The organism is Vibrio sp. PID23_8, from assembly GCF_003584965.1.
Classification (GTDB): domain Bacteria; phylum Pseudomonadota; class Gammaproteobacteria; order Enterobacterales; family Vibrionaceae; genus Vibrio.
On sequence record NZ_LIXE01000010.1, the window covers coordinates 1 to 57,671 of the forward strand.

General features: G+C 46.1%; 48 protein-coding genes, 6 tRNA genes, 1 rRNA gene and 2 pseudogenes (1 of these 57 running past the window's edge). 37 read left to right on the top strand and 20 right to left on the bottom strand.

Annotated elements, in window-relative coordinates:
* Both rrf and AK966_RS15210 read left to right on the top strand, forming a co-directional pair.
* Positions 1-102: ribosomal RNA gene (rrf, locus tag AK966_RS15205) — 5S ribosomal RNA — on the top strand; the annotation flags it as partial.
* Between the two features lie 65 nt (positions 103-167).
* Positions 168-244: transfer RNA gene (locus AK966_RS15210), tRNA-Asp, on the top strand.
* A gap of 298 nt (positions 245-542) precedes the next feature.
* Here the strand turns inward: AK966_RS15210 and ilvY are convergent.
* Positions 543-1,433, bottom strand: a complete 891-nt coding sequence (gene ilvY, locus AK966_RS15215; protein WP_119464482.1) for an HTH-type transcriptional activator IlvY — start codon at positions 1,431-1,433, stop codon at positions 543-545.
* Positions 1,434-1,575: 142 nt separating this feature from the next.
* On the opposite strand from ilvY, the gene ilvC reads away from it, so the two are divergent.
* Positions 1,576-3,060, top strand: coding sequence for a ketol-acid reductoisomerase (gene ilvC, locus AK966_RS15220; protein ID WP_119464483.1), 1,485 nt, complete (start codon positions 1,576-1,578; stop codon positions 3,058-3,060).
* Positions 3,061-3,328: 268 nt separating this feature from the next.
* On the opposite strand, the gene ubiK is transcribed toward ilvC, so the two are convergent.
* The 4 genes from ubiK to AK966_RS15245 all read right to left on the bottom strand — a co-directional run bounded on the left by ubiK (position 3,329) and on the right by AK966_RS15245 (position 8,553).
* Positions 3,329-3,580 carry a ubiquinone biosynthesis accessory factor UbiK gene (gene ubiK / locus AK966_RS15225; protein ID WP_099079105.1) on the bottom strand — a complete coding sequence of 84 codons (252 nt, stop codon included), beginning with the start codon at positions 3,578-3,580 and terminating at the stop codon, positions 3,329-3,331.
* 132 nt (positions 3,581-3,712) lie between these two features.
* Positions 3,713-6,835: a multidrug efflux RND transporter permease subunit VmeD gene (vmeD, locus tag AK966_RS15235; protein WP_119464484.1), complete on the bottom strand. Its 3,123-nt coding sequence runs from the start codon at positions 6,833-6,835 to the stop codon at positions 3,713-3,715.
* An 11-nt stretch (positions 6,836-6,846) separates the two neighbouring features.
* A complete protein-coding gene (locus AK966_RS15240; protein ID WP_119464485.1) occupies positions 6,847-7,953 on the bottom strand; it encodes an efflux RND transporter periplasmic adaptor subunit in 1,107 nt (368 codons plus the stop codon).
* Positions 7,954-7,971: 18 nt separating this feature from the next.
* Positions 7,972-8,553: a TetR/AcrR family transcriptional regulator gene (locus AK966_RS15245; protein WP_099079231.1), complete on the bottom strand. Its 582-nt coding sequence runs from the start codon at positions 8,551-8,553 to the stop codon at positions 7,972-7,974.
* A gap of 170 nt (positions 8,554-8,723) precedes the next feature.
* Between AK966_RS15245 and rep the strand changes: the two genes are divergently transcribed.
* On the top strand, positions 8,724-10,739 hold the full coding sequence (gene rep / locus AK966_RS15250) for a DNA helicase Rep (protein ID WP_099079108.1): 2,016 nt from the start codon (positions 8,724-8,726) through the stop codon (positions 10,737-10,739).
* A gap of 73 nt (positions 10,740-10,812) precedes the next feature.
* On the opposite strand, the gene AK966_RS15255 is transcribed toward rep, so the two are convergent.
* Complete coding sequence (locus AK966_RS15255) at positions 10,813-11,226, bottom strand: cytochrome c5 family protein (RefSeq protein ID WP_099079109.1); 414 nt, start codon at positions 11,224-11,226, stop codon at positions 10,813-10,815.
* Between the two features lie 340 nt (positions 11,227-11,566).
* Between AK966_RS15255 and AK966_RS15260 the strand changes: the two genes are divergently transcribed.
* The 5 genes from AK966_RS15260 to AK966_RS15280 all read left to right on the top strand — a co-directional run bounded on the left by AK966_RS15260 (position 11,567) and on the right by AK966_RS15280 (position 12,170).
* A tRNA-Arg gene (locus AK966_RS15260) sits at positions 11,567-11,643 on the top strand.
* A gap of 33 nt (positions 11,644-11,676) precedes the next feature.
* Positions 11,677-11,752 (top strand) — tRNA-His (locus tag AK966_RS15265).
* Positions 11,753-11,824: 72 nt separating this feature from the next.
* Positions 11,825-11,901, top strand: a tRNA-Pro gene (locus AK966_RS15270).
* A 49-nt stretch (positions 11,902-11,950) separates the two neighbouring features.
* Positions 11,951-12,026 (top strand) — tRNA-His (locus tag AK966_RS15275).
* Between the two features lie 67 nt (positions 12,027-12,093).
* Positions 12,094-12,170 (top strand) — tRNA-Pro (locus AK966_RS15280).
* Between the two features lie 325 nt (positions 12,171-12,495).
* Here AK966_RS15280 and AK966_RS15285 read toward each other — a convergent pair.
* Complete coding sequence (locus AK966_RS15285; protein ID WP_099079110.1) at positions 12,496-13,221, bottom strand: HAD family hydrolase; 726 nt, start codon at positions 13,219-13,221, stop codon at positions 12,496-12,498.
* A 682-nt stretch (positions 13,222-13,903) separates the two neighbouring features.
* On the opposite strand from AK966_RS15285, the gene AK966_RS15295 reads away from it, so the two are divergent.
* The 7 genes and pseudogenes from AK966_RS15295 to AK966_RS15325 all read left to right on the top strand — a co-directional run bounded on the left by AK966_RS15295 (position 13,904) and on the right by AK966_RS15325 (position 21,642).
* On the top strand, positions 13,904-15,619 hold the full coding sequence (locus AK966_RS15295; RefSeq protein WP_119464486.1) for an ABC transporter ATP-binding protein: 1,716 nt from the start codon (positions 13,904-13,906) through the stop codon (positions 15,617-15,619).
* A 108-nt stretch (positions 15,620-15,727) separates the two neighbouring features.
* On the top strand, positions 15,728-17,281 hold the full coding sequence (locus AK966_RS15300; RefSeq protein WP_099079112.1) for an ABC transporter substrate-binding protein: 1,554 nt from the start codon (positions 15,728-15,730) through the stop codon (positions 17,279-17,281).
* A 147-nt stretch (positions 17,282-17,428) separates the two neighbouring features.
* On the top strand, positions 17,429-18,406 hold the full coding sequence (locus tag AK966_RS15305; RefSeq protein WP_099079113.1) for an ABC transporter permease: 978 nt from the start codon (positions 17,429-17,431) through the stop codon (positions 18,404-18,406).
* 2 nt (positions 18,407-18,408) lie between these two features.
* Complete coding sequence (locus AK966_RS15310) at positions 18,409-19,365, top strand: ABC transporter permease (protein WP_099079114.1); 957 nt, start codon at positions 18,409-18,411, stop codon at positions 19,363-19,365.
* 136 nt (positions 19,366-19,501) lie between these two features.
* Positions 19,502-20,410: an SPOR domain-containing protein gene (locus tag AK966_RS15315; RefSeq protein WP_119464487.1), complete on the top strand. Its 909-nt coding sequence runs from the start codon at positions 19,502-19,504 to the stop codon at positions 20,408-20,410.
* 8 nt (positions 20,411-20,418) lie between these two features.
* Positions 20,419-21,021: pseudogene (locus AK966_RS15320) on the top strand (GntP family permease); the annotation flags it as partial.
* Positions 21,022-21,030: 9 nt separating this feature from the next.
* Positions 21,031-21,642 (top strand): bifunctional 4-hydroxy-2-oxoglutarate aldolase/2-dehydro-3-deoxy-phosphogluconate aldolase, encoded by a 612-nt coding sequence (locus tag AK966_RS15325; RefSeq protein WP_119464488.1) that lies wholly within the window; start codon positions 21,031-21,033, stop codon positions 21,640-21,642.
* A gap of 121 nt (positions 21,643-21,763) precedes the next feature.
* On the opposite strand, the gene gorA is transcribed toward AK966_RS15325, so the two are convergent.
* Both gorA and AK966_RS15335 read right to left on the bottom strand, forming a co-directional pair.
* A complete protein-coding gene (gene gorA / locus AK966_RS15330) occupies positions 21,764-23,119 on the bottom strand; it encodes a glutathione-disulfide reductase (protein ID WP_099079120.1) in 1,356 nt (451 codons plus the stop codon).
* Between the two features lie 316 nt (positions 23,120-23,435).
* On the bottom strand, positions 23,436-24,275 hold the full coding sequence (locus AK966_RS15335) for a 23S rRNA (adenine(2030)-N(6))-methyltransferase RlmJ (RefSeq protein WP_099079121.1): 840 nt from the start codon (positions 24,273-24,275) through the stop codon (positions 23,436-23,438).
* Positions 24,276-24,682: 407 nt separating this feature from the next.
* Here AK966_RS15335 and prlC point away from each other — a divergent pair, with 407 nt between their 5' ends.
* Positions 24,683-26,725 (top strand): oligopeptidase A, encoded by a 2,043-nt coding sequence (prlC, locus tag AK966_RS15340; RefSeq protein ID WP_119464489.1) that lies wholly within the window; start codon positions 24,683-24,685, stop codon positions 26,723-26,725.
* A 65-nt stretch (positions 26,726-26,790) separates the two neighbouring features.
* On the opposite strand, the gene asnC is transcribed toward prlC, so the two are convergent.
* Positions 26,791-27,255, bottom strand: coding sequence for a transcriptional regulator AsnC (asnC, locus tag AK966_RS15345; RefSeq protein ID WP_099079123.1), 465 nt, complete (start codon positions 27,253-27,255; stop codon positions 26,791-26,793).
* Positions 27,256-27,437: 182 nt separating this feature from the next.
* On the opposite strand from asnC, the gene AK966_RS15350 reads away from it, so the two are divergent.
* Positions 27,438-28,217: a class I SAM-dependent methyltransferase gene (locus AK966_RS15350; protein WP_119464490.1), complete on the top strand. Its 780-nt coding sequence runs from the start codon at positions 27,438-27,440 to the stop codon at positions 28,215-28,217.
* Positions 28,218-28,412: 195 nt separating this feature from the next.
* Entirely contained in the window at positions 28,413-29,012 is a 600-nt protein-coding gene (locus AK966_RS15355; RefSeq protein ID WP_119464491.1) for a hypothetical protein, read from the top strand.
* 77 nt (positions 29,013-29,089) lie between these two features.
* Here AK966_RS15355 and AK966_RS15360 read toward each other — a convergent pair whose 3' ends face one another.
* Together AK966_RS15360 and uspA are read right to left on the bottom strand one after the other, a co-directional pair.
* Complete coding sequence (locus AK966_RS15360) at positions 29,090-29,968, bottom strand: carboxylate/amino acid/amine transporter (RefSeq protein ID WP_099079126.1); 879 nt, start codon at positions 29,966-29,968, stop codon at positions 29,090-29,092.
* A 65-nt stretch (positions 29,969-30,033) separates the two neighbouring features.
* On the bottom strand, positions 30,034-30,459 hold the full coding sequence (gene uspA / locus AK966_RS15365) for a universal stress protein UspA (RefSeq protein ID WP_099079127.1): 426 nt from the start codon (positions 30,457-30,459) through the stop codon (positions 30,034-30,036).
* 227 nt (positions 30,460-30,686) lie between these two features.
* On the opposite strand from uspA, the gene ftnA reads away from it, so the two are divergent.
* The 3 genes from ftnA to AK966_RS15380 all read left to right on the top strand — a co-directional run bounded on the left by ftnA (position 30,687) and on the right by AK966_RS15380 (position 32,939).
* Positions 30,687-31,214, top strand: coding sequence for a non-heme ferritin (gene ftnA, locus AK966_RS15370; protein ID WP_099079128.1), 528 nt, complete (start codon positions 30,687-30,689; stop codon positions 31,212-31,214).
* Positions 31,215-31,300: 86 nt separating this feature from the next.
* Complete coding sequence (uspB, locus tag AK966_RS15375) at positions 31,301-31,624, top strand: universal stress protein UspB (RefSeq protein WP_099079129.1); 324 nt, start codon at positions 31,301-31,303, stop codon at positions 31,622-31,624.
* Positions 31,625-31,745: 121 nt separating this feature from the next.
* Positions 31,746-32,939 (top strand): NAD(P)/FAD-dependent oxidoreductase, encoded by a 1,194-nt coding sequence (locus AK966_RS15380; protein WP_119464492.1) that lies wholly within the window; start codon positions 31,746-31,748, stop codon positions 32,937-32,939.
* A gap of 225 nt (positions 32,940-33,164) precedes the next feature.
* Here AK966_RS15380 and AK966_RS15385 read toward each other — a convergent pair whose 3' ends face one another.
* Complete coding sequence (locus AK966_RS15385) at positions 33,165-34,070, bottom strand: DMT family transporter (protein WP_119464493.1); 906 nt, start codon at positions 34,068-34,070, stop codon at positions 33,165-33,167.
* A 225-nt stretch (positions 34,071-34,295) separates the two neighbouring features.
* Here AK966_RS15385 and rmuC point away from each other — a divergent pair, with 225 nt between their 5' ends.
* The 7 genes from rmuC (at position 34,296) to tatC (ending at position 40,479) form a co-directional block, all read left to right on the top strand.
* Positions 34,296-35,828 (top strand): DNA recombination protein RmuC, encoded by a 1,533-nt coding sequence (gene rmuC / locus AK966_RS15390; protein WP_099079132.1) that lies wholly within the window; start codon positions 34,296-34,298, stop codon positions 35,826-35,828.
* A 78-nt stretch (positions 35,829-35,906) separates the two neighbouring features.
* Positions 35,907-36,686 (top strand): bifunctional demethylmenaquinone methyltransferase/2-methoxy-6-polyprenyl-1,4-benzoquinol methylase UbiE, encoded by a 780-nt coding sequence (gene ubiE, locus AK966_RS15395; protein ID WP_099079133.1) that lies wholly within the window; start codon positions 35,907-35,909, stop codon positions 36,684-36,686.
* A gap of 11 nt (positions 36,687-36,697) precedes the next feature.
* Complete coding sequence (locus AK966_RS15400; protein WP_005448553.1) at positions 36,698-37,333, top strand: SCP2 domain-containing protein; 636 nt, start codon at positions 36,698-36,700, stop codon at positions 37,331-37,333.
* Positions 37,330-38,964 (top strand): ubiquinone biosynthesis regulatory protein kinase UbiB, encoded by a 1,635-nt coding sequence (gene ubiB, locus AK966_RS15405; protein WP_099079134.1) that lies wholly within the window; start codon positions 37,330-37,332, stop codon positions 38,962-38,964. Before AK966_RS15400 ends, ubiB begins: the two co-directional genes overlap by 4 nt.
* 48 nt (positions 38,965-39,012) lie before the next feature.
* Complete coding sequence (gene tatA, locus AK966_RS15410; RefSeq protein WP_099079135.1) at positions 39,013-39,261, top strand: Sec-independent protein translocase subunit TatA; 249 nt, start codon at positions 39,013-39,015, stop codon at positions 39,259-39,261.
* A 3-nt stretch (positions 39,262-39,264) separates the two neighbouring features.
* Positions 39,265-39,666 carry a Sec-independent protein translocase protein TatB gene (gene tatB, locus AK966_RS15415; RefSeq protein ID WP_099079136.1) on the top strand — a complete coding sequence of 134 codons (402 nt, stop codon included), beginning with the start codon at positions 39,265-39,267 and terminating at the stop codon, positions 39,664-39,666.
* 66 nt (positions 39,667-39,732) lie between these two features.
* A complete protein-coding gene (gene tatC, locus AK966_RS15420) occupies positions 39,733-40,479 on the top strand; it encodes a twin-arginine translocase subunit TatC (protein ID WP_099079137.1) in 747 nt (248 codons plus the stop codon).
* A 68-nt stretch (positions 40,480-40,547) separates the two neighbouring features.
* Here the strand turns inward: tatC and AK966_RS15425 are convergent, their stop codons facing one another.
* Positions 40,548-41,309 (bottom strand): TatD family hydrolase, encoded by a 762-nt coding sequence (locus AK966_RS15425; protein WP_099079138.1) that lies wholly within the window; start codon positions 41,307-41,309, stop codon positions 40,548-40,550.
* A gap of 187 nt (positions 41,310-41,496) precedes the next feature.
* On the opposite strand from AK966_RS15425, the gene hemB reads away from it, so the two are divergent.
* The 3 genes from hemB (at position 41,497) to polA (ending at position 46,527) form a co-directional block, all read left to right on the top strand.
* On the top strand, positions 41,497-42,558 hold the full coding sequence (hemB, locus tag AK966_RS15430; protein ID WP_099079232.1) for a porphobilinogen synthase: 1,062 nt from the start codon (positions 41,497-41,499) through the stop codon (positions 42,556-42,558).
* Positions 42,559-42,681: 123 nt separating this feature from the next.
* Positions 42,682-43,116: a GNAT family N-acetyltransferase gene (locus AK966_RS15435; protein WP_172438104.1), complete on the top strand. Its 435-nt coding sequence runs from the start codon at positions 42,682-42,684 to the stop codon at positions 43,114-43,116.
* A 621-nt stretch (positions 43,117-43,737) separates the two neighbouring features.
* On the top strand, positions 43,738-46,527 hold the full coding sequence (polA, locus tag AK966_RS15440; RefSeq protein WP_099079139.1) for a DNA polymerase I: 2,790 nt from the start codon (positions 43,738-43,740) through the stop codon (positions 46,525-46,527).
* Between the two features lie 756 nt (positions 46,528-47,283).
* Here the strand turns inward: polA and yihA are convergent.
* Positions 47,284-47,934, bottom strand: a complete 651-nt coding sequence (yihA, locus tag AK966_RS15450) for a ribosome biogenesis GTP-binding protein YihA/YsxC (protein ID WP_099079140.1) — start codon at positions 47,932-47,934, stop codon at positions 47,284-47,286.
* A 156-nt stretch (positions 47,935-48,090) separates the two neighbouring features.
* On the opposite strand from yihA, the gene AK966_RS15455 reads away from it, so the two are divergent.
* The 5 genes from AK966_RS15455 (at position 48,091) to hemN (ending at position 52,715) form a co-directional block, all read left to right on the top strand.
* On the top strand, positions 48,091-48,708 hold the full coding sequence (locus AK966_RS15455) for a cytochrome c (RefSeq protein ID WP_099079141.1): 618 nt from the start codon (positions 48,091-48,093) through the stop codon (positions 48,706-48,708).
* Between the two features lie 755 nt (positions 48,709-49,463).
* On the top strand, positions 49,464-50,102 hold the full coding sequence (locus AK966_RS15465; RefSeq protein ID WP_182852713.1) for a class I SAM-dependent methyltransferase: 639 nt from the start codon (positions 49,464-49,466) through the stop codon (positions 50,100-50,102).
* A complete protein-coding gene (gene yihI / locus AK966_RS15470) occupies positions 50,102-50,644 on the top strand; it encodes a Der GTPase-activating protein YihI (protein ID WP_099079142.1) in 543 nt (180 codons plus the stop codon). Before AK966_RS15465 ends, yihI begins: the two co-directional genes overlap by 1 nt.
* A gap of 7 nt (positions 50,645-50,651) precedes the next feature.
* Positions 50,652-51,140 carry a DUF2489 domain-containing protein gene (locus tag AK966_RS15475; protein WP_119464494.1) on the top strand — a complete coding sequence of 163 codons (489 nt, stop codon included), beginning with the start codon at positions 50,652-50,654 and terminating at the stop codon, positions 51,138-51,140.
* Between the two features lie 183 nt (positions 51,141-51,323).
* Entirely contained in the window at positions 51,324-52,715 is a 1,392-nt protein-coding gene (hemN, locus tag AK966_RS15480) for an oxygen-independent coproporphyrinogen III oxidase (RefSeq protein WP_099079144.1), read from the top strand.
* A gap of 68 nt (positions 52,716-52,783) precedes the next feature.
* Here hemN and add read toward each other — a convergent pair whose 3' ends face one another.
* The 5 genes and pseudogenes from add to AK966_RS15505 all read right to left on the bottom strand — a co-directional run.
* Positions 52,784-53,788 (bottom strand): adenosine deaminase, encoded by a 1,005-nt coding sequence (gene add / locus AK966_RS15485; protein WP_099079145.1) that lies wholly within the window; start codon positions 53,786-53,788, stop codon positions 52,784-52,786.
* Positions 53,789-53,934: 146 nt separating this feature from the next.
* Positions 53,935-54,560, bottom strand: a pseudogene (locus AK966_RS20460) (EAL domain-containing protein); the annotation flags it as partial.
* 107 nt (positions 54,561-54,667) lie between these two features.
* Entirely contained in the window at positions 54,668-56,071 is a 1,404-nt protein-coding gene (gene glnG, locus AK966_RS15495) for a nitrogen regulation protein NR(I) (RefSeq protein WP_099079146.1), read from the bottom strand.
* A gap of 61 nt (positions 56,072-56,132) precedes the next feature.
* A complete protein-coding gene (gene glnL, locus AK966_RS15500) occupies positions 56,133-57,179 on the bottom strand; it encodes a nitrogen regulation protein NR(II) (protein WP_119464495.1) in 1,047 nt (348 codons plus the stop codon).
* Positions 57,180-57,308: 129 nt separating this feature from the next.
* Positions 57,309-57,671, bottom strand: the 3' portion of a protein-coding gene (locus tag AK966_RS15505) for a DUF4124 domain-containing protein (RefSeq protein ID WP_119464496.1). 219 nt of this gene lie beyond the right edge of the window; the window shows 363 of its 582 coding nt (coding positions 220-582); its start codon lies beyond the right edge, outside the window — the gene reads right to left on this strand; its stop codon occupies positions 57,309-57,311.

The following is a 57,671-nucleotide window of genomic DNA, read 5'->3' on the forward strand; positions in this document are numbered from 1 at the left end:
ATTTTGGACCCACCTGATTTCCATGCCGAACTCAGAAGTGAAACGAAATAGCGCCGATGGTAGTGTGGGGCTTCCCCATGTGAGAGTAGGACATCGCCAGGCTTTTAATTTAAGGTACTTGTTCTGAACGACAAGTATCGGATAAAACAAAAGTTTTATCTCCGTGTGGAGCGGTAGTTCAGTTGGTTAGAATACCGGCCTGTCACGCCGGGGGTCGCGGGTTCGAGTCCCGTCCGCTCCGCCATTTATTCAGACAAAGCCCTAGCAGCAATGCTAGGGCTTTTTCGTATGTGTAATATTTGACTAGCATTCCCAAAGCGTTTTGTATTAATAACTGGCTTTTAATATCGGCCTAAATAAGTCTTTTATGCTCTTTACTGACTAGAATCATTAGTAAACTATATAACATTAGGCTCTAAAGTTATGGCTTTGAGAGCTTGTTACCTAATTATTTCCAAAGCTATTTTCCTAGAACTCGAATTAATAACAGAGTTCTGAATCCTGTATCTTGAGGTCACTTGAGCATAGAGATATCGTCCTTTCTATAAAGAAATATATTTGCTCTCAGCAACTTCCCATAGTGCTTTTACTAACGGATTTTCAAGTTGGCTTTTTGCACAGCAGACACCGAGCTCAAATGGCTTGATTGGTAGGACTTTGAGTCTGTTGATCTTTTCTCTTACTGGACTATTGTTGATTACTACATCTGGAGCAATACCGACACCACACCCTAGAGCTACCATGCTAACAATCGCTTCGTGACCAGCAACTTGTGCATAGATATTTGGTTTAATCTTCATCTGTTTAAACCAAACATTCGCTCTTTCTCTTGCTGTCCCGGCTTCAGGGAGAATAAACGGAATTGCAGCCCAGTCTGGTCTATCTTTTTGTAACTCTTCAGCGAAGGTGCTTACTCCAAGCGGAGCTATTACAGACAGCGGTATTTCACTAATGGGTTCGAAGGCGACTTTAGCGGGTAGTTGGTCTGGTTTTGCAGATATTGCAATATCTGCCTCGTCGGACAAGATTTTATCGATGGCTTGCGCTGGATCGCCTGTCGATAGTTTGAACTCAATGAAGGGGTGTTGCAGACGAAATTCAGAGATCAGTTCTGGCAAATGGCTATAGCTTGCAGTGACGGAGCAAAAGAGTCGTATCTCGCCTTTTAATTCATCCTCAGTTCCTTTTATATGGCTTTGATACTGCTGCCATTCACTGATAATTTTTAAAGCAACGGGTAATAGCTTTTTACCTTGGACGGTTAATTCCACGCTTCTGTTATCACGCAGAAACAGTAGTTGATGAGTTTCATCTTCGAGTTTTTGGATCTGTCGACTCAAAGCTGATGGGCTAATGTGCATTGCTGATGCGGTCTTAGCAAAGCTTTTACTGTCACACAGATGAATGAACAGTTGCAGGCTTTTGATATTCATTAAATCGTCACTTCCATGTTGCATAAATTGCAATGATTAATTGTGAATATATCACTTTCAGCAACAGAATGTCTGTTTTAGTATGACACCATTCGGTAAGAGAAATGCCGACCTCTATGGAAGAATGTTAAGGAGCACCAAGATGGCTAACTATTTCAATACTTTAAACCTACGCGAGCAGCTAGACCAATTAGGTCGTTGTCGTTTCATGGACCGCAGCGAATTTGCAACAGAAGCGGATTACCTGAAAGGTAAGAAAGTCGTTATCGTTGGTTGTGGTGCTCAAGGCCTAAACCAAGGTCTAAACATGCGTGACTCTGGTCTAAACGTAGCGTACGCTCTTCGTCAGGCAGCGATTGACGAGCAGCGCCAGTCTTACAAGAACGCAAAAGAGAACGGTTTTGAAGTAGCAAGCTATGAAACGTTAATCCCAGAAGCAGACCTAGTAATCAACCTTACGCCAGACAAGCAACATACAAACGTTGTAGAAACGGTAATGCCGCTAATGAAGCAAGGCGCTGCACTAGGTTACTCACACGGTTTCAATGTGGTTGAAGAAGGCATGCAAATCCGTAAAGATCTAACGGTTGTTATGGTTGCACCTAAATGTCCAGGTACAGAAGTACGTGAAGAGTACAAGCGTGGTTTTGGTGTTCCAACACTGATTGCAGTTCACCCAGAGAATGACCCTAAAGGCGAGGGCTGGGATATCGCTAAAGCATGGGCTGCAGGCACTGGTGGTCACCGTGCAGGTTGTTTAGAATCTTCATTCGTTGCAGAAGTTAAATCTGACCTAATGGGTGAGCAAACTATCCTATGTGGCATGCTACAAGCCGGCTCTATCGTATGTTACGAGAAGATGATCGCTGACGGCATTGATCCAAGCTACGCAGGTAAACTACTTCAGTACGGTTGGGAAACCATCACAGAAGCACTGAAATTCGGTGGCATCACACACATGATGGACCGTCTATCAAACCCTGCGAAAATCAAAGCATTCGAGCTTTCTGAAGAGCTGAAAGAGCTAATGCGTCCGCTTTACAATAAGCACATGGATGACATCATCACAGGTGAGTTCTCAAGCACTATGATGGCTGACTGGGCAAATGATGACGCAAACCTTCTAGGCTGGCGTGAAGAAACAGGTGAAACGGCGTTTGAGAACTACCCAGCAGGTGACGTTGAAATTTCAGAGCAAGAGTACTTTGACAACGGTATCCTAATGGTTGCAATGGTTCGTGCCGGTGTAGAGCTTGCGTTTGAAGCAATGACGGCTTCTGGCATCATCGATGAATCCGCGTACTACGAGTCACTGCACGAACTACCGCTTATCGCCAACACAGTAGCACGTAAGCGTTTATACGAAATGAACGTAGTAATTTCAGATACAGCAGAGTATGGAAACTACCTTTTTGCAAACGTAGCAACGCCGCTACTGCGTGAGAAATTCATGCCTTCAGTATCAACTGACGTGATTGGTAAAGGTTTAGGCTTAATATCTAACCAAGTTGATAACGCAACGCTAATCGCTGTAAATGACGCTATTCGTAACCATCCGGTTGAGTATATCGGTGAAGAGCTACGTGGGTACATGACGGATATGAAGAACATCGCGGTAGGCGGCTAATTATTTGCTTTAAGGTTCCATTTCGGTGTCGAAGGTGCTCATTTAGTATCGTAAACACCGAGCCTTCTCCTAGAAATGAAACCTTAATTCTGCGTAATTCGCTAACTGAAGTGAGCAAAGAACTCCAGACAGACTGGGGTCAATAAATACAACATATAACACAACATCTAAATAAAAGGCTTGGTCTCCGTTGACCAAGCCTTTTTGTTTTTTTCGATTATCAAGCCTGACATTGGAAAAACGCTTCAACTAGAGGAGCATTTTAGAACTATTTATCAGCTAGCTTTTCTTCAAGCGCGGCTAATTTTCTTTCCATTTCGGTCAGTTTTTGACGTGTCCGGAGTAATACTTGAGTCTGAACATCAAACTCTTCACGGCTTACAACGTCGAGCTTGTTAAGTTGGCCTTGGATAACTTGTCGAACTTTCTGATCGACGTCAGCGCCTAGCTCTTTGACAGGTTGCGGCATTGAGTCGTGAATTTGTTTAGCGATTTGCTCTAATTTCTTTGGGTCAAACATAGTGGCTAAAACTCCTTTTGATTTGCCCACATTTTATGTAAATGATACGTGAATGTCGCCATTTTAGATGACAAAAAAGAGAGTGGTCATAAAAAAGGTCACCGAAGTGACCTTGTTCTTAGCTTGTGACGCTTATTTGTTTCCTGCTAACTCGCGATGAGCCGCTTTTGCTTCATCTACTCGCGCTAACTTTTCCAGGTCTTTGTCTTCAACAAACACTGGTAGTGGCTTGTGTTTCTCAGCAAGGTAGCTGTAAATCACAGGCAGTACGAATAGCGTAAACAGTGTACCGATTGCTAGGCCAGCAACGATGACGATACCGATACTGAAGCGTTGAGCGGCACCAGCGCCTGTCGCGTACATTAGTGGAATAAGGCCCGCGATCATGGCAGCCGTTGTCATTAGGATCGGACGAAGACGAACTTTCGCCGCTTCCATTACTGCATCGATACGCGATAGCTTGTTATGTAGCTGCTCTTCTTTCGCAACCTCACAGATCAAGATACCATGCTTGGTAATTAGACCAACGAGCGTGATCAGGCCGACCTGTGAGTAGATGTTCATTGTTGCTGTTCCCCAGGCGAGCGCAATCAATGCACCACAAATCGCTAGCGGAACCGATACCATGATCACAATTGGATCGCGGATGGATTCAAACTGAATCGCCAGTACTAGGAAGATGATTGCTAATGCCAAACCGAATGTTGCGTAGAGTGCACTACCTTCGGTTACAAATTGACGCGCTTCACCCATGTAGTCATGGTTGTAGCCTGCAGGCAATTTGTTTTGAGCAATATCTTCAAACCAATTGATTGCATCACCCATCGCGATGCCTGGTGACGGTACTGCACCGACCGTTGCTGAGTTTAGCTGGTTAAAGTGGGGCAGTGAGCGAGGCTCAGCAACTACATCAATGGTAATTAAGCTGCCTAGAGGCACCGCTTCCCCGTCAACCGATCGAACGTAATAGTTCTTCATCGACTCAGGGTTTAGACGCCATTTTCGCTCTACTTGAGGAATCACCTCATATGAACGGCCATTTAGGTCGATACGGTTTACGTAACCGTCCGCCATCATGGTACTTAGCGTTACGCCGATGTCTTGCATGGTCACGCCGTAAGCGCCAGCTTTATCCTTATCGATGCTGATCTTCATCGTGGCTGAATCGTAGTTAAGATCAAGATCTGAGTACACGAACATCGGGCTAGTCGATACGTTAGCGAGAATATCACTGGCAATAGTAAACAAGCTTTCGAAGCTGTTTGGCGTAGTGATCACGAACTGAATCGGTAGGCCTGAGCCAGCTCCAGGTAGCTCTGGCATCTGGAAAGCCGTGACAGACATTCCAGGCACGTGAGACACCAGTTCACCAACGCGCTTAGTGATTTCTGCCTGACTTGCTTCACGCTGACTCCAAGGTTTTAGTGTCGCGAGACCGAACGCTTGGTTTGAGTTTGGAACACCGTTAAACACCTGTGCGTACTCTACTTCTGGCTGATCAGACAGAATTTTGTTTACGTCATTCATGGTGTTTTGGATGTAATCCAAGTTCGCGTTTGATGGAGCGGTACCCAACAGAACCACAACGCCTTTATCTTCAGAAGGTGCGAGCTCACTTGGAATGAACTTAAACAGAACCGGTAAGCTAGCAAAGACGATGACCGCAAATGCCATAATCACGGGACGATGTGCCATTACAGCTCTCAACATCTTCTCGTAGCGATTGGTCATGCCATCCAATATGAGGTGAACTTTTTGTTCGAACTTGCTCGGTTGTTCGTTAGCTTTGAGCATTTTTGAACACATCATCGGAGACAATGTTAGTGCGATGATACCTGAAACAAACACCGCTCCAGCTAGTGTTAGCGCGAATTCTTTAAATAGTGAACCCGTAATGCCCCCCATCAGTGCGATTGGCGCATAAACGGCACCCAAGGTTAGTGTCATCGCAATAACCGGAATCGCAATTTCACGCGTACCAATGATTGCCGCACGGAATGGTGATTCACCTTCTTTAATATGACGGTCAACGTTTTCTAGTACAACGATTGCGTCATCCACCACCAGACCGATGGCGAGTACCATTGCCAGCAGCGTCATCAAGTTCCAAGAGAAGCCCATCGCCTGCATGATCATCGCAACACCAATCAATGATAGTGGGATAGTAACGATAGGGATGATTACTGCACGGAATGAACCTAGGAACAGGGTGATCACAATTAGTACGATCACAGCGGCTTCGACAATCGTTTTCACAACCTCGTGAATCGATTCATTGATCGCTATGGTTGAGTCGTACATCACGTTCATTTTGATGTTACTTGGCAAGTTGCGTTCAAGTTGAGGCAACAGCTTCAGTACATCAGTTGCGATGTTGATAGGGTTTGCACTTGGTGCCGCATTGATTGCTGCAACCACAGCTTCCTTGCCGTTTGCACTAGCGCGGTAAACATCGTGACTCTTTGCTAACGAGACTTTGGCAATATCACCAAGGCGTATCACGTCACCGTCGCCTGTCTTCACAACTAGCGCTTCAAGTTCAGCAACGTTAGATACCTGAGTATCCGCGCTACCGTTATAAAGAACGAATTCACCCGTTGCTTGGCCAGTTGCCGACTGGTAGTTGTTTGCGTTCAGAACGCCCATTACATCCGTCGCAGCCAGCTTAAGAGCCCCCATTTTCGCCGGATCTAGCCATACGCGAAGTGCGTATTTCATGCCACCGTAAAGGTCGACTTTTGATACACCGTTTACCGTGAACAGTTGCGGGTTGATTACACGTTCAAGGTAGTCGGTGATCTGGCTTGAAGACAACTCATCACTGGTGAAACCAATATACAGTACTGCAGTTGTTGAACCAGTCGACATGGTAACGGTAGGGTCTTCCGCTTCTTTAGGAAGCTGAGATCGTACGGAGTTTGTTTTCGCCAAAATGTCAGCCAACGCTGCATTTGGGTCCGTGTTCAGCTTCATGTTAACGGTAATGGTTGAAGTACCTAAAACTGAAGATGAAGTCATGTAATCGATATTATCGGCTTGAGCAACAGCTTGCTCCAAGGGCTGAGTAATAAATCCTTGGATCAAGTTAGCACTTGCACCGTAATAACTGGTGGTGACGGTAACCACCGTATTTGTCATTTCAGGGTATTCGCGAACCTGCATTTTGAACACAGCTTGTAAACCAAGCAACGCAATCAAAAAACTGATCGATACCGCCAGAACTGGACGTTTAATAAAAACATCAGTAAAGCGCATGATGCCTCCAATTAAAGCATTGGTGTTACTGTAGGTAGGGTAAGGGCATCATCTTCAACGATGCTTACTTTAGCGTGATTGCTCAAACGGATTTGACCTGATGTCACTACCACATCTCCTGGTTTTACACCGTTTAAGATATGCGCGATGTCTTTGGTACGTTCACCTACTTTGACAACATGTTGCTTAACGCGTTTTTCGCCATTTTCGTCCGTCACGATGTATACGTTATCACCGTACAAGGTAAAGGTGATCGCAGTTTGTTGCAGTGTTACTTGGTTCTCTAACTTCGGCAAAATGATATTTGCTCGCGCAAACATGCCACTACGAAGCTTACCATCACTGTTTGGAATGTCTGCTTGAACTTGGATTAGACCACTCTGTACGTTAACCGCCGGTTCGATTGCTGAAATTGACCCTTTGAAAGACTTATCCGGATAAGCATCAACAAAGATATCTACCTCTTGGCCTAGTGTGATACGAGAGATATCAGTTTGAGGTACGGTAAAACGCAGACGCATTACGCTTGTATCTTCTAGTCGTACAATATCAGTGCCTGTTTGTAGATACTGACCAAGGTAAACATTACGAATACCAACGACACCAGCAAAAGGAGCTTTGATTTCACGACGGTCGATGGTCGCTTTTAGACTTTCGATATCCGCTTTAAGTGAGAAGTAATTTGCTTCCGCTTCATCGTACGCTTCTTTAGAGATAGAGCCTTTTTTGAAGAGGCCTTGGTAGCGTTTGTATTTCGCTTGAGCAGCAGGTAGTTTTGCTTGAATGCTTTTTAGGTTTGCCTTTTCCACATCAGAGTCTAGATAAACCAAAGGTTGGCCTTCTTCAACTTGTGTGCCTGAATGGAAAGTGATTTTATCAATCACACCACTGGTTTCGTTAGCAATCGTAACCCCTTGGTTTGGTTCGATAAAGCCAATTGCTTCAATCACCGGTACCCAGTCTACCGCTTTTACTTCCGTGACCGTTACAGGAAACTCTGGCTCCGGACGATTCGCCATGTATTCAGCAATTTTCTGTTGCTTGAATAAGTTGAAACCTATCACGCTCCCAAATAGGAGAATTGCGATAAGTAACATAAAGAAAGTCCACTTTTTCATTCTTATAAGAACTCCAAGTTAGTGTTTAATAATTGCATCCCAACTGGCCTCGATGGTTGCTTCCAACGCATCGTCATCCAATTGATAAAACCCCAAAGCATGTTTTCTAGCAAGTGCGACACAAGCTTCAAAACTTAACCCTGAAAGAATTTCGTTATCGAGGGGTTTGAAAACACCCTCGGCTTTGCCTTGATCAAAAAGGCGATTTACTTGGGCAAACATTTGTCGTTCAAGTTTCCGTGTATTTTTACGATTTGCACAGGGTAATGATTCATATTGGACACGACTGCTTATTATGTCTGAATTTGAACCAGCTAAGCGCCAAATATTGAGCCACATAGTACAGTAACGTTCTTTCAAGGCCATGTTGTCATGAACATCTGCCTGAACAGCGTTCGCAATACGTTTGGTTACGTTAAGGCGAACTTCCTCTAAAAGATGTTCTTTATCTGAGAAATAACGATAAATTGTACCTGCCGCAACACCAGCCTCAGCCGCAAGCTTGTGCATAGAAAGGCCGTGAAAGCCTGATTCCGCAATCAAACGTTCTGCGGCAGCAATGATTTGCTCGTATTTATCGCCAGTAGTGTTATTGGTCATAACCCCATCACCAAATGAATGAACGTTCATTCATTATAGCTTGATTCCTAGTTGGAAATACAACAGAGTGTTGCAAATGTCAGCGTAAACTTTACGTGAAAATGACCGTAGATTTCATACGATCGCCCCTTTATCATAGGCACCACTATTTCCACCCACAGAGAATTGTTATGAAGCTGAACCCTAGACAAGACGAAGCCGTTAAGTACGTATCAGGCCCATGCTTGGTACTTGCAGGGGCTGGTTCGGGTAAAACTCGTGTAATTACCAATAAAATCGCTTATTTGGTTCAGCAGTGTGGTTACAAGGCTCGTAATATCGCAGCAGTCACCTTTACCAACAAAGCCGCGCGTGAGATGAAAGAGCGTGTTGGTCAAACATTAGGTAAAGCGGAAGCGAAAGGGTTAATGGTTTCGACCTTTCACACTTTAGGTCTTAATATCATCAAGCGTGAATACAAAGCGCTTGGGCTAAAGTCGGGTTTCTCGTTATTTGATGACCAAGACCAGTTAGCATTGCTAAAAGAACTGACAGAAAAGCAGTTGGATGGAGACAAAGACTTGTTACGTCAATTGCTAAGCTGTATTTCTAATTGGAAGAACGACATGTTGTCGCCAGAGCAAGCTAAAGCGCAGGCAAAAGGTGAGCAGCAACAGTTATTTGCTTTCTGCTTTGAGATGTACCAAAAGCAGATGAAGGCTTATAACGCGCTCGACTTTGATGACTTGATACTGATGCCAGTATTATTGCTGCGAAATCATGAAGAAGTGCGCCAGCGTTGGCAGAGTCGTATTCGCTACCTGTTGGTGGATGAATACCAGGATACTAATACCAGTCAGTATGAATTGGTAAGATTGATTGTGGGTGAGCGAGGGCGCTTGACTGTCGTTGGTGATGATGACCAGTCTATCTACTCGTGGCGTGGGGCGAAGCCGCAAAATTTGGTGCTGCTTGGTGAAGATTACCCAAATCTGCGTTTGATTAAGCTAGAGCAGAACTATCGCTCGACGAGCCGTATTTTGCGTGCGGCAAATATCTTGATCGCCAATAACCCACACGTATATGAAAAATCTCTGTTCTCAGAAATTCCAGACGGTGAAAAACTCAAGGTACTATTGGCGAAAAATGAAGAGCATGAAGCCGAGCGTGTCACCGGAGAGTTGATTGCACACCGATTCCTGAATCGTACTGAGTATAAAAATTACGCGGTGTTATACCGAGGGAATCATCAGTCACGTTTGATTGAAAAGTCACTGATGCAGAACCGAGTGCCATACAAGCTGTCTGGTGGTACGTCTTTCTTTGCCCGTTCAGAAATCAAAGATATCATGGCTTATCTGCGAGTACTGGTGAACCCTGATGATGACAATGCCTTTCTACGTATTGTGAACACACCTAGACGTGAAATTGGCCCTGTTACTTTAGAAAAACTAGGCAGTTACGCCAACATGCGCGGTAAGAGTCTGTTTGAAGTCAGTTTTGAAATGGGGCTTGAGCAGCACCTTACTGGTCGTGGATTGGAAAACCTGCGCCGCTTTACTCACTGGTTAGTAGCGATCGCTGATCAAGCTGAGCGAGGTGACACCGTTGAAGCCGTGCGTTCGCTGGTTCGAGATATTCACTACGAAGACTGGTTGTATGAAACTTCTGCCAGCCCAAAAGCGGCGGAGATGCGAATGAAGAACGTATCGGAGCTTTACTCTTGGATCGTGTCGGACCTCGAGGGGGATAACTACGATCAGGAAGAAAAAACGCTAAAAGAAGTGGTTCAGCGGTTAACTCTACGCGACATGATGGAGCGTGGTGAGGAAGATGAAGACAGCGACGCGGTGCAGCTAATGACGCTTCATGCATCAAAAGGTCTAGAGTTCCCGTTTGTATACTTGATCGGTTCGGAAGAAGGGATATTGCCGCACCAAACCAGTATTGATGAAGACAACGTCGAAGAAGAGCGTCGCTTGATGTACGTCGGTATTACACGTGCGCAGCGCGAGCTGACTTTTACGATGTGTAAAGAGCGTCGACAGTTTGGTGAATTGATTAAACCGACCCAAAGCCGTTTTTTGGATGAGTTACCATTTGATGATGTGGAATGGGAAATCAACAAAAAGCCAGTCTCCCAAGAAGAGCGCATGGCGAAAGGACAAGCACATATCGCCAATTTACGTTCAATGTTTAAGAAATAGCGTTATCGTCGATGACGGCACAAAACAAAAAGGCTTGCCATTTGGCAAGCCTTTCTCATTTCTAAATGATGGTTTATAGGTCTTTGATCATGTGGTCGATGGCTGCAATGATTTCATCATCAGAACAGTCCATACAGGAGCCTTTTGCTGGCATTGCGTTGAAGCCTTGAATCGCGTGATCGGTCATTACATCTTTGCCTTGAGCAATACGTGGAGCCCAATCAGCAGCATCGCCAGTTTTTGGTGCGCCACTCACACCAGAAGCGTGACAAGCAATACAGAACGTGCCGTAAACAGAAGCGCCATCGCGTGGTCCTGTTGGCTCTGCTTTTACAGGCTCTGCACCAGCTAGATACACATCACCGACAGGTTTGATGCGCTCTGCGATCGCATCGTATTCAGTTTGGCTGATGTCAGAAGCTAAAGCTGCCGTAGAAAAAGTTAAGGCAGCGAACAAAACGCTAATCATTCGTCGAGACATATCCATTAAACCCACTTCACATTCCCGAGGTAAGTGACTTACCTATTTATATAGTTAGAGTATTGAAACCAGTTCGAAAAAATATTTGAAAAAATTTTATCGAGTGGCGTAAATTGATTAAACAACAACGTTGCGACTGTTAAATCGATGTAAATAATGGGTGATTATATCCCGATAAGTTGTTGCAATAAACCACAAGTTATCCACGACAGGGCGTGAATCACACCAAAAAGCCAGTTTTAAGGTGGCTAACTGTCGAAAAAGAGACCAAACAATAAAAAAAGTAAAAAAAGTACTAGACGGCATAGGATGATATCCGTATTATTCCTCTCCGCCGATAGGGCATGCGCCCGTAGCTCAGTTGGATAGAGCGTTGGCCTCCGGAGCCAAAGGTCGAAGGTTCGAATCCTTTCGGGCGTACCATTCGCCAAAAGGTTATCGGTAAAAATTTTAGTGGTGGCTATAGCTCAGTTGGTAGAGTCCCGGATTGTGATTCCGGTTGTCGCGGGTTCAAATCCCGTTAGCCACCCCATTCTTTCCTTTTAGGCTAGAATGCGGTAGCATTGCTTCCCTTCTTGATGTTAAATCAAGATAAAACATAAGTCGGTGAATAGCGCAGCTTGGTAGCGCATCTGGTTTGGGACCAGAGGGTCGGGGGTTCGAATCCCTCTTCACCGACCACTATTTAGTTTATGGCTATACTAGAGCGGTAAACGAAACAAATTTGATGGTGGCTATAGCTCAGTTGGTAGAGTCCCGGATTGTGATTCCGGTTGTCGCGGGTTCAAATCCCGTTAGCCACCCCATTATTTAAGGTGACTTCTTTAGTTGAAGTGTCCTGTTGGATTTGAGAAAATCAAACGAAACATAAGTCGGTGAATAGCGCAGCTTGGTAGCGCATCTGGTTTGGGACCAGAGGGTCGGGGGTTCGAATCCCTCTTCACCGACCATCATTAGAAAGCCTGCTTTTTAGCAGGCTTTCGTCGTTTTAGAGCTTATTACATCGCTTGGACTGCATTAGTCGGCAATGTATCCATGGATTTGAACCCAAGTGGGGTTCGCCTGAAGTTAGAATATGGCTCTTCACCGACTACGATTTAAAGCCTCAGTCGAATGACTGGGGCTTTTTGGCATTTGTCATCTTCAAAAATTGGCACTTAATTTCAAGCTCTCCAGAAATGTACAGCTCTAGGCGCTTTTGACCACCCATGATCTAAATGCTTTTCGATCTGACAAAAGAAACCCCAGCGCGGTGGCTAGGGTTAATTTAGTTTGTTATTGAGCAAGGGTTTTTAGGATCTCGTTTAACTCAACCGTTTCTTTCACTTCATAGTTCGGCTTGATATCGGTTGGGTTTGTCGAGCCTGTTGCGTTAACCCATACGCTTAGAATACCCATATTGTTGGCGCCAGCGATGTCTGCTAGTAGAGAATCACCGATATGGAGCGCTTCTTCTGGCTTCACGTCAACAAGGTTGAGTGCTTTATGGAAGATGCTTGCAGCAGGCTTTTCTTCTGGCTCTTCACCGCCGACGATAATGTGGTCTACCCATTCACTCATTTGAGTTGCTTTGAGTTTGGGATGCTGGGAGAAGATAGGGCCATTAGTGATCACCACGAGTTTGTAATGCTGGCGAAGATTGTTCAGCATTTCCTTCACACCCGGCAAGAAGGTAAATGCCCTCATACGAGCGGAATCAAAATAGTGTTGAGCCTGTTGAGCTTGTGCTGTGTTGATATGAATACCATGCTCTGCCAGAATGGTTTGGATTAGACCACAGCGGAACGCATTTTCATCTGGCAGTAACGAAACAAGGTGAGGAAATTCGTTATTTAGCTTTTTATATACGCCTTGTAAGTAGCGTTGTACAAAGGCCTCGGAATCTATGACCTGTGGGTAAGTTTTCTGGATCCAAGCGGAAAACTCTTGTCCAGCGACTTTGTCGGCTTGAGAAGTGCCACATAAGGTCTCGTCCATATCAAAAAAAATCGCTTTAAGCACAGGGGCTCCTTCATTCACAACTCGAGATGGGATCTTGATTATCCCTTATCCCAATCAAAATAACAGCGTAAAGCGCGAAATCAGTCTCTCTATTCGCCTGTTTCCGCAAGACTGTGCGATTTATGGTGAGGTTTAAAGTGAGCGCTTTTGTGGGCAACCACTAAACCGCATAAAACACGCATAACTTGGGGGAGGTGAGCGATTTCATTTATTTTGCCGATGTGCTCACGTTTTAGGTTCATGCCGCACGCATGACCTTTAGCTTTTTTTGGTACGGACTATTTTGCTAGTAACATTTTGTGTCGAATAAATTGCTAGTAAACAGGATCTTGTTTTTCAAATGTTAATTTATCCCTGTGAATAGTATGGATACTGTTGGATGAGAGGTTGTGTTTAAATTTGGAGCATATTTCTGTTTATTATGGTGCTTGGCGCACAAAAATAGTGCGCAATTAAAATGGTTAAATACTTGTTAATGCATTTCTATTCGTTCATTATGCGTGTAATTAATGTTTTTTCGGCGGAATATACTTTAATTGTTGCTTTTTTGTGTGATCTTTGACAAATTGTCACCGCATTAAAATTTCAGAGTATTATTCTGAATTTGAACGGATTCATTCAGGTTATAAATGGCGCTAGGTCGCGCGATTTGATACCACAGACAAGGCAGTAGAGGTCTGAAATGTCACTATTAGAGGTGAAAAACCTTCGTATTGAGTACCCATCACGCCACGGTGTCCATGCTGCGGTGAAGTCACTCTCTTTTAATATTGAAAGGGGTGAGATAGTGGGAGTGGTTGGCGAGTCAGGTGCGGGTAAATCCACCGTTGGTAACGCCGTTATTGATTTGCTAAGCCCTCCAGGTCGCATTGCGAGTGGTGATGTGTACCTTGATGGCGAAATTATTTCTGGGCTGTCCCCAGAGGCGATGCGCAAGGTTCGTGGCTCGAAGATTGGTTTCATTTTCCAAGACCCAATGACCTCTCTTAATCCTCTATTTACGGTTGAGCAGCAGCTAAAAGAGACCATCCACGCCAACATGAAAGTGTCGGATGAAGAGGCATACCAACGTGCGTTGTCTCTGATGCAGCAAGTTGGGATTCCCCAACCCGAAAACCGCCTAAAACAGTACCCTCACCAGTTCTCAGGTGGTATGCGCCAGCGTGTCGTTATTGCTATCGCGCTGGCCGGTGAACCTGATCTGATCATCGCCGATGAGCCAACGACAGCACTCGACGTGTCTATCCAAGACCAGATCCTAAACCTTATTCGTGAGTTGTGTCTCAAGAATAATGTAGGCTGTATGTTGGTCACACACGACATGGGTGTGGTGTCTAACGTCACTGACCGTGTTGCAGTAATGTACCGTGGCGATTTGGTCGAGTTTGGCCCAACGGCAAAAGTGCTAGGCGATCCGGACCACCCATACACACGTAGTTTGATCTCTGCCGTTCCTCGCTCTGACGCAAAACTCGATCGCTTCCCATTGGTAAGTTACATCGAAGAAGCGACAGAGATGGAGCCACTAGACATTAAAAATCATTGGCTCGGCCAAAGCCAAGACCAACGTGAGTACACAGGTCCTCTATTGGACGTGAAGAACGTGAATTTACGATTCGTGACCAAAGATTCGTTGTTTGAAAGCCGCCGCGAGTACGTGCAAGCATCAAACAATGTCAGCTTTGAAGTGCACGAGGGTGAGACATTTGGTCTAGTGGGGGAGTCTGGTTCTGGTAAATCGACCATTGCACGTGTGATCGCGGGCTTGTATGAGCCAAACTCTGGTCAAGTGAGTTTCGAAGGCATCGACCTTACGGCGCTGAAATCGGAAAAAGCGCGCCGCCCACTGCGTCGTCAGATGCAGATGGTCTTCCAGAACCCATACACGTCAATGAACCCGCGTATGAAGATTTTTGACATCATCGCGGAGCCAATTCGTTTCCATAAGCTTACTAAGAATGAAGCGGAAACGCGCCGAATTGTGAATGACCTGCTCGATCATGTCGGTTTGGGCAAAATGGCTGGCGTGAAGTACCCACATGAATTTTCCGGTGGTCAGCGCCAGCGTATCTCGATTGCGCGCGCACTGGCGACCCGTCCTCGACTGCTGATTTGTGACGAACCGACATCAGCGTTGGATGTATCGGTACAGGCACAAATCCTGAATTTACTGAAAGATCTGCAAAGTGAACTGAACCTCACCATGCTGTTTATTAGTCACGATTTGCCGGTTATTCGTCAGATGTGTGATCGAGTAGGTGTTATGCAGATGGGCACGCTATTGGAAGTCGCACCCACTGAGCAATTGTTTACTGCTCCTCAGCATGAATACAGTAAGAAATTGATTTCTCTGATGCCTGAATTCACAGGTTTGAGAGAAGAAATCAAAATGGCATAAACCAAGTTTTTCGCTTGGCGGACCATCAAGGTCAACAAACCTCAGTCATAGCAAAGACGCAAACACAACAACAAGGGATCCGGATCCCCGCATGAAGGAGTTATGCAAATGAAAACCATGAAAAGCAAATTAGCAGTGGCGCTAATGGCAGCAGGCCTAAGCTTTAATGCGATGGCAGCAGATATCAAAGTGGGCTACGCCGCTGACCCAGTATCGCTAGACCCGCATGAGCAGCTTTCTGGTGGCACACTGCAAATGTCACACATGGTATTTGACCCTCTCGTTCGTTTCACTCAAGAAATGGACTTTGAGCCTCGACTAGCAGAGAGCTGGGAGCGCGTTAACGACACAACGGTTCGCTTTAAGCTACGTGAAGGCGTAAAGTTTCATTCTGGTAATGACTTAACGGCTGACGATGTGGTGTGGACTTTCGAGCGTCTACAAAGCTCTCCAGACTTTAAAGCTATCTTTGACCCATACGAGAAAATCATCAAGGTAGATGATTACACGTTCGATCTAGTGACCAAGGGTCCATACCCGCTAGTGCTACAAACGGCAACGTACATCTTCCCAATGGACAGCAAGTTCTACTCAGGTCAGACAGCTGACGGCAAAGACAAGTCTGAGCTCGTGAAGCACGGTAACTCATTTGCATCGACCAATGTTTCTGGTACGGGACCATTCATTGTGACGTCTCGTGAGCAGGGCGTAAAAGTGGAATTCGAACGTTTCAAAGATTACTGGGACAAAGAATCGAAAGGTAACGTTGATAAGCTAACGTTAGTACCGATCAAAGAAGACGCAACGCGCGTAGCCGCACTACTTTCTGGCGGTGTTGATATGATTCACCCAGTAGCGCCAAACGATCACAAGCGTGTGAAAGACGCAGAAGGCATCGACCTAGTCACGCTACCAGGTACGCGTATTATCACGTTCCAAATGAACCAAAACAGTAACGAAGCACTGAAAGATGTGCGCGTTCGTCAGGCGATTGTTCACGCCATTAATAACGAAGGTATCGTGAAGAAAATCATGAAAGGCTTCGCAACGGCGGCTGGTCAACAAAGTCCAGTAGGTTACGTAGGTCACGATGACAAATTGGTTCCTCGCTACGATCTGAAAAAAGCAAAACAGCTGATGAAAGAAGCGGGTTACGAGGACGGCTTTACGCTGACCATGATGGCACCAAACAACCGTTACGTGAATGATGCAAAAGTGGCACAAGCGGCAGCAGCAATGCTGTCTAAGATCGGCATCAAGGTTGATTTGAAGACCATGCCTAAAGCGCAATACTGGCCAGAGTTTGATAAGTGTGCGGCTGACATGTTGATGATCGGTTGGCACTCCGATACGGAAGATTCAGCGAACTTCAACGAGTTCCTAACCATGACTCGCAACGAAGAAACAGGCCGTGGTCAGTACAACTGTGGTTACTACTCAAACCCAGAAATGGACAAAATCGTTGAAGCCGCGAACGTAGAAACGGACCCAGCGAAGCGTGCAGAGATGCTGAAAGGTGTTGAAGCGACATTATACAACGACGCCGCATTCGTACCGCTACACTGGCAAAGTGAAGCTTGGGGCGCAAAGTCTAACGTGAAAGCCGCAGACATCGTGAACCCAATGGTAATGCCTTACTTCGGTGACCTAGTGGTTGAGTAATCACGGTTGGTCGCTTTTGAGGAGGGAGGGATGATGTCCCTCCTCAACTTAAAGCACTCGGCTCAGTTTTGTTTCAGTCGGACTGAGTTTTTTTTAGACTGAATTTTCTCTCTGAATAGAGATCTATGGATAGTTAAGGGGCAAGGAATGTTTTCGTTTCTGGTCAAGCGCCTGTTTCAGGCACTGATAGTGATGTTTGTGATCAGTTTGGTGGCGTTTGCCATTCAGGATAACCTGGGTGACCCGCTGCGTGAGCTTGTAGGTCAATCGGTTTCAGAAGCGGAGCGTCAAGCGCTGCGTGACGAACTGGGCCTGAACGATCCCTTTATCACAAAGTACACTCGCTTTGTGGGCAATGCGCTACAAGGTGACTTAGGTACATCTTACTTTTTCAAACGACCTGCGGTTGAGGTGATCCTTGATAAGCTGGTCGCAACGCTTGAGCTCGTGTTTGGTGCGACGCTCATTATTATTCTTCTCTCGATTCCTCTTGGGGTGTATTCCGCAATTCATCCGAAGAGCATTTTTACCAAATTTGTCATGGCGATGAGTAGTGTTGGTATCTCGATCCCGGTGTTTTTAACCGCGATCATGCTGATGTACGTCTTCTCCATTGAGCTGGGCTGGCTACCGTCCTACGGGCGAGGAGAAACCGCAAATGTCTTCGGCTGGGAATCCGGCTTCTTCACCATTGATGGTCTCAAACACTTAATTCTGCCGTGTGTGGCACTAGCGTCTATCATGCTACCGCTGTTTATCCGCTTGGTTCGATCTGAAATGCTGGAAGTACTCAGCTCGGAATACATCAAGTTCGCTAAAGCAAAAGGTTTGAACTTAAATAAAATTTATTACCAACATGCACTTAAAAACACCATGCTACCAGTACTGACGGTCGGTGGCGTGCAGATTGGTACTATGGTGGCTTACACCATTCTTACTGAAACCGTGTTCCAATGGCCGGGTACGGGTTTCCTTTTCCTTGAGGCAATCAACCGTGTCGATACACCGTTGATCACTGCCTACGTTATCTTTGTTGGTCTGATCTTCGTGGTAACCAATACCATCGTTGACTTGCTGTACGGCATCATCAACCCAACTGTGAATCTAACTGGAAAAGGAGCTTAATCATGAGCCAATCAAATGTAACGGCCGCTCCTGAATCCGCACCGTCCGCGTGGGAGCGTTTTAAAAACTCGGACTTCTTGTATTACTTCAAACGCGACAAAGTGGCGATGGCCAGTTTTACGGTGTTTATGATGTTCCTGGTATTGGCGTTGGCCGCCCCAATTTTGGCACCGACAGACCCATATGACCTAACGTCTATCGACATCATGGATTCTGAGCTCCCACCATCATGGATGGAGGGAGGAGAAGAGCGTTTCTTGCTCGGCACCGATGAGCAAGGTCGTGATATTTTATCGACCATTCTATATGGCTCGCGTTTATCACTGACTATCGGCTTTTTAGCGGTAGGTCTGCAGCTGATTCTGGGTATCATCATTGGCCTGTCTGCGGGTTATTTCGGTGGTCGTATTGATAGTTTCTTGATGCGTTTTGCGGATGTGCAGCTGTCGTTCTCGACCATGATGGTGGCGATCATTGTATCGGCCATCTTCAAAGCCAGCTTTGGCAGTGATTTCTACAGCCAATATGCTGTCGTTATGCTGGTGGTGATCATTGGTGTGGCAGAATGGCCGCAATATGCGCGTACGATTCGCGCCTCGGTATTGGCAGAGAAGAAAAAAGAATACGTAGAGGCAGCACGTGTGATGGGCTTTAAAGCGCCTCGCATCATGTTCCGTCACATTCTGCCGAACTGTCTATCGCCAATCTTGGTTATCTCGACGGTACAGGTTGCCAACGCGATCATGTCGGAAGCGGCATTGTCATTCCTCGGTTTGGGTCTTCCTGTCGATCAGCCGTCATTAGGTGCGCTGATCAGCATCGGCTTTAACTACATCTTCTCCGGTGCATGGTGGATCACTGCATTCCCGGGTATTGTTCTGGTTACTTTAGTGTTGGTTATCAACTTATTAGGTGACTGGCTACGTGATGTGTTTAACCCAAAACTGTATAAAGGTTAAGAAAAGCCAACCAAGTCATTGCTTATCGCGTTGATTATTTCCTAAACTGAGAGCCGGATAAAAATCCGGCTCTTTTTTTGCTTACTACTTTGTATACCCTAGTAATTTTGCATGTTATCTGTTTAGAGTGAAGCGTATGAAAATGAAGAAGGCACACCACTCACCTCGTATTGTTCAATTCAGTCTGAGCTTAGGGCTGCTACTTGTGTGCGGCCAGTTTTCTGCGCCAGCATTGGCCAATGACGTGCTCTGTGATGCATCACAAGCCAGTCATAAAGAATTGCCAGTGCTTGAGCAATCTTGTCCAATTGGTAAAGGGTTATGGGGAAAAAAAGTGCCGCAGGGAGGCAATGATTTTTTCTGGATCCAGTGTGGTTTGCTGCCTAAGCCGATGCCGCTTGCTAATGCCAAACCGATTTACAGCAAGATCACGACTGATGTGTGGATGAAGCGAGAAAATAATGACTATCGCTGTTTGATTGGACCGTATTTAGATTTTTCTGAGGCAAAGGAAGATTTACATCGCGTGAAAACCTTGCCGGATTATAAAGACGCTTTTATTCGAGTCGTCAACAAGTTGGGTGCGAAAGCCCAGAAACAGACCAAACCCGCCCCTAAACCGATAGCATCGGTAACTCGTCCTGATACCGATGCATTTAAAGCGAAATCGGCGGCAGTTGCCCAAAGTGCGACCAAGTCAGCCATAAACAGCAACAATGTTGAACTGCGCTTAGAAACACAATGGCAAGGGGTGACGTATGCCGTGCCTTATTTCTCAGACAACCAAAACCAGTTTTACATGGAGCATGGTAAACCGTGGAATCGTTTAGATTACTCGACGTCGGAGAAAGTGTGCCAAGTGATGGGGATGACGCTTGCGACGGTTGGTGAATTTAAAGCACTGCGTCAATCAGGCTTCATGGAGAAAAACCGCTGGCCGATGCAACTGCCTTACTGGGGCAAAGATAGAAAAGGGTTGTTTGCGGATCGAGAGCCGAACCAGTTAACAGGCACGTCAATGTTGAATGTTATGTGTGTGAGGTGATCGCCGTATCATTAGCGTTTGCGGGTGTAATTGATGGCAAAACAGCCTTGTTGAGTTCCTACGTATGTTAGGTAAAACGCCAGTTGCACTACTAATTACCCTAATTGTTTGTCTTGCAGTTTTCGCAAAAGACTACGGCATGGCAAAACTTGAGAACCTGTGTGGCGACTCATTGGCGCAAATCCGTGGCGTTATCCTAGTAACAGGTGCGGGCGGCATGTTCGGTGGCGTACTGCGTGCAAGTGGTATCGGCGATGCACTAGCAGACGTTCTGACTGACACAGGTATGCTAGTGATCGTAGCAGCGTTTGTTATCTCTACCTGTCTATGTGTGGCTCAAGGCTCAGCAACCGTAACGCTAACCACTACCGCAGCACTTATCGCGCCAGTGGTAGCAGTAACAACGGGTTTGAGTGAGACCTAGTTTTATCGTTATTGCGTTCGCAGGCGGTGCGACGGTACTTTCTCACTTTAACGACTCTGGCTTCTGGCTAGTATCTCGTTTACTAAATATGGATGAGAAGATCACGCTAAAAACTTGGACGATAATGGAAACTTTACTTGGTGGTATCGCATTTATTATCGTAGCAACATTATGCTTTACTCTTTAGAGGTTACCCATGACAACACTTGAACAACGATTAAGAGAAATCAAAATCGTCCCAGTTATCGCAATCAACGATGTAGCACACGCTCTGCCACTGGCAAAAGTGTTGGTAGAAAACGGTTTACCATGTGCGGAAGTAACATTCCGCACTGAAGCGGCGGCTGAGTCGATCCGCATCATGCGTAAAGCGTACCCAGAGCTGCTGATCGGTGCTGGTACCGTACTGACAACAGAGCAAGTGGACATCGCGATTGAAGCGGGTGTGGACTTCATCGTGAGCCCAGGTTTCAACCCAACCACAGTGAAATACTGTCAGCAACGCAATGTCACTATCGTTCCGGGTGTGAATAACCCAAGCTTGGTTGAGCAAGCGATGGAAATGGGTCTACGTACCCTAAAATTCTTCCCTGCAGAACCATCAGGTGGCGTGAACATGCTTAAAGCACTGACTGCGGTTTATCCAGTGGAGTTCATGCCAACGGGTGGCATCAGCCCATCTAATGTGGAAGATTACCTAGCGCTGAAATCCGTTGTCGCTTGTGGCGGTACTTGGATGGTGCCAACGGCAATGATGGACAATGGCGATTGGGAAGGTATTGCTGAATTGGTTCGCGCAGTTAAGTAAAACGCGCAAACAGCTCCGAAACACCCCCAAACGTTGGAAAACGTGAATAGAAAAAGGGTCATCAAGTCATTGATGACCCTTTTGTTTATCTGATTAAATCCGCAAAGCGATTCGCGCGTGATTAACGCATCGTCACGAATTCTTCTGAGCCCGTTGGGTGGATAGCCACAACAGAGTCGAAATCTGCTTTGGTTGCGCCCATCTTCATTGCTACGCCGAAGCCTTGAATCATTTCATCAACGGTAAAGCCGATGCCATGTAGACCAACTACCGTCTCTTCTTCGCCAGCACATACTAGCTTCATCTTACATGGTTGACGGTGCTTAGTGACCGCGGTGTACATCGCAGTGAAGCCAGATGTGTAGACTTTGACGTTGTCTTTGCCGTACTTCTCTTCTGCTTCTTGAGTCGTTAGACCGATAGTGCCGATTGGTGGGTGGCTGAATACCACGGTTGGAACCAAATCGTAATCCATCTTCGCGTTTGGTTTGTTGTTGAACAGACGCTCAGAAAGTTGACGACCCGCTTTAACAGCCACAGGTGTTAGCTCGATACCGCCTTCCATGATGTCACCGACACAATAGATGCCTTTCACGTTCGTTTCTTGGTATTCGTCTACCTTGATGTAGCCGCGGTCGTTCGTTGCAACGCCAGTTGATGCTAGGTTGATGGCGTCAGTCGCTGGGTGACGACCGATTGCCCAAATTAGGGTATCAACGTTTTGGCTTTCACCATTTTCTAGGTGCAGAGTTAGGCTGCCGTCTGCTTCTTTTACCACTTCTTTTGGAACAGAGTGGGTGTGTAGCGTTGGGCCTTCCGCTTCCATCACTTCTACTAGCGTTTCGATGATCATTGGATCGAAGCTACGTAGTGGTGATTCTTTACGGCAGAATAGGTGCGTTTCTGTACCAAGTGCATGCAGAACGCCAGCGATTTCAACCGCGATGTAACCTGCGCCAATAACTGCAACGCGTTTTGGTTGCTCAGCTAGCTCGAAGAAGCCGTTTGAATCGATGCCGTATTCTGCGCCTGGGATGTTTGGAATCGTTGGACGACCACCCACTGCGATCAGGATGTGATCTGCGGTGTAGTGTTCACCGTTTACTTCTACCGTTTTCTCGTCAACAAACTTAGCAAAGCCTTTGATAACGTTTACCTTGTTGTTGCCAAGAACGCGATCGTAAGATTGGTGGATACGACCAATGTAAGCCTGACGACTCTCAACCAGTTTGCTCCAGTCGAAACCTTTTACATCGACATCAAAACCGTAGTCTTCTGCGTACAGGTTCATTGCTTCTGCAACCTGCGCGCCGTGCCACATCACTTTCTTTGGCACACAACCAACGTTTACGCAGGTACCGCCAAGGTCTTGAGCTTCGATAAGCGCTACTTTAGCACCGTACATTGCCGCACGATTTGCTGATGCGATGCCGCCGCTGCCGCCGCCGATACAGATATAATCAAAATGAGTCGCCATTACTTTCTCCAAGAGCTTATTAATTTTGTCTGACAACAACTACATTGGGGTGGTGGGTGATGAACTCAACATCCCGACATGAATTGTTACCTGCCCAAGTTTGTTGAAGTCACTTGGGCAGGATCCGTTGTCCCTATCATAAATCGAGTCTAGTAATTTCCTAAATGGGAAAAAGTGACATTGCTTATGACAAATAGCGATGAAAGGATACTAAAGCGGAATAAAGCGAGTATTTGGGAATGCAAAATGAACGAAAAATCAAAAAAAAACGCAACGATGAAATCGTTGCGTTTAAAAGCCTAAAGAGCAGAGGTATTTACTCTGGAACTATCCAGTCGACTTTCCAGTGTCCCGTTGCTGGTGCGATCGCTTCTTGCAGGAATGGGAGAATTTCTTTCATCTGGCTTTCCAGTTTCCACGGTGGGTTAATCACGATCATGCCGGATGCGGTCATGCCACGCTCATTGGTGTCTGGTGATACGCCAAGTTCGATTTGCAAGATCTTACGGATGCCAAGACCTTCTAAACCTTCAATCATGTCTTCGATGTCGCAACGGTTTACCACTGGGTACCAAATGGCGTAAATGCCCGTCGCCCAACGTTTGTGGCTTTGGTAAATCGCCTGCACCACATCGCGGTACTCTTTGGCCAGCTCGTAGGGTGGGTCAATCAACACCAAACCACGACGCTCTTGCGGTGGCAGACTGCCTTTCAGACGCTTAAAACCATCTTCTTTGTAGATGCTTACTTGGCGATCGCGGTGGAACTCTTGCTCCAGCAACGGGTGATCGGCTGGGTGCAGTTCTGTCAGCACCATGCGGTCTTGAGGGCGGATCTGTGCACGTGCTACGCGTGGTGAGCCTGGGTAGTAACGCAGTTTCTCACCGTTGTTCAACGCTTTGATTGAATCGATGTAGCTGGCGATGTCTTCTGGAATGTTTGGATTATCCCAAATACGCGCGATGCCTTGTTTGTATTCACCTGTTTTTTCAGACCATTCGTGAGTCAGATCGTAGCGTCCCACACCCGAGTGGGTATCGTGATAAACAAATGGTGTCTCTTTTTGTTTCAGCGCATCAAGAATGAGGCTTTGAACGATGTGTTTTACCACGTCAGCATGGTTGCCAGCGTGGAAGCTATGGCGGTAACTTAACAAATTAAACTCTCGAAACACTCTTTGAGTGAGTGTGGTCTGTGATTTTCGATTTATGGAGGTATTATACTCAAGTAACTCGAATATGTAGAACTTCCGTTCAATTCAACGTAAATGAAACACCGTTGGTGCGGGAATAGCATTGAAATTTCATTATGCTACCCATATTTAGTTACTTGTAACGATACTAAAACGCGTTGTGTTTGAGTGACATATTCTCTTATGACATGACGAAATCTATAAGACTCAAGGACAGAGTAAGCGCTCTTTGACCCATTTGGTCATCGCGGCATAGAAAAAGGGAACGGAGATCCCCCATCCATGTTGTTGACTTGCCTGTGCATTGAGTTGGCCTATCTCTATAAATATAGATAGGCAATTACAGAGCCAAAACACAAAAGGAATTATTCATGTCTAATCCACTTCTTACGTTTACGGATCTTCCTCCGTTTTCGCAAATCAAACCAGAACACATTAAACCTGCAGTGGAGCAGGCGATTGCAGATTGCCGTACCAAAGTTGATGAGGTACTCAAAGGCAACGCAAATCCAACTTGGGCAAGCGTGATTGCGCCGATTGAAGAAGCAGATGATCGCTTGAACCGCATTTGGTCACCAGTGGGTCACATGAACTCAGTCGTGAACAGTGAAGCGCTACGTGAAGCGTACGAAAGCTGCCTACCAATTCTGTCTGAGTATGGTACTTGGGTTGGTCAGCACAAAGGCTTGTACGAAGCGTATAAAGCGATCAAAGCGAGCGACGACTTTACCTCTCTTACTCGCGCAGAGCAAAAAACCATTACTGATGCGTTACGTGACTTTGAATTGTCGGGTATTGGTTTGCCAGCTGATGAGCAGCATCGCTACGGTGAAATCAGCAAGCGCATGTCTGAGCTGAGCTCAAAATTCTCTAATAATGTATTGGATGCAACCATGGGTTGGACGAAGCACATTACTGATGAAAAAGAGTTGGCGGGTATGCCAGAGTCGGCTCTAGCAGCAGCAAAAGCGGCGGCAGAAGCAAAAGAGCTCGATGGCTACCTAATCACGCTAGATATCCCATCTTACCTGCCAGTCATGACCTACTGTGACAACCAAGACCTACGTAAAGAAGTGTACGAAGCGTATGTGACTCGTGCGTCTGATCGTGGTCCAAACGCAGGCAAATGGGACAACTCAGAAATCATCACTGAGCAGCTAAAACTGCGTCATGAAATCGCGCGCATGCTAGGCTTTAACACCTTCAGCGAAAAGTCATTGGCGACCAAAATGGCAGAGAGTCCAGCGCAAGTGCTTGGTTTCTTGAACGATCTTGCTACTAAAGCGAAGCCACAAGGTGAGCGTGAAATCGAAGAGCTACGCCAGTTTGCTAACGCTGAGTTTGGTGTTAGCGAGCTAAACGTATGGGACATCGCGTACTACAGTGAGAAGCAAAAGCAGCACTTGTTCCAAATTTCGGATGAAGAGCTACGTCCGTATTTCCCTGAATCAAAGGCCGTTAGTGGGCTATTTGAAGTGCTAAACCGCGTGTTTGGTATGAAAGTAGAAGAACGCTCAGACGTGGATACATGGCACGAATCAGTACGCTTCTTCGATATCTTTGATGCAGAAGGCGCACTGCGCGGCAGCTTCTACCTCGATCTTTACGCACGTGAACACAAACGTGGCGGCGCGTGGATGGATGACTGTCGTGGTCGTCGTGTGACGCTATCAGGTGAGCTACAAACGCCAGTGGCGTACCTAACGTGTAACTTCAACCGTCCAGTGGGCGACAAGCCAGCACTGTTCACGCATGATGAAGTGGTCACGTTGTTCCACGAGTTTGGTCACGGTATCCACCACATGCTGACGCAAGTAGAAACAGGCGCAGTATCTGGCATCAACGGCGTGCCTTGGGATGCCGTTGAGCTGCCAAGTCAGTTCCTAGAAAACTGGTGTTGGGAAGAAGATGCACTTGCGTTCATCTCTGGTCACTACCAAACCGGTGAACCATTACCAAAAGCGATGCTAGATAAAATGCTAGCAGCGAAGAACTTCCAGTCGGCGATGGGCATCCTACGTCAGCTCGAGTTCGGTTTGTTCGACTTCACTCTGCACACTGAATACGATCCAGAAGTGGGGGCTCGTGTGCTTGAAACCTTGGCAGAAGTGAAAGAGAAAGTGGCGGTTGTACCAGCCGTTGAGTGGGCGCGTTTCTCTCACAGCTTTGGTCATATCTTTGCTGGTGGTTACAGTGCAGGTTACTACAGCTACCTATGGGCAGAGGTGTTGTCTTCAGATGCGTTCTCTCGCTTTGAAGAAGAAGGCATCTTCAACAAAGAAACCGGTCTAAGTTTCTTGAACAACATCCTAGAAATGGGTGGCAGTGAAGAACCAATGGAGCTATTTAAGCGCTTCCGTGGTCGTGAGCCAGAAATCGATGCGCTACTGCGCCATTCTGGTATCGCAGCGTAATCTCGATTGAGAATGAAAATGGGCAGCCACGTGGCTGCCCATTTTTTGTTCTTGGATTCTGTGTTTTATGGATTTACGTTGCGATTGATCGGGTTTTGTAACGAAATCAGGGTCTCGGTGGATTGCACTTCGTCGATCGCTTGCAGTTTATCAATTAAGACAAATTGCAGCTCTTCAATCGACCGGCACATCAGCTTGACGAAAATATTGTATGCGCCGGTAGTGTAGTAAGCTTCGACCACTTCATCGAGCGCATTGAGTTTTTCTAGCGCCGAATGATAGTCGCGCGCGGCATTGAGGTTGATGCCGATAAAGCAGCATACGTCATAGCCGAGCTTTTTGGTGTTGACGATCACCTCTGTCCCTTCGATGATGTCGGCTGCTTTCATCTTCTCGATGCGAACGTGGATGGTTGCCGGGCTAACATCAAATTGTTTTGCCATTTCCGCATACGGCGTTCGAGCGTCGGCCATTAAAGTCTTAAGAATTGCGCGGTCGAGATCGTCCAGTTTAGGCAAGCTGACATTCATACAAATTGTTCCATAAGGATGAGAGACAAAGGTCATTCTATACGCATCGACGGAACTTCGTACAGTCATGCTTGTTTGTTAAGAGCATGACCGGGTGAAATCAATTTGGCGGAACCTAGCATCTATAGGTTATTTGGGTATACACTCAGCGGCAGTTAAACCGATTTTACTGGAGCCTCCTTTTGCAACTGCAATTGATTTGTGAAGACCCATCTCAACAGTCTCACCTTGATGAACTCGCTGCGCGTTGGCAGCTTTCTCACACTGATGATAGTGATTTTGCCTTAGTCCTAACGACTGAGCGTTTAGAGTTGCGTAAAGTGGACGAGCCAAAACTAGGTGCGATTTTTGTTGATTTGATTGGTGGCGCAGTGGGGCATCGCCGTAAGTTCGGTGGTGGTAAAGGGCAAGCCATCGCAAAGGCGGCGGGTTTGAATAAGGGCGCAACCCCAACCGTGTTGGATGGTACAGCTGGTTTGGGTCGTGATGCCTTTGTATTGGCCTCTTTGGGCTGTAAGGTGCAGATGGTTGAACGTCATCCTGTCGTAGCCGCATTGCTTGATGATGGTTTGGCGCGCGCGAAGCAAGATCCAGAAATCGGTACTTGGGTATCAGAACGCATGTCGCTGATCCACGCTTCTAGCCATGATGCGCTAGAGCAGCTCGCACAAGATAAAGCATTTGTGCAGCCAGATGTGGTCTACCTTGATCCGATGTACCCACACCCAGAAAACAAAAAGAAATCAGCCCTAGTGAAGAAAGAGATGCGCGTATTCCAATCTTTAGTGGGTGCCGATCTTGATGCTGATGGCTTGTTAGCGCCAGCAATGGCACTGGCAAGTAAGCGTGTTGTGGTCAAGCGACCGGACTATGCTGGCTGGCTTAATGAGCAAAAACCAAGTATGGCGATCGAAACCAAAAAGAACCGTTTCGATGTGTATGTTAAGGCATCGATGGCCTAAGTTATCTAACTGTCTGACGCTTAAATACATCTCATCACAGCGTTCAATTTGGGCGCTGTGAGACTCTCTTCGTTTCATCACTTTTCTCACCGTTTTCACTTGCTAATTATACATACTGACTGTATATCTAATTAATAATCATTATTATTACACTTTGTGTGATGCGATCGATAATTGGGACGTTGGAGAAGTAGTATGGCTAAACGTTTATGTAAGATGAACCGCAAGCAGATTGCTGAGAGTTTGGGTGATATTCACCGCCTCGTCGTTGCGCCTAAGTTTGTTTGTCGCTCTTGTGCGCGTTCTTCTGCATCGAAAGACACGTTATGCAAGCCTGCTGCGATTCCTCCTCAAAAGTGCCAAGACAAGTTGCTGTCCGAGCAACAGGCTTGTGGTTTGTTGGCGGAAGCACTGCCAACCCCATCACTCACTCAAGACACATCAATCATCATGACTTCTGATCAAAGCGCAGAGAAAGCGGCGATTGTGAAGCGTGTGGTGGAACGAGTGAAAGAGAAAAAGCTGGCAGCGAAAGTCGCTGCCGTTACATCAGCAATCAAGCTCGATGCGCCAGCTATGTTTGATTTGTCAGATAAGAAAGCGCTGAAGAAGGCGAAGAAAGCGGTTAAGAAACACTACAAGCAGCAGAAAAAGTTGCTTAAATTAGCTAAAAAGCAGCAAAAGTTACTTAAACGTCAGCGAAAATTGGAAGCGCGCAACGCCAAACTAGAGGTGCTGTTACCAACATCACCAAACACTTTGATGAGCGATAAACGGCAAACACCCATGCATTAAAACTCGCATTCACCTTCTTAGCGACAGGTTTTAAAAAAACGCGCCCCTGATGAGAGGGCGTGTTTTTTATTATAGGGTTATTTGTTGGCGTAACTCATCTCGACATGCTTTTTCACCCAAGTCTCGTTAATCCACAGCGACAGCATGATGATCGCCCCGCCAATCGCTAGTCGCATTACATCAACATCGCGGTTCCAGATCACGATGTTCACAATCAGGCCTGCAGGAACCAATGCATTGTTCATCACTGCTAGCGCACCTGCGTTGACCATGGTTGCGCCTTTGTTCCACGCAAAGTAACCAAAGCCTGATGCGATTAAGCCGAGGTAAGTCAGAATGCCCCATTGCGTTGCCGTGGTTGGCATCTTGTCTAAGTTGCCCATTAAAGCAAACGCAATGGTCGCCACGCATAATGCGCCGAGGTAGAAATAACCAAACACCGTGTGCTGAGGTAGCTCAACCGATTCGGTTTCCATGATGTATTTGTAGCCGACCTGACCGATGGCAAAACACAGATTTGCCCCTTGTACGACCAAAAAGCCCATCAAAAAGTGCTCATTGATACTTGCAAATTTAATCCACGCAGCACCTGCGACGGCAATCATTGCTGTGACCAAATACCAGGGTGAAAAGCGTCCTTTTAGGAAGTCATAAATCAAAGTGACGTAAATAGGGGTGAACACTGTAAACAGCAATACTTCTGGTACAGAGAGGAGCAGAAAAGACTGGTAGTAGAAGCAGTACATCAAGCCGAGCTGGAAGCCACCGACAATCATCAATTTCACGATCAGGGATTTGCTTACGCCACGGAATTTTAAGAAAGGAATGAAAACGACGCTTGCCAGTGCAACGCGCATCAGCACGGAGAACCAGGAGTCAACCTGACCGGCAAGGTAAACGCCGATCAGGCTAAATGAGAATGCCCAAAGTAGGGTGACTGCAGAGAGATAAGCCATGGATGAGAATCTTTATCAACAACAAAAGTTGCCCGCAGTCTAACCAAGTTTTATTGCTGCGCCAATTAATCTTTCAGCGGTACGACCAGCATATCGATAGGGGAGCAGTTAATCAGTTGGCGCGTTGAAGATAGAATCTTGCTCCAGAAGTCTTGATGGTGGCCACATACCACTAAGTCGATGTTGTATTCATTAATAGTATCGCACAATTCATTGTTAAGGTCGCCGCTACCCACAAGCGTATGTGTGATAGGGTATTCCGCATATTCTTCAAAATTGGCGAGTTGAGTTCGTGACGCTTCCATCGCTTGATGTTGGGCTTCTGCCATGTTGATGTCGATAAGCCCAGTGTAGAGTTCGGCGTAATTCACATCGATATGAATGAAAGAGACTTTCGCATCCAGAGGTTTAGCTAGCGACACGGCTTTATTGATCAACACTTTACTGTCGTCAGATAGGTCGACGGCTACAAGTATGTGTTTGTAACTCATATTGCACTCTCCTTGATGGGATAAAATATCCAAGTAACTTCGAACGGAAACCAGTATCAAGGCTTTGAATCCTACATCTTGATGTCACTTGGGCATAGTTTCAGATTAGCACTAAGTCCCAGAAAATTTTGCTGAAGTGATCTCATATCATTATTTTTGGCACAAACCTTTGCCATAGTAATCATGTTATAGTGGCGTTATACGCATGCATATAAATAGGAGTTAACATGCTGTCTCAAACTATGGTTGCACAATTGAATGAGCAAATTAATCTAGAATTTTTCTCATCCAATCTATACTTACAAATGAGTGCTTGGTGTGAAGACAAAGGATTTGAAGGTGCGGCTGAACTTTTGCGCGCTCACGCAGTAGAAGAGATGGAGCACATGCAACGTCTGTTCACCTATGTCAGTGAAACTGGCTCAATGCCAATTCTGGGGGCGATTGAAGCACCAAAGCATGATTTTGCCAGCCTAGGTGATGTTTTCCGTGAAACTTACGAGCATGAGAAAATGATCACCGGAAAAATCAATAAGTTGGCGCATGGTGCTTTTACAAGCCAAGATTACTCGACGTTTAACTTCCTACAGTGGTACGTGGCTGAACAGCACGAAGAAGAGAAGTTGTTTAAAGGGATTTTAGACAAGATAGAACTGGTTGGTGAAGATGGTAAGGCTCTGTTCTTTATCGACAAAGATCTAGCACAAATGGCAAAAGAAGGTTCATCTTCAATCATGGATGCTCCTGCTGGATAAAGCGTTCTGAGCGCAGGAGACAGCGGGTAAAGGACGAAGCAGTCGTCTTTTTCTTTTGAGCATCATTGAAGGTGTAGGGAGGAAAGATGATCAGTGGAGACACAATCTTATTTGCGCTAATGGTAGTAACGGGCGTCAACATGGTCCGGTATCTCACCGCTCTTCGTTCTCTAATTCACATTATGCGTGAAGCGCATCCTTTGCTTTATCAGCAAGTGGATGGTAATGGGTTCTTCACCACTCACGGAAATGTGACTAAGCAGGTGCGTTTGTTTCACTACATTAAGAGTAAAGAGTATCATCATCATCATGATGAACTGTTTACCGGTAAATGTGAGAGAGTACGTGAACTGTTCGTACTCTCGACGGTTTTACTTGGTGTCACCCTGTTAGCGGCCTTTATTCTTTAGGTCTAAAAGCGGCACTTGGAATTTAAGCGCTTTTCCCATTAGAATAGCGTTTATCGAAAGCAAGGATGTGCATTTAGCACATCCTTTTTTATTTTGTATAGCAGGGCATAAGAGCTACCCGATGAGTAAGAAATTTGATGTTGTTGTAATTGGTGCAGGTGCTGCGGGTTTGATGTGTGCCGCAGAAGCGGGCAAACGAGGCCGCAGTGTACTCGTGCTGGATCATGCCAAAAAGCCGGGACGTAAAATCCTCATCTCTGGTGGTGGGCGCTGTAACTTTACCAACTATGATGTCTCAGCGAGCAACTACTTGTGCCAAAACCCACATTTTGTGAAATCGGCCCTGTCCCAATACACCAACTGGGATTTCATCTCAATGGTCAGCAAGTATGGAATTGAGTTTGAAGAGCGCGATCACGGACAGCTATTCTGTGTTGATGCGTTTACGGCAAAAGACATCGTAAAGATGCTGTTGGCAGAGTGCGACATGCCAAACGTCCAGCAGCGTTACCACTGTGACGTGCACTCAATCGAAAAAAACGATGCGGGTTTTCGTTTATACGCAGGAACAGACATCATTGAGTGTGAGTCTCTGGTGGTAGCTACGGGCGGGTTATCAATGCCAAAGTTGGGCGCAACACCATTTGGTTACAAGATTGCCGAGCAGTTTGAGATCCCGGTGATCACGACAACAGCAGGTCTGGTGCCTTTCACTTTGCATAAAGAAGACAAAGAAGATTTCGCTGAGTTATCGGGCATTGCGATCCCGGCCGAAATCACCGCGCAAGATGGCACCATGTTCAAAGAAGCCTTGCTGTTTACGCATCGTGGTTTGTCTGGTCCATCCGTTCTACAGATTTCATCGTTCTGGAAAGCAGGTCAGAAGGTGATAATTAACCTCGTGCCAAATGACGACGTGGCTGAATTATTAGAATATAGCCGCGAAAATCACCCAAACCAGTCTCTTAAGAATACCCTCGCCAAAGTGCTGCCAAAGCGCTTGGTGGAAGTACTGGTTGAACGTAAAGAGCTGGCAGACAAGCCACTTAAGCAATTTAATCCAAAAGAGATGGCTGCCATTGTTGAGCGTCTAGAAAACTGGACCGTGGCACCAAATGGTACCGAAGGCTACCGTACGGCTGAAGTTACTTTAGGTGGTGTCGATACTGATCATCTGTCATCAAAAACCATGGAATGTATAAACATCAAAGGCTTGTACTTTATCGGCGAAGTGATGGACGTGACCGGTTGGCTTGGTGGCTACAATTTCCAATGGTGCTGGTCGAGTGGTTTTGTGGCAGGTCAGTGGGCGTAATACCGAATGAGCGTCACCAAGTTGGGTAGAGCTTTATCTCGATTCTGCCCAATTTGGAACTTAAAAAATTAAATGTTCGCTTGGGAGTGCCCTCTAATGAAATACGCGGTGTTTGCACAGGAGATTGCTTATTTTTGAGAGAGAGCCAGAGGCAGAGTCCACGTCAATAGTGCCATTTAGGTGGACTCAGTTGCATTGAAAAATGATAAAGCCGAGCTTTTGCTATCAACTTGGCTCAGATATTTGCGAAGCTTTACTCCAGCGAACTTGCTGAATCACCAAACCGCTGATGATCAGCACAAGACCAATCAAAGTGGATGGATGGATCTCTTCGCCGATGATTGTCGCAAGTAAGGCGAGAGAGATAAACGGCGATGCAAAAATCAGGTTACTGATACGCGCCGTATTCTCGGTCAATTTGAGCGCAGTAAGCCACAGCACAAACGTCACCCCCATTTCAAACAGGCCGACATAAGTCACCGCAGCCCAACCTTTGGCAGAAATCTGGCTCCAACTTGCCCCCTCATAGAGGCTCAAGCCAATCGCAAGAGGAATCGCAACTAAGAAGCCCAGTAGTACGCCCACCACAGGGTCTGCTTTGTTTTTGGTGTTGAGAATCCAGTAACTTGCCCAAAGCAGGGTTGAAAGCAGAGCTAACCCCACCCCAAGCGGGCTTTCGAATTCCATTCCCAATACATTGCCTTTGGTGGCAATCACAATCACGCCTAAGTAACTAAAACCGCAGGCAATCCAATCTTTGCCATGGATTTTTTGCCCCAAGAAAACGGCCGCCATGAGCGTCAGTGTGATCGCCCAGCTGTAGTTGATTGCTTGAGCTTGAGAGGCGGGCAGAAGAGCGTAAGCTTTAAATAAGATTAGGTAGTATGCAAGTGGGTTAATCAAACCAAGCAGTAAGTAATACCAAGGGTTAGAAAGAAAAGTGGTACTGAGTTGGTTGAGCTTGCCTTGCACACCACACACCATCGTTAGGGCAATGGCGGATACGATGCTCGCCATGGTGAGCATCTGAATCGGTGTGAATTCCGCCAAAGTCAATTTAAATGCGGTTGCTACTGTTGACCAAAGTAATACCGCTGAAAGCCCAAATCCTAGGGCGCGACGCTCGTTCATGATGCCTCTATGTAATGATGATGTACTGCTCGTTGTCGAAAATATGAACAGGAGTGAGTATGTTGTACGGAAACTCGAGGGCATGATGACCTCTCGGGTGAAATATAACCGTTTGAGGTTAACCTCATCTAGTGTATGCGAGGAGTTTTCATTCAACAAACTGGACATTTATCCAGTATGAAAATACCATTGTTAAAGATAAAAAGCACAGGCTAACTCACTATTATGCAATGGATTCTTGAGTACCAATCTCTCATTTTCTCTTCTCTTTTTGCCGCAACGGTTAGCGGCGTGACGGTGGGTTGGTGGGTCAAACAACATTTTGCCACGCAAACTCAGCTGCTTGAACAGCAATTACATTCGGAAAAACAGTTTCATCACCAACAACTTGAGCAAGTGAAGCAAAGTTTGTCCGATGCGCAGCAAGAATTAGATGAGCTTGATGATGAACGCGATAAAGCGGCCTTCGAGGTGCGTCAAACGCACGGAAAATTGATGGCGGCGATGGAAAAACTGCGCTATTTCGAAGCGGTAAAACAAGAGCGTCAGCAGTATTTTGATGAGCTAGGGCTGATGCGTGAGCACAAGTCGCGTCTTGAAACTCAGCTTGGTGAGCAGCAAGCGCGGCACGAACAAATCAATCAAGCCAATGCGGAAAAACTGCAAATTTTGGAACACGCAGAGTCGCGTTTAAAGCAACAATTTGAACACTTAGCGAATCAGTTGTTCGAAGAGAAAACCGCCAAAGTTGATATGCAAAACCGTCAGAGTCTGGAAGGTTTGCTTTCTCCACTGAAAGAGCAGTTGGAAGGGTTCAAAAAACAAGTTAACGACAGCTTTAGCCAAGAAGCCAAAGAGCGTCATACGTTGGTGCATGAGTTGAAGAACCTGCAACGCTTGAACGAACACATGACCCGAGAAGCGGTCAACCTAACCCAAGCCTTGAAAGGTGACAACAAGCAGCAAGGCAACTGGGGTGAGGTCGTTCTGGCTCGCGTGTTAGCGGAATCTGGCTTGCGCGAAGGGCACGAATACCAAACTCAGGTGAGCTTGCAAAACGAAGCGGGCAAACGCTATCAACCGGATGTGATTGTTCATTTACCGCAGAACAAGCAAGTGGTGGTCGATTCGAAAATGGCGCTGGTGGCGTACGAGCGCTATTTTAATGCAGAGAGCGATATTCAACGTGGGCAGGCGTTGAGCGAACACCTTGCCGCGCTGCGTTCACACATCAAAGGCTTAAGCCTTAAGGATTATCATCAATTAAAAGGCATCCAGAGCCTAGATTACGTACTGATGTTTATTCCGGTTGAGCCTGCATTCCAAGTCGCGATTCAAGCTGATCCGAGTTTGGTAAAAGACGCGATGGAGCAAAACATCATTTTGGTTAGCCCGACAACTTTGCTGGTGGCACTGCGCACGATTGATAACTTGTGGCGTAACGAGCGCCAAAACGAAAATGCCCAATTGATTGCGGAACGTGCGGCTAAACTGTACGACAAATTGCGCCTGTTTATTGATGATATGGAGGGGTTAGGCGGCGCGCTTGATAAAGCCAATCAAACTTACCAAGGGGCGATGAATAAGCTCGCTACGGGGCGTGGCAACGTGATCCGCCAAGCGGAAAGCTTTAAGCAACTTGGTGTTGAGGTAAAACGTCCTATTTCTCCTGATCTTGCCCAGTTGGCGCAGAGTGAGTCATTTTCGGAAAATGCTTCTTTAGTAGAAAGACATCCGGCTGAGGATAAAGTAAACTAATCGACCGCAGTGCAGTGGGCGACCATATCAATTAGCAAACGCCCCGAAGTGAGAAAGTGCTGCCGAAGAGGAATCAGAATGACGGACACAAGCGTGCAATCAAATACAGCGTTAGATAATGACACTACCCACTTTGGTTTTACCACAGTGGCAAAAGAAGAAAAAGTGACCAAAGTTGCCGAAGTTTTCCACTCAGTGGCAGCGAAATACGACATCATGAACGATCTGATGTCAGGTGGTATCCACCGTCTTTGGAAGCGTTTCACTATTGATTGCAGTGGCGCTCGTCCAGGCCAGCGTATTCTAGACTTAGGTGGTGGTACGGGTGACCTAACCGCGAAATTCTCGCGTATTGTAGGTGACCAAGGCCATGTGATCCTAGCGGACATTAACAACTCGATGCTGAACGTCGGTCGTGACAAGCTACGCGACAACGGCATTGTGGGTAACGTGCATTACGTACAAGCGAACGCAGAAGAACTGCCGTTCCCAGACGATTACTTTGATGTGATCACGATCAGTTTCTGTCTACGTAACGTAACTGACAAAGACAAAGCACTGCGCTCTATGTTCCGCGTATTGAAGCCAGGCGGTCGTCTGTTAGTGCTTGAGTTCTCAAAACCAATCCTAGACCCATTGTCAAAAGTGTATGACGCGTACTCTTTCCACCTGTTGCCAAAAATGGGTGAGTTGGTGGCGAACGATGCAGACAGCTACCGTTACTTAGCAGAATCGATCCGCATGCACCCAGATCAAGATACGCTGGAAGGCATGATGATCGAGGCGGGCTTTGAAAACACCAAATACTACAACCTAACGGGTGGTATTGTGGCGTTACACCGCGGCTACAAATTCTAAGGATAAGCGGCATGCCATTTGAACCTCTTATCACGGCGGTTATTGAAACAACGCTGAACACCTTGATTAAAGACGATCCAGAACTGGGTCGTCGTTTGTCACGTCTGAAAGGTCAGGTGATTCAAATCCATCTGAAAGAAATCAATAAGACGCTGACGTTTATCTTCAGCCAGCAAATCGATGTGCTTGGCAATTACGAGGGGCAACCAGATTGTTATTTGTCGCTGAATCTCAGCGTACTGCCTGAACTGCGCGATCAAGCCAACATCACTCGCCTGATCAAACAAGATAAACTTGAGTTAGAAGGCGATATCCAATTGGCACAGAAATTCTCTCAATTGATGGTGGATTGCAAACCAGATATCGAAGAATGGTTGTCTCGCGTGACGGGTGATGTCGTAGCTCACACCTTTGTGCAAGGCACCAAAAACGTCGGCGGTTTCTTTGCTTCTCAAGCAGAAAAACACCAACGCCACCTAGCTCAAGTGGTGACGGAAGAGTGGAAATTGGCGCCAGCACCGCTGGAAATCGCCCACTTCTGTGACCAAGTGGATGACGTTCGCAGTCAAGCTTCTCGTGTTGAAGCGCGCCTAAACGCACTACTAAACAAATTCGATTCGGATAAGCCTGCGCTGGAGAACTCATGACGCCAGCAGAAATAAAGCGCTTATACCAGATCATTAAAGTCCAGCTGGAATACGGCTTGGATGAGTTGTTGCCTGAGCATCAACTGACCAAAGCGCCGCTATTGATGCGCAAAAGCCTATTCTGGATTAAGAACCAACACCCAGAAAAACCGTTGGGCGAGCGTCTTCGTCTTGCCTTACAAGAGCTTGGTCCGGTTTGGATTAAGTTTGGTCAGATGATGTCGACCCGCCGTGACCTTTTCCCTCCACATATCGCTGATCCACTTGCGCTTTTGCAAGACCAAGTCGCGCCATTTGATGGGCAGTTAGCGAAGGAGCAAATGGAGTTGGCACTGGGGGGGCCGTTAGATACGTGGTTTACTGATTTTGATATTAAGCCACTGGCGTCGGCGTCGATTGCTCAGGTGCATACTGCACGCCTAAAAGATACTCACCAAGAAGTGGTATTAAAGGTCATCCGTCCAGATATTCGTCCGGTGATTGATTCCGATCTAAAGCTGATGCATCGCATGGCGCGTATAGTCGCCAGAGCAATGCCCGAAACTCGTCGCTTAAAGCCCGTTGAAGTGGTGCGTGAATACGAAAAAACGCTGCTGGATGAGCTTGATTTACGTCGTGAAGCCGCCAATGCGATCCAACTGCGTCGCAATTTTGAGGGCAGTGAAGAACTGTATGTACCAGAAGTTTTTCCTGACTTCAGTAATGAAACGGTCATGGTTTCTGAGCGAATATATGGTATTCAGGTCTCTGATATTGAAGGCTTGAAGGCGAATGGTACGAATATGAAGTTGCTCGCGGAACGCGGCGTGAGTGTGTTTTTCACTCAGGTGTTCCGAGATAGCTTTTTTCATGCCGACATGCACCCGGGCAACGTGTTTGTTAAACCCGAGCATCCAGAGAATCCAATGTGGATTGGGCTAGATTGCGGGATTGTTGGTACACTTAATAGTGAAGACAAACGCTATTTGGCGGAAAACTTCCTCGCCTTCTTTAATCGTGACTACCGTCGCGTGGCAGAATTGCACGTTGACTCGGGGTGGGTTCCGGCGGATACCAACGTCGACGAATTTGAATTTGCGATTCGCATTGTGTGTGAGCCAATTTTCGCTAAACCACTGTGTGAAATCTCTTTCGGTCACGTACTGTTGAACCTGTTCAACACCGCGCGTCGATTCAATATGGAAGTGCAGCCGCAACTTGTATTGCTACAAAAAACGCTGTTGTATGTGGAAGGCCTTGGTCGTCAGTTGTACCCGCAACTTGATTTGTGGGAGACAGCGAAACCTTTCCTTGAAGAGTGGATGATGAACCAGGTGGGGCCACAAGCTTTGGTGAATGCCATCAAAGATCGTGCGCCATTTTGGGCAGAGAAACTACCGGAACTGCCAGAGCTGCTTTACGATAGCCTCAAACAAGGTAAAGCCATGAATCAACGCATGGATCAGCTTTACCAAGGTTACCGTCAGAGTAAGCGTCAGCAGGCGACAGGAAAGTTTTTATTTGGTGTTGGAGCCACTTTAGTCGTATGCTCGGCAATATTAGTGGATCACGCTTATGAACAGTTATCGGTCGCTAGCGGCATCGCTGGTGTCACATTTTGGCTGCTTAGTTGGCGAGCTTATCGTCGTTAGACGTTAAACTCTTAAAATAAATTTGTTTAAAGACCCGAGGTAAAAAGAATGGGTGGTATCAGTGTTTGGCAACTTCTAATCATTGCTGTAATTGTTGTATTGCTATTCGGAACTAAGAAACTGCGTGGTATCGGTGGCGATCTAGGTGGTGCCGTTAAGGGCTTCAAGAAAGCAATGAGCGAAGATGACTCTGCGAAGAAAGAAGAAAAAGACGCAGACTTCGAGCCAAAAAGTTTAGAAAAACAGCAGCAAAAAGAAGCTGCACCTGAAACGAAAAAAGACAAAGAGCAGGCGTAATAAGTGTTTGATATCGGTTTTTGGGAACTGGTATTAATATCTGTCGTTGGTCTGGTTGTTCTTGGACCGGAGCGTTTGCCTCATGCTATTCGTAGTGTTTCTCGTTTTGTCGGTGCTGCTAAGAGCATGGCAAACAGCGTGAAAGACGAACTGTCACATGAGCTGAAGGTCCAAGAGCTGCAAGAAAATTTGCGCAAAGCAGAGCAAATGGGGATGGAAGATCTGTCTCCGGAGCTTAAATCTTCGGTCGATGAACTGAAGAAAGCGGCGCAATCTGTAAACCGCCCTTACGCAGAGCCAACCAAATCAGACGCAGAGCCAACGAAACACGAGGCAAGTGCGACTGAAACCGTTGAGAAAGCGGAAGAGATCAAGGTTACAGCGGCAGATAAAAAAGCCGAATAGTCTCAGTAGGAGGAGCTACACAAGATGGTAGCTCCTTTTTGATCAGCTTTATAAAAGAGGTTTGCCATGTCTACCGTCGAGCAGACACAACCTTTAATTAGTCATTTGCTAGAACTCCGTAACCGACTATTGCGTGCCATCTTGGCAGTGTTGGTGGTGTTCGTCGGGCTAATTTATTTTTCTAACCACATCTATGAGTTTGTCTCAGCCCCATTGGTTGAACGACTGCCAGAGGGTGCAACTATGATTGCAACGGATGTGGCTTCGCCGTTTTTTACACCATTGAAGCTGACGTTAATTGCTTCGGTGTTTATTGCGGTGCCGTTTATCTTGTACCAAGTATGGGCCTTTGTTGCGCCAGGCTTGTACAAGCATGAACGTCGATTGATCATGCCACTGTTATTTTCTAGTTCATTGTTGTTCTACTGTGGTGTGGCGTTTGCTTACTTTGTGGTATTCCCACTGGTGTTTGGCTTCTTTACTGCTATCTCGCTAGGTGGCGTAGAGTTCGCAACCGATATATCGAGTTACCTCGACTTTGTACTTGCGCTGTTCATGGCATTTGGTATCGCGTTTGAAGTCCCTGTGGCAATTATCTTGCTATGTTGGACCGGCGCAACGACACCGCAAGACTTAAGAGAAAAGCGTCCATACATCATTGTGGGTGCGTTTGTGTTCGGTATGTTGCTTACCCCACCGGATATTATCTCTCAAACCTTGCTAGCCATTCCGATGTGTTTGCTATTTGAAGTCGGTTTGTTCTTTGCTCGCTTTTACACTCGCAAAGATGAAGAGGCAGAAGTGGAAGAGTAATCCATTCCAGAATGTAAAAAAGCGGCTTATCGAAGCCGCTTTTTTGATCGCTTGGTGCTCTTATACCGTTATAAGCGAAAGAGCGCGGTCGCATTTTGAGTCGTGATGCGATCAATCTCTTCTACCGTTGAGTTGGTCAACTCAGCGACACGAGCGGCAACCAATGATGTGTATGCTGGCTCGTTGCGTTTACCACGATGCGGCACGGGTGCTAAGTAAGGGCAATCCGTTTCTAGAATGACCCAGTTCATATCTAGATGTGGAATGATTTTGTCCATACCGCCGTTTTTAAAGGTTGATACGCCACCCAAACCTAAATGGAAACCAAGTTCATTAATCGCTTGCGCCTCTTCTATACTGCCACCAAAACAGTGGAATACGCCGCGCAAGCGACCATCTTGTTCTTGGCGCAGCAGAGTGAGCGTTTCTTCGATGGAATCGCGGGTATGAATGACCACGGGTAAATCCATTTCTTTTGCCCAGTTCAACTGAGTGACAAACGCCATCTCTTGCTCAGCGCGGAAGGTTTTATCCCAGTACAGGTCGATGCCAATTTCACCCACTGCAATGAACGAATGTTTGTCGAACCAACCACGGATTATTTCAAGTGTATGTTCGACATTGCCGTCAACGTAACACGGGTGCAGCCCCATCATCGAGTGACAAACCTCAGGATAAACCGCTTCAGTTTTCAGCATGGGTTCGATAGATTCTAGATCGATGTTCGGCAGCAGGATTTTATTAATGCCTTGTTCTAAGGCGCGTTTCACTACGTCATCGCGGTCGTTATCAAATTCACTAGCGTAAATGTGAGCATGGGTATCGATCATCGTCAGTCTCTATGGTTCATCGTTGAGTGGGATTGATGAGAATTATACTTGAGTGTGAGTGCTGGGTCATTTTCAGTTTTTTTCACCGCCTTTTTGTACATTGCTACTCGCAAGGTGGAACAACAGTGATATGATTTTGCCCACTAGATGATGTGATCATCCTAACCGTCCAGACAAGGAGAAAATGGTGTCTGTATCAATTCAAGGTCCATTCCCTGCGCGCCGTATGCGTCGTATGCGTAAGCACGATTTTAGTCGTCGTCTGATGGCTGAGAACCAAATTTCAGTAAACGATCTGATTTACCCAATGTTCATTCTGATGGGTAAAGATCGTCGTGAAAGTGTGGCATCGATGCCGGGTGTAGAGCGTTTATCGATAGATTTAATGCTAGAAGAAGCCCACTACTTAGCCAAACTAGGTGTGCCAGCCATTGCGCTTTTCCCTGTTGTAAACCAAGACGCGAAAAGTTTATGCGCTGCGGAAGCATACAACCCTGAAGGTTTGGTTCAGCGTGCAGTACGCGAATTGAAAGAGCACGTACCTCAAATGGGGGTGATCACCGATGTGGCACTGGACCCATTTACGACTCATGGCCAAGACGGCATCATTGATGAAAATGGCTACGTGATGAATGATGAAACGACAGAAGTACTGGTCAAACAAGCGCTTTCTCATGCAGAAGCGGGCGCAGACGTCGTGGCGCCATCAGATATGATGGATGGCCGAATCGGTAAAATTCGTGAAGCTTTAGAGCAAGCGGGTCATATTCACACCCAAATCATGGCTTACTCTGCGAAGTATGCCTCAAACTACTACGGTCCATTCCGTGATGCCGTCGGTTCGGCGTCGAACCTAAAAGGTGGCAACAAGAAAAATTACCAAATGGATCCGGCGAACAGCGATGAGGCGCTACACGAAGTGGCACTCGACATCAATGAAGGTGCGGATATGGTGATGGTGAAGCCTGGTATGCCTTACCTTGATGTGGTTCGCCGTGTGAAGACAGAACTACAAGTACCAACGTTTGCTTACCAAGTCTCTGGTGAATACGCGATGCACAAAGCTGCAATTATGAACGGTTGGTTAAAAGAGCGCGAAACCGTAATGGAATCTCTGCTTTGCTTCAAACGTGCTGGTGCAGATGGCATCCTAACTTACTTTGCTAAAGATGTCGCAGAGTGGTTGGCACAAGAAAATGGGCAGGCGGCTCAGCACCTAAATATGACTCAAGAAGCGTCAGAAGAGTAATTATCGCTCAATGAGAAAAGCCTGAGTAGCAACAGTTGTCGGCCTGCATGCACCCAAGTAACCTCAGTCATAAGTACATGACCTGATGTTACTTGGGCACTTTTATTTCTGGAGAGTAGAACAATGACAATGCTGATTCGTGAAGGCACGCTGGAAGAGGCGCTCCAAGTCGTAGCACGTGTAACTGAGTTTGCACGTGGTGAAACGGTTGAATCCATGGCAGCACGCCTTGGTGATAAAAAGAGTTTAATCTTAGTCGCTGAGAAAGCGGGTGCGATCCTTGGTTTTAAAATCGGCTATGAATTTGATGATTACACGTTTTATAGCTGGTTTGGTGGAGTAGCACCAGAAGCGCGCAATGAAGGCGTAGCGCAAATGCTGTTAGAGGCTCAAGAAGAGTGGGTCGCAGAACAGGGTTATAAGATGCTAAAAGTGAAATCACGTAATCAATTCTCAGCGATGCTACGTTTACTGCTAAGAAATGACTACATTATTGAAAAGTTTGAAGAAAAACCAAATCTTCGCGAATCTCGAATTTATTTCATTAAAGCGCTGTAAAAAAATAAATGAGATTTTTTCTCATTTGCACGTTGGCAGTTAAATGATAATCATTATTATCAATGGTGTTTTAGGGAATGAGGAAAAGTCACAAGGACGTTGAATTACTGATTAACAAAAGTTGATAAACCGAGTGTTGAGAAGGTAATGAAACATTTTTCCAGAACTTGCACGAATTCTTTTTGACACGACATTGCTCACATTGCTTCCAGTGTAATTTATAGCTTTTGGGTTTAGCGATCGTCTTTATTAAGTTGGCTTTACCATTTTTGCTAGGCGACCCTAATCTGGGTCGCTTTTTCTTTTATACGATTTCTCATTGACGTCACCTGATAAAACTTTTCCACATAGCATGATCATTTCTCGATCATTGATCTTGCTGATCCTGATCTGATAATTCCTTTCTAAACATGGCTTTATTTTGGTTTTTTTGTTTTTTTGTTTCGTTTGGATAAGTGGTGGATAATTTCTATAAACAGAGTTATCCACAGGTGGTGGGTGCATTTATGAATAAAATCAAAAAATTTACGCGAACTGGATCGAGCGAACAAGATAGATTCAGATCGGTAGTCATGGCATTCTAAGCAGATCTCTTACGTATTGATTTGGATACAGACAATTATGGCAAGTATTCCTGAAAACCCGTTGATTCTGATCGATGGCTCTTCTTATCTATATCGCGCTTTTCATGCTTACCCAGGCACGATGAGTAATGGTGACATCCCAACGAATGCCGTTTACGGTGTGGTAAACATGCTACGCAGTATGATGCGCCAATTTGCTTCTGATCGTATTGCTGTGGTTTTTGATGCGAAGGGAAAAACCTTCCGTGACGATATGTACCCGGAATATAAAGCACATCGTCCGCCGATGCCGGATGATCTTCGTTGCCAAATTGAACCTCTCCACAATGTGATCCGCGCCATGGGTTTGCCACTCATTTGTGTCCCTGGTGTGGAAGCTGATGACGTTATCGGCACGCTCGCTTACCAAGCGTCTCAACAAGGCATGCCTGTATTGATCAGTACTGGCGATAAAGATATGGCGCAGTTGGTGGATGACAATATCACCTTGATCAACACCATGACGAACGTTGTTATGGATCGCGAAGGCGTGGTGGAGAAGTTTGGAATCCCGCCAGAGCTGATCATCGACTACTTAGCGCTGATGGGCGATAAAGTCGACAACATCCCGGGCGTTCCTGGTGTCGGTGACAAAACTGCAACCGCGCTGCTACAAGGCATTGGCGGTCTAAACAAGCTATATGAAAACCTAGACGACATCGCGGCACTTGGTTTCCGTGGGTCGAAGACCATGGCGAAGAAGCTTGTGGATAACAAAGACAACGCCATGCTGTCTTATGAACTTGCGACCATCAAGCTGGATGTCGAGTTAGAAGAAACGCCAGAGTCGCTACTAAAAGCAGAACCAAGCAAAGATGAGTTGATCAAGCTCTACGGCCAGTTAACCTTCAAATCGTGGTTAAATGAACTATTAGAAGGCGGCAATGGTGTGGTTGAAGCGGATGAATCTGCTGGTGCAGTACGTTCATCTTCTGCGTCGAAAACCGATATGGATACCTCTGCGGTGAAAATCGATCGCAGTCAGTACGAAACCATCCTTGATGAAGCGTCTTTTAATGTGTGGCTAGATAAGCTGAAAGCGGCGGAGCTGTTCGCGTTTGATACGGAAACCGACAGTCTAGATTACATGGTGGCGAACCTCGTTGGTTTATCATTTGCGATCGATGAAGGTGTGGCGGCTTACGTTCCGGTTGCACACGACTACCTAGATGCACCTGCACAGCTAGATCGTGACTGGGTTTTAGCACAGCTTAAACCGATTCTTGAAGACGACGCTCAAGCGAAAGTCGGTCAGAACCTGAAATACGACGCTTCAGTATTGGCTCGCTACGGCATCGAGATGAAAGGCATCAAGCACGATACCATGCTGGCGTCCTACGTTTATAACAGCGTTGGTGGCAAGCACGATATGGATAGCCTTGCGCTGCGTTTCCTACAACACAGTTGTATCTCGTTTGAACAGATTGCAGGCAAAGGTAAGAACCAGCTTACGTTCAACCAAATCGAACTTGATCAAGCCTCGCCATACGCTGCCGAAGATGCGGACGTGACCCTGCGTTTGCACAATCGCTTGTCTGCGAATATCGAACAAGATGATAAGTTGAAATCGATATACGAAGAGATCGAAATGCCACTTGTGCCAGTGCTATCTCGCATTGAACGCACTGGCGTATTGATTGATGATATGAAGCTTGGTGCGCAATCGGTGGAAATTGCGGCCCGTCTAGAAGAGCTTGAGAAAAAAGCTTACGAAGTCGCAGAGCAAGAGTTCAACATGAACTCACCGAAGCAGTTGCAAGCGATCCTGTTTGAGAAAATGGGGCTGCCAGTCGTTAAGAAGACGCCATCAGGCACCCCTTCGACGAATGAAGAAGTATTACAAGAACTTGCGCTGGATTATCCTCTACCGAAACTGATTTTGGAATACCGTGGTCTGGCGAAGCTAAAATCGACCTACACTGATAAGCTACCGAAGATGATCAACCCTTCAACGGGTCGTGTGCATACCTCTTACCACCAAGCGGTAACGGCAACGGGTCGTCTATCGTCAACCGATCCAAACTTGCAGAACATCCCTATTCGCAATGAAGAAGGGCGTCGTATCCGTCAGGCGTTTATCGCTCCGACAGGCTACAAGATTCTGGCCGTCGACTATTCGCAAATTGAACTGCGTATTATGGCGCATCTCTCTGGTGACCAAGCATTACTTGATGCGTTTCGCCATGGAAAAGATATCCATGCGGCGACGGCTGCGGAAATTATGGGGTTAGCGATTGAAGATGTATCAAGTGAACAGCGCCGTCGTGCCAAAGCGGTTAATTTTGGTCTGATTTACGGCATGAGCGCATTTGGCCTTGCCAAGCAACTGGGTATTCCTCGCGGTGAAGCGCAAGCGTACATGGATAAATATTTTGAGCGTTACCCTGGCGTGATGCAGTACATGGAAGATACGCGTAGCACTGCTTCTGCTCAAGGTTATGTAGAAACCATCTTTGGTCGTCGTCTGCACCTTCCAGAAATTCAATCGCGCAACGGTATGCGTCGTAAAGCGGCGGAACGTGCGGCGATCAACGCACCGATGCAAGGTACGGCTGCGGACATCATCAAGAAAGCGATGCTGTTAGTGGATCAGTGGATTCAAGCTGAAGGTGATGGTCGTGTCAAACTTCTGATGCAAGTACACGATGAATTGGTGTTTGAAGTTGAAGAGTCGTCTTTAGTCGAAATTGAAAGTAAAGTACAAGAATTGATGGAGTCTGCAGCAGAGTTAAACGTCCCTCTAGTGGCAGATGCAGGTCATGGTGATAACTGGGATCAGGCGCACTAGACGGTTTCTGCTCAATTCAACTGATTTAATATGAGCTGGCGCACAAATGCTGGCTTTTTTTTGCCAGTAAAAAAGTATTCTGATTTTTCACCGCTATGTTGTTTAACAAAACTTTCATGAAAAAAAACTACAAAAATACTTTGCATATCTGACCAATTGTTGTACATTAGTTCGCGTAGGGTACAGAGGTAAGATGTTCTATCTTTCAGACCTTTTGTTTCACGTTATTGGATTAGGCTGATTCAGCCGCCCCAGTCAGTTTTTGACTGGGGCGTTTTTTATTGGGCGAAAGAAAAATTTTCTTCCTGAACAATAAGTTAATCCTCGAATGCGTAAAGTCTCCCTGCTGGTTTCGCTAAGTCATTGCAAAACTTAACTATTTCCTATCTCTTTCTTCATTTTATTCATCCTGTAAATTTACACCAGTCACACTATAATTTTTTCTTTAAAGAAACTAAGTTACGCCTATCTGATGTTTGCCATTTCTTAAGTTGTTGAGTTTTAAAGTTATTTACTGAGAGTGGCGGTGTGGTGTGATAAAGAATGAAGTGCAGATTGTTTTTTAACCTATTGTAATCGAATCTTAGTTCAGTAATGCTTCGCCACATAACAATAATTACCAGTTTTTCTCTCCCGTTATCCCTGCCAGGAAGGCGGGGATTTTTATTGTCTGAAATTCATGTGGCTGCGCTGCAGATAAACAAAAGCCCCACCAAAAGGCAGGGCTATGCGAAAAAATTTAACAAAATATGTTAATTATTCTTCACCGTTCTCTGGCGCATCTTCTTCAAGCAGGTGTGCGAACGCTGGTGCAAACCAAGTATCCAGTTTGGCACGCAGTTGGTCGACACCCAGACCTTTCAGCGAAGAGAACACATCAACCGATACGTCACCACCAAAGGTTTCTACTTGCTTACGTACTTGAAGTAGTGTTTGCTTACGAGCCCCACTTTTAAGTTTGTCTGCTTTTGTTAGTAGTACCTGCACAGGGATGCGGCTGTCGATTGCCCAGAAAATCATTTGTTGGTCGAGGTCTTTCATTGGATGACGAATGTCCATTAGAACCACCAAGCCTTTTAGGCACTCGCGCTTCTGTAGGTATTCACCTAATGACTTCTGCCATTTGTTCTTCATCTCAACGGGAACTTGAGCGAAGCCGTATCCTGGCAAATCGACGATATGACAACCTTCTTCCACTTTAAACAGGTTGATCAATTGAGTACGACCAGGGGTCTTTGATGTCTTGGCTAAGCTTTTTTGGTTAGTTAGACGGTTAAGTGCACTCGATTTACCAGCGTTTGAGCGTCCTGCAAACGCGATTTCGACACCTTCGTCTTCAGGTAAATGACGAATATCAGGTGCGCTGGTGATGAAATGCGTGTTTTGGTAATGAATTTTTACGCTCACTGTTAACTCCATCTCGACTTTGTGTAGTCGATTGATTACTTTTTTGTGAAATTGTGTAAAATAACCGTGCTCGGCATAAGGTCGCCTATTGTATCATGAGTGTACGCGAGATGTTCAATCATGGTACTGGAAGCTTGATAATTATAATGGAATGTCATGAAGAAATTAGCGCTAATTTTGAGTCTTTTAGCCAGTTGCTCAGTATGGGCCCAAGGTAATATTGAAGCTGGTAAAGCAAAATCACAAACCTGTGTTGCCTGTCATGGAGCAGATGGTAACAGTGCACTCGCAATGTACCCTAGCCTTGCAGGCCAACACGCTAAGTATCTTGAGAAGCAGTTAAAAGATCTAAAACTCGGTATGACTAGTGGTGGTAAACAAGGTCGTTACGATCCTGTCATGAGTGGCATGGCAATGCCACTGAGTGATGAAGACATTGCGGATCTCTCTGCTTACTATGCCTCTTTACCCATCGCAGAGAGCTCAACCCCTGAAAATGTGGTGGAGCAAGGCAAAGTACTGTACACCGCTGGTGATGCAGAACGCGGTCTAACCGCATGTATTGCATGTCACGGTCCTCGTGGTAACGGCACTGAGCTTTCAGGTTTCCCTAAAATTTCGGGTCAGCATGCGGACTACATCAAAGCTCAGCTAGAAAAATTCCGTGATGGCCACCGTGGTAACGATATGAATGCCATGATGCGTGACATCGCGAAGAAAATGACAGACGAAGACATTGAAGTTCTGTCGAAATACGTTGGCGGTCTGCACTAACCCCCTACATCGTTCGAGCAAGGATACACAAAAATGCCCCGGTAAAACTGCTGGGGCATTTTTGTTGGCTATTTTTAGTGATCATGGTCACATTTGAATTTTGATGCAAAAGTGATAGATAGCTCGGGGGTTTGTGAGACATTTGCCATACCTGCTCGATACAATTTCTCGTCTTTATTTTTAAGCTGTTGATAGATTGGGTTATTTGTTTTTGCTCAAAAAATATTGTGAATAATTACGTTCCATGACTTGTCGGTTTTTGGAGAAACCGTAAAGTAGACGCTGTTCACAGGACGTGAATCACCGGAATTTAGACCATGGATATGAGGTCTCCAAGGACGCAAACGAAGGACGTTTGATAGTCGGAAAAAGGATGTAGGTAGGCAAGGAGCCTGCCAGATAAGGATGATCATCTCGTCTGACGGTAAAGACAGCGAAACGGATTCAGGCTTCAGGAAGTAGCTCAGAAGACAGGAAGTGAAGGGATAGCCAAAACTCATCAGGAAGATGAAGAACAACACTTTTTGGCAGGGAAAGCGCTAAAAACAAAAGGATTCTTGGTGCACTAAATGTGTGCAACACAGTTTCGCCATCTATGGTGGCATTCAGAAAGCGACAGTTTGACTGTCGCTTTTTTTATATTCATTTTTACCAATCAAAGTTTTTTAACAAAAATTGCTGAAAAAGTATCCAGCAACACTCCAATCTGTGTCCACTTTCTGGTATGTTTCGCATCCCTGTTTGAGGAAGTCAGCATGCACACCTGTCCTTTATGTCAGAATCAGCGAACTCACCACTATTTTGAAGATAGACAACGCGAATACCTTCAATGTGAACAGTGCCATTTAGTCTTTGTGAATCCAGACCAGCGTTTGGATGCGAAAAGTGAAAAGGCTCACTATGATCTGCATGAGAACAATCCCAACGATATGGGATATCGACGCTTTTTGTCGAGAATTGCTGAGCCAATCACAGCGCGAATTTCACCACAATCGAACGGAATCGACTTTGGTTGTGGTCCAGGCCCAACGCTTTCATTGATGTTAGAAGAAGCGGGGCATAGCATGGCGTTGTACGACCTTTACTACCACCCTGATACCTCGGTGCTAGAAAAGCAGTATGATTTTATGACAGCAACAGAGGTGACCGAACACCTCTACCACCCCAATTTGGTGTGGAAGCAATGGTTGAATTTAGTTAAGCCAGGTGGCTGGATAGGCTTGATGACGAAAATGGTCATCGACGCAGAAGCCTTTCAATCATGGCATTATAAGAATGATCTCACTCATGTGGTGTTCTTTAGCCGTGATACCTTCCAGTTCCTAGCTGAGCGGGATAAGCTCGAACTCGAATTTATTGGTAATGATGTTATTTTACTGAGGAAGACCCAGTAATGAGCCGTACAAAGAAATCTAGAAAGCCAGGTGCAGCAGGCGCACCTGATGTTATTGTTACTCGCAACCGTACAGAATCGGATGTGGAAGGCCGTCTACGCAAACGCGCTAAAAAGCGTAAAGGCTTAAAAAAAGGTAGCCGTAACTCTGAAGTCAACGAGAAGAAGAAACAGGCCGCGGCACAAAACCGTGATCCTCGTTTAGGCAGCAAGAAAAAAATTCCTTTGATTGTTGAGCCAGTGAAGAAGATGACTAAGCAGGAGCGTCAACTGTCAGCGCAACAAGAGCTAGAGATGCTAGAGAATGATGCGCAATTGAACGTATTGCTGGATCGCATCGAAGCGGGTGAAAACTTAGGTAAGGGTCTGCAGCAGTACGTTGATGAGAAGCTTGATCGTATCGAAAAACTGATGGACCAATTGGGTCTATTAGAGCCAGAAGAAGAGGAAGACTTTACTGCTCCTACAGCAAAAGGCTCTCGCAGTGATGATGATCTACTGGCGGACTTCGACGATATTAACTTCGACGACTACAAAGGATAAGTAATTCATGAACGTAACCTTATTAGCGATTGCGGGTGCAGTGATTATTATCGCGCTGGCTTCATATGCAGGTTACCTTCTGCTTCAATTGAAAAAGCAAAAGGAATTGCAGCTGAAGCATCAAAAATTGGCAATCGACAAGCGTAACGCCAATATTTTTGAGAGCGTGCATATTTTGTGTCAGGCTGGCATTCAGGGGCAGTGTGATTTGTCTGAAATCAGCATCCGTGTTTACAACATCATGGACTATGTCCAAGGTGACGATCGGGTGGATTTTGATAAAACCTATCCTGCAATTTCTGAGCTTTTTCATATTGTAAAAGATATGGCGCGCGGGGAAGACCGCCAGCAGCTCGCCAAGAAAGAGCGTATGCAACAAAATTTGATGCGTCATAATGCGGAAAGTCGCTTAACTGATGCGATCATTGAAGAACTCAAAATATTGCAGAAAAACGTCCAACCACTGAATAACCAAATTAATATTCAGATGATCTAATTGTTACACCCGGTGGTTTCCTTTAACCTCCGGGGTATCGTGATCACGCTAGCACTTCTTTGGTTTTATACTTAAAAAGCGGTTAGCGGTTACCTTTGTTCCCACTGTCGTGTGGCAAAATAACGGTTTCTGAATATCGGGTGACAGTTTTCGTTGCCCTAGCATTTTACGGAAAGTACCACCATGTCGAATCAACACTCTGAATCGAAACAGCAAATCGTCTGGGATCAAGCGGTATTGGATAAGTACAACTATTCCGGTCCTCGCTACACGTCGTACCCAACAGCGCTGGAGTTTCATGAAGCATTTACCATCTCGGACTACGATATGGCATGCACTCAGTACTCAGATCGTCCGTTATCGCTGTACGTTCACATTCCGTTCTGTCATAAGCTTTGCTATTACTGTGGCTGTAATAAAGTGATTACTCGCCATTCGCACAAAGCCGACGAATATCTCGATGTGCTTGAGCATGAGATTCGTCAACGCGCCGCATTGTTGGTTGGACGCAAGGTAACTCAGCTGCACTTTGGTGGTGGTACGCCAACGTTCCTGTCAGAAAAGCAAATCACTCGCGTGATGAACCTATTACGTGCAGAGTTTAGCTTCAGTGTCGACGCTGAGATAAGCATTGAAGTTGACCCACGTGAAATCGAGCTATCCATGCTCGATCACCTGCGTGGTGAGGGCTTTAACCGTTTAAGCATTGGCGTGCAGGACTTTAACAAAGAAGTGCAGCTTCTTGTAAACCGTGAACAAGATGAAGCGTTCATCTTTGCGATGGTGGCTCGTGCGAAAGAGCTTGGTTTCCGCTCGACTAACTTGGATTTGATTTACGGTTTACCTAAGCAAACCAAGGATTCCTTTGCTAAGACGCTTGAGCAAGTGTTAGAAATGCAGCCGGGTCGTTTGTCTGTGTTTAACTACGCACATATGCCACAACTGTTTGCTGCGCAGCGCAAGATTAAAGATGAAGACCTACCAAAAGCGGAAGAGAAGATGGCGATCCTACAAGACACCATCGCAACGCTTACTGGCGCTGGCTACCAGTTTATCGGCATGGATCACTTTGCGATGCCGGATGATGAACTCGCTGTGGCGCAGCGTGACGGTATTTTGCACCGTAACTTCCAAGGCTATACTACTCAAGGCGAGTGTGATTTGGTTGGCTTCGGCGTTTCAGCGATTTCAATGATCGGTGATGCTTATGCGCAAAACCAGAAAGAGCTGAAGAAGTACTACGCGCAGGTGAATGAGTTGCGTCATGCGCTGTGGAAAGGCGTGTCACTGGATGCGGATGATTTACTGCGTCGTGAAGTGATTAAGCAGCTGATCTGTAACTTCAAGCTAGACAAAAAAGCGATCGAATCTGAATTTAAAGTTACCTTTAATCAGTACTTCAAAGAAGATCTACAGCTACTGCAAACCTTCATCAATGATGGTCTAGTGGAAGTGGATGACAATGAAATTCGCGTTACGCTACGTGGTCGTCTGTTGATCCGCAATATCTGTATGTGCTTCGATAAGTACTTAAGAGCGAAAGCGCGCCAGCAGCAATTCTCTCGAGTAATCTAAACTACGCCACGTAGAGCAAATACAAAAATGCCAGCAGATGCTGGCATTTTTTATGTCTTTCGTTGTAACTAAACGCGATCTTTTACTTTTTCTTTTAGCTCAGATTTCTCTGCTTCTGACAAGAATGCAAGGTCGAGGCCGTTGATTTGTGCTTGGCGAATTTGTGCTTGGGTTAAACCTGCGGCTGGTGCCGCGACTTCGTATTCGTATGGTAATTCGATGCCCTCAACCGCTGGGTCGTCAGTGTTTAGACACGCAAGTACGCCATGGTCTAGGAACGGTTTGATAGGGTGGTTTGCCAGTGACTCAACCGTACTGGTTTGGACGTTCGATGTTAGGCAAGACTCAATACCAATACGGTTTTCCGCAAGGTAATCCATCAGCTTAGGATCGTGAATTGCCTTCACGCCGTGACCAATGCGGGTGGCACCAAGTTCATTGATTGCTTGCCACATGCTTTCTGCACCAGCCGCTTCACCTGCGTGAACGGTAATGTTTAAACCTGCGTCACGTACTTGTTTGAAGTGAGAAACAAAGCGTTCGCCAGGTTGACCAAGTTCGTCACCCGCTAAGTCGACAGCGACAATGTGATCTTTCTGGCTAAGGATGGCATCCAGCTCTTGTTGGCAAGCATCAGTACCAAAAGTACGGCTCATGATACCGATCAGGTTCGTTTTGATGCCGAAATCGCGCATACCAGCCTGAACACCATCAACAACAGCTTCGACTACGCCTGCAACGGGTAGTTTGTGTTTCATTGCCATGTAGTAAGGAGAAAAACGCAGTTCGGCGTAATCAATTTGTGCGTTCAGCGCATCTTCTACGTTTTCGTAAGCAACACGGCGACATGCGTCTAGATCACCCAGAACTGCGACGCCCCAGTCAAGTTTAGAAAGGAAAGCAACCAGCGATGGTTCTGCTTCGACAATCTGAACGTGTGGGGTTAAAGATTCAATATCGTAAGCGGGTAGAGCAACACCAAACTGTTGGCCAAGCTCGAGAATGGTCTTAGTACGAATGTTACCGTCAAGGTGACGGTGCAAATCAGTTAGGGGAAGATTCTTAGTTATCATTATGTCGATCCGAATGTTGTGAACAGGAACAAAGCCCCCGAATTATCAGTGATAATGCATGGGTAAGATTTGCAGTTAAGTATAATGAACAGTTAGCTAGATTGTCAGTAGAGGTTGACTATGAAAGCAACGATTTTAGCTCTTTTCTACTTTATGTTAACGAAATTCGGTGGCCATTCTTCTATCGGCAAAGGACGGCGGCAATAAAACCCTTGAACTTGATTACCGGCCAATGAGCTAAGCAGTAGAGCTGCATGGCATTCTCCACCCTCTCCGCCACTACGTACGCTTTCAGGCTTTTCGTGATACTTATGATGGTGGCCACCACAGAGCTACCTGAGTCCTCTTTGCTTAGTCGGGTGATGAAGGTGCGGTCTATCTTTAAGCATGTGAATGACAGGGTGTGCAGATAGGCCAAAGATGAATATCCAGTGCCCAAGTTGTCAATCGCAGTACCCAGCCCCATTTCACGCAGTTTCATCATACTGTCCAAGGTGGTTGGTAGTGATGGGTAAACTCACGGTTATCAATTTCGGTTTGAGTTTGGGTCACCATTTTCGTGCGGAATTTTTATGCGCTCGCCATCTCTGGATGATAATCGCATCCCCGTTTGTGTATCTTGCTTAGTGTCACTGAGAGCAATGCTTGCATTACGTAACCAGAGTGGCATGTTTTGTCTTGCATGAGTTTGTACGACACCAATGGATACTTTGATAAACACAGCCTCACATTCCAGCATAAAAGGTGAAGCAACGAGTTGAGTAAGCATTTTTCCATTAAGCTAATCACACAAGGGATGGAGGTCTGCGATTGTACTGACGTTTGAGCTATCAAGCGAGTCGAATAATATTCGCTTGATAACTATTTCTTACATTGTCGTTAGTACAATTCTTTTAATTTTCTGGTTAGTGTATTGCGACCCCAACCCAGTACTTTCGCCGCATCTTGCTTGTGACCTTTAGTGTGTTCTAGCGCGGCTTCCAATAGAATGCGTTCAAACTCTGGTAAGGCGTAAGACAGCAACTCTTTATCTCCTGCAGCCAAAGCATGACGCGCCCATTTAGACAATTGCTCTTGCCAACGGCCATGTTCCGAATCTGTCGTGATCTTTTTCTCTTCCAGTAACTCTGGTGGTAGATCGCTCGGAAGGACTTCACTGCCACTTGCCATCACGGTCAGCCAACGACAAATATTTTCCAGTTGTCGCACGTTCCCTGGCCAAGCTAAACGATTGAGGATCTCAACGGATGATGGGTGTAGAGTTTTGGTTTCAACACTGAGTTCATCGGCGGCACGCACTAAGAAGTGTTGAGTCAGCTTTTCGATATCTTGTCGACGTTCGCGAAGTGCGGGAATTTGTACGCGAATAACGTTGAGACGATGAAACAAGTCCTCACGAAAATCGCCATTGTGGACCAGTTTTTCTAAGTTTTGGTGAGTGGCGGCGACAATCCGGACATCAACGCTGATCGGAGAATGCCCACCGACGCGGTAGAACTGTCCATCAGCAAGTACGCGTAATAATCGAGTTTGAATATCTAACGGCATGTCCCCAATTTCATCTAAGAATAAGGTGCCACCGTTGGCTTGTTCGAAGCGCCCTTGGCGCACACTATTGGCACCAGTAAATGCGCCTTTTTCATGACCAAACAGTTCGGACTCAATCAAGTCTTTAGGAATGGCGGCCATGTTGAGGGCAATAAAAGGTTTATTCGCTCGTGGACTATGGCGATGTAAAGCATGAGCGACAAGTTCTTTACCCGTACCTGATTCGCCATTAATTAATACCGAGATTGATGAGCGAGACAGTCGACCAATGGCTCGAAACACTTCTTGCATTGCAGGTGCTTCACCAATGATCTCTGGCGCATCAGCAGGTACATCGTCAGGCAGTAAATGCTCACGCTTGTTCTCTTGGCTATGGGCGATTGCCCTTTCTACAAGTGTGAGTGTTTCATCAATATCAAAGGGTTTCGGTAGATATTCAAACGCTCCTTTTTGGTACGCATTGACGGCTGCATCGAGATCTGAATGTGCTGTCATGATGATAACAGGCAGATCAGGGTAATTCTGTTGCAGTTGCTTAAGCAGTTCTAGGCCATCAATGCCTGGCATTCGAATATCAGACACCAATACATCAGGGACTTCACGTTCGAGCGCCATTAGTACGCTCTCCCCATCGGCATAGGTTTCACATTTGATATTGGCCGAAGAGAGGGTTTTCTCCATCACCCAGCGAATTGAACTGTCGTCATCAACGACCCAAACATATCCTTTACTCATGTCATAAATCCTTGCAGCAAAAGGCCTAATTACTGACGAATACTCAAGTTATAGAGGTTGGTCAGATTGGCAAATAAATCGTAAAATTGGTGTGGCCCGGCCAGCTCTCGACATCAATCTTGCCGCTATGCTGGTCGATCAAGTTTTGTGAAATAGACAACCCAAGTCCAGTGCCCCCCTCACGGCCGCTGACCATAGGGTAGAACAGGGTATCTTGTAGTTCTGGTGGTATTCCCGGACCATTGTCAGTGATTTCAATGCGAGCGGCGAGTTTACAACGCTGACCATGAATGTTCGCTTGGTGCACCGTTCTGGTGCGAATTGTGATTTTTCCATGTTCTTGGCGAGACAGAATCTGCGCTGCGTTACTGACGATGTTAAGCATGGCTTGCTCGATTTGATCGGCATCCATCAATATTTCTGGCAAGCTCGGATCGTAATCTCGTTCAATCACGACATTATGCTGAGACTCCAGCTCAACCAGTTGGCGAACTTTTTCCAAAACTTGATGAAGGTTCTTTTCGCTTTTCTTGCCCGGTTTTTGTGGGCCTAGTAGGCGATCAACGAGTGCTCTTAAACGGTCGGCTTGCTCAATGATGATATGGGTGTATTCCTGTAGTGAGGGATCTGGCAACATTTTTTGTAAGAGCTGTGCGGCTCCGCGCAGGCCACCGAGTGGGTTTTTAATTTCATGAGCAAGCCCTCGAACCAACAGCTTGGCGGCTTGCTGTTGCGCGTGTTGATTGAGCTCTTGCGTCAGACGACGTTGCTGATCGATTTTACGCATTTCTACTAGTAGCATCAGCTGTTTTTGCCAAGTGATCGGGCTAACGGTGACTTCTAACATTAAAGGGCGCCCATCGACGACAAAAGTGACGTCACTGTCGGTAATGCTTTGGCCGCTTTGTAATGGTTGTGTAAGTAGGGCTAAGTCCATCGAAGCATGTTGGATAAGTTGCGATAGCGGCTGATCGATAATGCGTTTGGCACTTTGAGAGAATAGTAGTTCAGCGGCAGGGTTGGCATGGCGAATAGCCAACTCATCATCAAGAATCAGTGTTGCTGTCACCATGTTATTGAGAATGGCGCAGGAGAGGCTGGTATCCACATTACGTCCTTGTTTGCGTTGTGACTGTGCGTTGCACTACATTGGTGCAATAGAGCGTAAGTATGGCGAATAATTCTCAGAAGAAAAAGCGAAAAGCGTGGTTAGAGTTCGTTTTTTTCACTAAATATTCTATTTTGCCCCTTTAATGGTCGGCTTGATACTTGCTCTATGTAAATGCACCGTTATAGGGCTAGTAGATGCAATAAGCTTGCCGCTTCGCTTCGCTTGCACCGCAAGGGTGTGGGTGCCTCGATCAATATTGTTCAGCTGCCAAGTTAAACGGTGTTGTGGCACGCCATGGGGCTTACCATCAAGGAAGAGTTGCAACTGTTCGTCAATACCTAATTTACGGTTGGCCTTGAGCTGAATGTGGATGATTCCTTGATTACTGCGAATGGTTTCATCATGCTGAGGGGCGAGCGTAGCGAGGGAAAGCGGTAAAGGCTTGTCTGTTTTTGGTTTATCATTCGCTTGTGGTACAGGGCGTGTTTT

Excerpts from the sequence above, each read along its gene's own strand:
- AK966_RS15465 (WP_182852713.1), top strand. The coding sequence starts at position 49,464 with ATGCACACCTGTCCTTTATGTCAGAATCAGCGAACTCACCACTATTTT.
- AK966_RS15295 (WP_119464486.1), top strand. The coding sequence starts at position 13,904 with ATGTCACTATTAGAGGTGAAAAACCTTCGTATTGAGTACCCATCACGC.
- ubiE (WP_099079133.1), top strand. The coding sequence starts at position 35,907 with ATGACGGACACAAGCGTGCAATCAAATACAGCGTTAGATAATGACACT.
- ubiK (WP_099079105.1), bottom strand. The coding sequence starts at position 3,580 with ATGTTTGACCCAAAGAAATTAGAGCAAATCGCTAAACAAATTCACGAC.
- gorA (WP_099079120.1), bottom strand. The coding sequence starts at position 23,119 with ATGGCGACTCATTTTGATTATATCTGTATCGGCGGCGGCAGCGGCGGC.
- prlC (WP_119464489.1), top strand. The coding sequence starts at position 24,683 with ATGTCTAATCCACTTCTTACGTTTACGGATCTTCCTCCGTTTTCGCAA.
- ubiB (WP_099079134.1), top strand. The coding sequence starts at position 37,330 with ATGACGCCAGCAGAAATAAAGCGCTTATACCAGATCATTAAAGTCCAG.
- AK966_RS15355 (WP_119464491.1), top strand. The coding sequence starts at position 28,413 with ATGGCTAAACGTTTATGTAAGATGAACCGCAAGCAGATTGCTGAGAGT.
- AK966_RS15400 (WP_005448553.1), top strand. The coding sequence starts at position 36,698 with ATGCCATTTGAACCTCTTATCACGGCGGTTATTGAAACAACGCTGAAC.
- ftnA (WP_099079128.1), top strand. The coding sequence starts at position 30,687 with ATGCTGTCTCAAACTATGGTTGCACAATTGAATGAGCAAATTAATCTA.
- tatA (WP_099079135.1), top strand. The coding sequence starts at position 39,013 with ATGGGTGGTATCAGTGTTTGGCAACTTCTAATCATTGCTGTAATTGTT.
- tatC (WP_099079137.1), top strand. The coding sequence starts at position 39,733 with ATGTCTACCGTCGAGCAGACACAACCTTTAATTAGTCATTTGCTAGAA.
- rmuC (WP_099079132.1), top strand. The coding sequence starts at position 34,296 with ATGCAATGGATTCTTGAGTACCAATCTCTCATTTTCTCTTCTCTTTTT.
- AK966_RS15435 (WP_172438104.1), top strand. The coding sequence starts at position 42,682 with ATGACAATGCTGATTCGTGAAGGCACGCTGGAAGAGGCGCTCCAAGTC.
- AK966_RS15475 (WP_119464494.1), top strand. The coding sequence starts at position 50,652 with ATGAACGTAACCTTATTAGCGATTGCGGGTGCAGTGATTATTATCGCG.
- uspA (WP_099079127.1), bottom strand. The coding sequence starts at position 30,459 with ATGAGTTACAAACACATACTTGTAGCCGTCGACCTATCTGACGACAGT.
- rep (WP_099079108.1), top strand. The coding sequence starts at position 8,724 with ATGAAGCTGAACCCTAGACAAGACGAAGCCGTTAAGTACGTATCAGGC.
- AK966_RS15360 (WP_099079126.1), bottom strand. The coding sequence starts at position 29,968 with ATGGCTTATCTCTCTGCAGTCACCCTACTTTGGGCATTCTCATTTAGC.
- asnC (WP_099079123.1), bottom strand. The coding sequence starts at position 27,255 with ATGAATGTCAGCTTGCCTAAACTGGACGATCTCGACCGCGCAATTCTT.
- polA (WP_099079139.1), top strand. The coding sequence starts at position 43,738 with ATGGCAAGTATTCCTGAAAACCCGTTGATTCTGATCGATGGCTCTTCT.
- AK966_RS15380 (WP_119464492.1), top strand. The coding sequence starts at position 31,746 with ATGAGTAAGAAATTTGATGTTGTTGTAATTGGTGCAGGTGCTGCGGGT.
- AK966_RS15455 (WP_099079141.1), top strand. The coding sequence starts at position 48,091 with ATGAAGAAATTAGCGCTAATTTTGAGTCTTTTAGCCAGTTGCTCAGTA.
- ilvY (WP_119464482.1), bottom strand. The coding sequence starts at position 1,433 with ATGAATATCAAAAGCCTGCAACTGTTCATTCATCTGTGTGACAGTAAA.
- ilvC (WP_119464483.1), top strand. The coding sequence starts at position 1,576 with ATGGCTAACTATTTCAATACTTTAAACCTACGCGAGCAGCTAGACCAA.
- AK966_RS15385 (WP_119464493.1), bottom strand. The coding sequence starts at position 34,070 with ATGAACGAGCGTCGCGCCCTAGGATTTGGGCTTTCAGCGGTATTACTT.
- vmeD (WP_119464484.1), bottom strand. The coding sequence starts at position 6,835 with ATGCGCTTTACTGATGTTTTTATTAAACGTCCAGTTCTGGCGGTATCG.
- add (WP_099079145.1), bottom strand. The coding sequence starts at position 53,788 with ATGATAACTAAGAATCTTCCCCTAACTGATTTGCACCGTCACCTTGAC.
- yihI (WP_099079142.1), top strand. The coding sequence starts at position 50,102 with ATGAGCCGTACAAAGAAATCTAGAAAGCCAGGTGCAGCAGGCGCACCT.
- AK966_RS15255 (WP_099079109.1), bottom strand. The coding sequence starts at position 11,226 with ATGGATATGTCTCGACGAATGATTAGCGTTTTGTTCGCTGCCTTAACT.
- AK966_RS15325 (WP_119464488.1), top strand. The coding sequence starts at position 21,031 with ATGACAACACTTGAACAACGATTAAGAGAAATCAAAATCGTCCCAGTT.
- AK966_RS15300 (WP_099079112.1), top strand. The coding sequence starts at position 15,728 with ATGAAAACCATGAAAAGCAAATTAGCAGTGGCGCTAATGGCAGCAGGC.
- AK966_RS15425 (WP_099079138.1), bottom strand. The coding sequence starts at position 41,309 with ATGATCGATACCCATGCTCACATTTACGCTAGTGAATTTGATAACGAC.
- AK966_RS15240 (WP_119464485.1), bottom strand. The coding sequence starts at position 7,953 with ATGAAAAAGTGGACTTTCTTTATGTTACTTATCGCAATTCTCCTATTT.
- hemN (WP_099079144.1), top strand. The coding sequence starts at position 51,324 with ATGTCGAATCAACACTCTGAATCGAAACAGCAAATCGTCTGGGATCAA.
- AK966_RS15310 (WP_099079114.1), top strand. The coding sequence starts at position 18,409 with ATGAGCCAATCAAATGTAACGGCCGCTCCTGAATCCGCACCGTCCGCG.
- AK966_RS15315 (WP_119464487.1), top strand. The coding sequence starts at position 19,502 with ATGAAAATGAAGAAGGCACACCACTCACCTCGTATTGTTCAATTCAGT.
- glnG (WP_099079146.1), bottom strand. The coding sequence starts at position 56,071 with ATGAGTAAAGGATATGTTTGGGTCGTTGATGACGACAGTTCAATTCGC.
- uspB (WP_099079129.1), top strand. The coding sequence starts at position 31,301 with ATGATCAGTGGAGACACAATCTTATTTGCGCTAATGGTAGTAACGGGC.
- AK966_RS15305 (WP_099079113.1), top strand. The coding sequence starts at position 17,429 with ATGTTTTCGTTTCTGGTCAAGCGCCTGTTTCAGGCACTGATAGTGATG.
- AK966_RS15245 (WP_099079231.1), bottom strand. The coding sequence starts at position 8,553 with ATGACCAATAACACTACTGGCGATAAATACGAGCAAATCATTGCTGCC.